The organism is Micromonospora sp. NPDC005324, from assembly GCF_040607155.1.
Lineage (GTDB): Bacteria > Actinomycetota > Actinomycetes > Mycobacteriales > Micromonosporaceae > Micromonospora > Micromonospora trifolii.
On the sequence record NZ_JBEXGE010000014.1, the window covers coordinates 57,672 to 115,342 of the forward strand.

Below are 57,671 nucleotides of genomic sequence, written 5' to 3' on the forward strand. Positions count from 1 at the left end.
TGCGGGTGTGACCCGGCCGTAGCGGCTGGCAAGCACCCGAAGGGCGATCAGCGCTGGGTCGAGGGTGAACCCGTCGGCGGTGAGCCGGATCGCCCGGGACATCAGCTCCCGGAACCGGGCGGGGTCGCCGAGGGCGGCCAGCGCCATCACTGTGCCTTCCTCGTCACCGCGTCGCCAGCCGAGGTGTTCGGTGACGGCTCCGTAGGCGTAGCCGAGGGAGGCCGGGTCGTCGATCGCGTGCGCCAAGTCGAGGCTGAGTCGCGAGTTGCGTTGACGGGCGTGCCAGGTGGTGGTGGTCTGCAACTCGCCGAGGCTGTCGACGATCAGGACCGCTGCGTCATCCACACCGGCGGCGGCGAAGGCGTACAGGGCATGCGCGCGGTGGTGCGGCACTGGCTGGAGGTGTGCGCGTGGGAAACGCTCGCTCAGGTCTCGCATCCGAGCCTGGTAGCGGCGGTGGACCGTGGTGAAGCTGCGGGCCCGTGGTACGGCTCGGGCGCGGCTGGCAGCCTGTCGCAGATGGGTCGGCAGTTGACCCAGCGTGCGTAGGTAGCGGCGCCCGTCGAAGTTGTACGCGACCGTGGTCACGTCCGGCGGCGTCAGGCCGGCTTCGGCGAGCAGCCAGGCGACGCTGTATGCCGGGTACGCCTTGCTGTGCTTGACCCCGTCGAGCCGTTCCTCCTCGACGAAGCCGATCAGGTGTCCGTCGACCAGCAGCGCCGCCGCCGAGTCATGCGTGTACGCGCACAGCCCAAGCACCACATCCGCGGTCATGCCCGCTCCGGCGATGCGAGGGCTGGCCGGGTGAGGTGCTGGTACCAGGCGACGAGGGCAGCGCCGAGCGGCCCTGGGGTGTCGTGGGCGATCTTGCTAGCCAGGTCCCGCTCGCCGAGCTTCCATGTCCGGTAGCTGGTCAGCACCCGTCCGAACGTGTCCCACAGGGTGCCGTCGGGCAGGTCGCCGTCACCGGAGATGACCTGCGCGAGGACAACGTCCAGGCTGGGCCAGTCCACGCAGATCGGATCCATCTCGGTGACGGTCGGTTTGTAGTGGAGACACTCAGCGGCAGCCGAAGCGTGATCGGCGTAGAGGTGCAGTGAGTCGACGTGGTGGTGGTACTCGCCGACCTCGACACCGAGCCAGCCCGCCATCAGTTCCTGCAGGAGCGTGGTCGCGAAGATGTCGTACGGGAAGCCGAGCCAGAGGTCCTGGCTGCGCATGCTGGTGTGCATCTCGAGCCGGCCCTGCCGGATCAGGAACCGGTATCCGAGAGTGCACGGCACGTCCCGGTAGCCGCGGTGGTCGCGTGCCGGGTCGTAGATCTGGACGACGGCTTGTCGGGAGTCTCGGTCGGCCGTCAGTTTCCGGACGACCGCGTCGAGCTGGTCGAGGCTGCCACCCCACCGGCGGATCCGTGGCCCGTACGCGCCCTGCAGGATCCCGTCGTCCACGTAGCGCCGCAGGTTGTCGTTGAAGTCGAAGATCCACGGGTCATCCGAGCCAGAGAGGATCCACAGCGCCTCGGCGACGGCGAATGCCGGGTTGATGACGCGTACGGGTGGCACGGAGACCAGCCGGCGCCGAGGGTTGGTCAGGCACAGGTGCGCGCCGACGACCTCGGTGGTCATCATGTCGCGCGGGCAGGCGATACGGCCGTTGAGCAGCACTGCCTGACTGGCGGCGGCGAAGAGTTCGCTCGCAGAGTCCGCAGTCAAGACGATCATGAAATGGGTTCGCTTCCATCAGGAGGCGAACGCGGTGAGTCGGTCGCGGGAGAGGTTGACCAACCAGGCGGACTGCCGGGCCATGCCCTCGTGCAGGCCGACGGTGGGCCAGTAGCCCAGTAGCCGGCCGGCAAGGGTCAGGTCAGCGGCCGTCGAGGGAACGTCACCCGGCTGGACGTCGGCTACCTGGACCGGAATGTGCCGTCCAGTGACCGTGGACGCCTCCTGGATCGCGCCCCGCATTGAAACGCTCGCTCCGCCGCCGATGTTCACCACGGCGCATTGGGCATCTACCTGAGAGGCGGCGATCGTCGCGGCGACGACGTCGGTGATGTACGTGAACTCCCGCCGTTGGCTGCCGTCGCCGAAGAGGGTGACCGGCAGACCGGTATAGGCCGCGAACAGCAGTCGGCCGATGGCCATGTCAGGTCGCTGGCGCGGCCCGTACACGGTGAAGTAGCGCAGGGCCACGACGCTGAGCCGGTTGTCGGGGCGGCACGCGTAGGCCACGCAGAGCTGCTCGGCGGCGAGCTTGCTCACTCCGTACGGGGAGACTGGGCTGGTCCGGTCGTTCTCGCGGCTGGGTCGGTCTGCCGGCCCGTAGACGCTGGACGACGAGGCGTAGACGAGCCTCCGAACGCCCGATCGCACACACGCGTCGAGCAGCCGTTGGGTGCCGAGGACGTTGGACTGGGCGTAGTCGTGAAACTCCGAACCCCAAGAGGGCCGGACGCCCGGCCGGGCAGCCAGGTGGAATACGACGTCGCAGCCGTCCACGGCCTCATCGAGGCGTTCGGTGGACAGATCCCGGCAGAGTGGTGTGAACAGCGGATTGGCGGCTGCGGCTGCCAAATTCTCATCGGCGAGCGCATCCTGACCGAGCCGGCGGCGATCCAGGCCGACCACCTGAATTCCTCTGGCCAAGAGCGCGTCGACGACATGCGAACCGATAAAGCCGGCCGCACCTGTCACCAGCACCCGCGCCGTCACCGACGACCACCGCTCTGAACCGGTTGCGTCAGCACGCGCTGCCACACGAAGGTCAGTAGAGGCGGGTCGCCCCGGAAGATCGTCATCTGGTCCGTCGGTGGCACACCGGGCTGCGCCGCTGGACCGGGCGCACCCGTGGCGCCCGCGGAGGCGTGCCGCGAGATGTACACGGTCACGATGTCACCGTCCGACGGTCGGCCGATTCCCGCTGCTCGGCCCAGTCATGGCGGGCCCGCCGGTGTGACGGCGAGCCCGCCGAGGTGAGGCGGCGGCTGGGAGCACCCCGCCGGTCACCCGCCCGCGCAGCCCCGATGGCGGTACGCAGACGAGGAATCAACCTCACGACCGCACCTCTGGCCGCCACCACAACAAGCGGCGTCAGCTCCCCGGCCGCCTTGCCCGATCCGATCGATCTCTCCACCATGAATCCCCTGGCGTCGATGACAATGGGTTGGTGAGCTGAAGCCGCAAAGCAGCGGCCGTCGATGCTCGTCAACAGCGAACCGTCCGGCGGAACCAAGCGGTACCGTCCACCACCCGTCCGCTCGCAACCAGGTAGTGACGGCCCGTAGCGGAGATGGCTAACGTGACCGTCGTCAACAGAGGACGCACGGAGGTGCTCGCATGACCGGACGGCGCTACCCCGCCAACCGGCGGCTAGCGTGGGAAAGGCTCCAGCGGGGCTGGTCCTACGAGGAGGTCGCCGAACGCATCCGTACGGAGATGAGTCACGCTGGCGAGACCGATACCGGGCTGAACGCGAACACAGTGCGGCGGTGGGAAACCGGTGAGCGGTGGCCCGACCCCCGCTACCGAAAACACCTCGTGGCCATCCTCGACAAGCCAGCCGACCAGCTGGGACTGCTTACTCCGGACGAGCTGGCGATGCGTCCGCAGGCAGAGACACTGCACGAGTTCAGGAGGTTGTGGGACATGATCACAGGAGGCGACGAAACCGGCTGGGATCGGGCCAGCGTCCTACGCGCGTTGCTCGGCGCCAGCATGCTTCCCCTGGTGGCGCCGCTGCTATCACTCGATCCGCAGGCTGCCTACGCCCAAGCCAAGGCCATAGATCCAAGGGCCTACGCCGAGATCGTGCGGTGCCAGCGGACGCTGTACTGGACCAGCCCCGCACGCCCGCTGTACGAGGCTGCGTATGCCCACACACAGCTCGGCACCGGACTCGTCCGCGCGGCCACCGGCACCAGCCGGGCGACCCTCGCCAGCGCCCTCGCCGAGTCGGCGCTCCTCACCGCACGACTGGCATTCTTCGATCTCAACCAGCCTGCCGTCGCGCAACGCTGCTACGACGTCGCCCTCGCCGCCACCCGTGAGGCCGGAAACCACGCGCTGGCCGCCACCGTCCTCGGCCACATGGCTTTCATCCCGGCCTTCGGACATGATCCGACTGCTGCCCGATCACTGATCGACGCGGCGCTCCAGCACACCTGGCACGGCGTCAGCCCCGCCGTCCGCTCCTGGCTGCACTGCGTGGCCTCGGAAGTCGAAGCCCGCGCCGGGGCCGGGGCGGCAAGCCGCCACCAGATCGACCTCGCTGCCACCGCGATCACGACGCGACCCGAAGTGCCCGAATGGTTCGACTACTACGACATCGACCGACTGCACTCCTTCGCCGGCTACGCAGTTCTCAGCGCTGGCGACCATGCAGAGGCCGCCCGTCACCTGGCCAAGTCCCTCGCGGGCCTGACCGCGGCGGGCGCCAAGCAGCGCAGCGTCGTCCTCGCCGACCTGGCCTCGGCGCATAGCAGCGACGGAGACCACGCCGCCGACTACCTCAACCAGGCCCTGGACGCCCTGCAGGCCGACTGGTACGGCACGGGGCTGGAGCGGGTCAGAGCCGTCCGGCAGGTACTCGGCGACAGCCGCGAGGGCAGCCAACTCGACGAACGCATCGCCGTCCTCGCGACCAGCCGGGCTGCCCTTTCGGGTAGCTAAGCTGCCGACTCGTTGTGCCTGAACACCAGCTCGGGCAGCTCGGCCAGCGAGTCGAGCTGAAAAAGGCAGCGGTCGCTGACGGTCTTGTCGTCGAGGATGTGTCCCCACGGGCCGCGCCGCACGAGAGCGGTCGCGAGCCCGGCCGTCTGCGCCGGCCGGATATCGTTGTCCAGCCGGTCTCCGACGTACAGCACCTGCGCGCCGGGGCAGCCGGCCTCCGCGACGACGCGGTCGAAGAACGCGGCCGACGGTTTCTCGACGTTCCAGCCGTCCGAGGTGCCGATCACGTCGACCGGCAGGTCCAGCGCGCGCAGGATGGTCTCGGCGCGGGCGGTCTGGTTACCGGCCAGCCCGACCTGCACGTCCAGCTTCCGCAGGGCGGCCAGGCATGGCCGGGTGTCCGGGTACAGGTTCTCCTCGGAGAAGTGCTCCGGCTGCCCGGCGTCGGTCCGGCGCTGTCGCTCTTCGGCCAGGTCGAATCCGGGCCGGAACACCTGGAACGTCTCGCGGTAGTCCAGGCCGCGAGCGATGACAGCGCCGAAGACGGCCGAGAAGGTGTGGCGCGGGACGCCGAGCCAGTCGGCCCAGGTGCCGTACTCCTGGGACTCGTCGACGATCGTTTCACCCACGTCAAAGAACACGCTCGAGATCATCCTGCGATTGTGCCCTTCGGGCTCAGGCGGATCAACGTACGCCGCAGGCAGGGCCGTCGCGCGGGCCGGTCGTAGTGCGTCATCGGTGGGAGGGAAACCACTGCGGCTGGCGTGCGTCCTTGACCGACGATTCAATCCAGCTTGCTACCTGGTGGAAGGCGCGGCTCCGTCTTCGAGGTAGACGCCGCCGCGTCCGATCGCGGCGAGCGCTGCGGTGACTCGCCGAGCCAGCCGAGCGATCAACACCTCGCCCAGGCGCTCCGGGTCGACGAACTCGAAGCCGTCGAGCTCGTCTGGGCACAGCCGCATCGCCGCGATCTGGTCCGCCGTCAGCACCCCCCTGCGCCCGGACAAGTTGGAAAGACATGCGTACGACCACTGCGGGCGACGTGACGGTCCTCCTGCCCGACCTCGACCCCGAAGACCTCGACCAGGTCACCGACCTGCCCGACGACGACCTTCACGACAGCCTCGTCCAGGACGCTTCCTGGCGAGGTCGACAGATCGCCGACTGGAACATCCGAGGCTGCCGGATCACCGGAGCGGATCTCGGTGAGATCACCTGGGAAGGCGGTGCCCTCTACGGCTGCGAGATCGACCGCACGGACTTGTCCGGGGCAACCCTCACCGGCGTCAGTATCGAACGGTGCTCGGTAACCGGCTCCCGCTTCACCGGAACCCGACTCATCGACGTTCGCCTGAAGGACGTCCTGTTCGACAACTGCCGGTTCGACTACGCCACAGTGAACCGCGTCAGCGCCGGCGGTTCGGTGGCCTTCACCGACTGCACCCTCGTCCACGGCACCTGGTCATCCTGCCGGCTCTCCGGCGTCGCACTGCGGTCGTGCGACCTCAGCGACCTGCAACTGGACTCCTGCCGTCTCGACGGCGCCGATCTGCGGGGCAGCCGGTTGCACGCCTTCACGGCGCCGCTGGACAATCTGCGGGGTGTCGCCCTCACCGAGGACCAGCTACCCGAGCTGACCCGGATGGCCGTCGTCGCTCTGAGCATCGACGTCCGCGCTGACCACGGCACTTCCGCGACGTGATCAGGGGATGAGAAGCAGTCGCCAGGAACGTCGCTGACCTACTTATCATCCCCTGGTCAAGAGGTCTGATCGGCGAGCTGATCCGGTGCCTCCAGCGCCGCCTTCACCGCCTGGAGGAAGGCCACCGCCTCCCGCCCGTTGACCACCCTGTGGTCGTAGACGGCGCTGAGGTTGACGAACCGGCGGGTGACGACCTGGCCGGCCGCGTCGAGCGCCAGCTCGTCCTGCGTGCCGCCGATCGCCACCACGCAGGTCTGGCCCGGGAAGACGATCGGCCCGGCGAGCACCACGTCCGGGTCGGTGTGCAGGGACACGACGATGGTGCCGCCGGCCAGCTCGCCGGCGCGGAAACCGGTCCCGCCCGCCCGGGACCGGAAGTCCATCAGCGTCTCGGCGATCTCCGCGCAGGTCAGCTCCTCCACGTCCCGGACCACCGGGATGAACAGCCCGGTGCCGACGTCGATGGTGACGCCGACGTGCGCCGCCTCGGCGAGCCGTACGCTGCTGCCGTCGCCCGGTGCGGCGAACAGCAACTGGTGCTCCTCGCGCAGGTCACCGATCGCCTTGACCAGCAGTTCCGGCAGGCCGACCAGGGTGCGGGTGGTGCGGGTGAGCTGCCGGGCCACAGTGAGGGCGGCGTCGACGCGTACCTTGATGACGGCGAGTGCCGCCGGCACCTCCCGGTGCGACTCGGTGACCACAGCGGCCACCGCCCGTTGGGCCCGGGAGAGCGCGTGCACCCGACGGGGGTCGTCCGGCTCCGGGCCGTCGCCGGCCGCGAGCGCGGCGGCCGCGGCCACCACCACCGGCTCGGTCGCCACCGCGGGCGCCGCAGACCGGTCGGCCAGCAGGCGCTCCACATCGGTACGCCGCACCACCGCCTTGCCGAGCGCGCCCAGCTCGTCGTCACCGAGACCGTGCGCGGCGGCCAACTCGCGGGCCGAGTCGGTGAGCACCGGCCCGCCCGGGTGGGCGTCGGGCACCGGCCCGGCCGGGGCGCCCGCCGAGGCGAGGAAACGCTGCCGGGCCGCTTCGCTGTCGAAGACGTGGCCGATGACGTCGCCCGGAGCGCACTCCTGGTTGACCTCGGTGACCCGGTGCAGCACGCCGGTGTGGTCGCTGAGCAACTCCTCGGCCGCCTTGGAGGTCTCCACCTCGGCGATCGGCTCACCGGCGCGCACCTCCTCGCCGTCCGCGGCCAGCCAGTCGATCAGCACGTACGTCGTGTCGTTGTTGTTGAGCTTGGGAACGACCAGGTCAGTCACCGCTGACCACCTCCTTCACGGCCCGGTGGATGTCGGCGTCCTGCACCAGCACTGTGCGTTCGAGATGCGCGGCGGTCGGGATGACGCTGTCGGCGGAGTGCACCAGCCGCACCGGCGCCCGCAGGGCGCCCCAGAGTCGCTGGTGCACCACGTGCGCCACCTCCGCGCCCCAGGTGCCGCCGGCGGTGCTCTCCTCGGCCACCACCACCCGGCCGGCCCGGGCGATCGGCGGCAGCAGGGTGTCCGCGTCCACCGGCCAGAGCCGCGACGGCACCAGCACCTGGCAGACGATGTCGTCGCGCAGCAGCAGCTCCCGGGCCACCGACACGGCCCGCGCGGCCAACCCGCCGGGTACGACGAGCACGCAGTCGGCCTGCCCCGGGTCGTCCACCCAGACCCGGGCCACGTCGGCGTCCGGGCCGATCAGGTCGTAGCGGAACAGCTCGTCCACCACGCCGTCGGCGTACATCCGGTTGGTGTAGAGGACCTTGTCCTCGAAGAGCAGCCCCGGCCGCCCGGTGGCGAGCATGCCGGCGAGGACCTTCCGGTTGTCGTGGAACGGGGACACCTCGTGCAGGCTCAGTCCGGGAATGCCCACGAAGTGTTTCTGCGGGCTCTGGCTGTGCGTCGGCCCGTACCCCCGGTTGCCGCCGGTGGGGCAGCGCACCACCAGCCGGATCGGCACCCGCCGGCCGTACATGGCTGTGGACTTGCTGGCGAAGTTGAGGATCTGGTCGAAGGCCAGCGCCACGAAGTCACTGAACATGATCTCGACGATGGCGCTCTGCCCCGCCAGCGCCAGGCCACCGGCCACGCCGACGATGCCTCCCTCACTCAGCGGGGTGGACCGCACCCGGTCCGGCCAGCGCGTCGACAGCCCTCGGGTCACCTTGAACGCCCCGCCGTACGGGTCGACCACGTCCTCGCCGAGCAGTGTCAATCCGGGATCGTCGGCCAGCAACGCGTGCAACGCCTGGTTGAGGTTCTCCACCACCCGCTCAGCCACGATCCGCCTCCGCCCAGCGACTCGCCGGTCGGCCGGTGACCTCCCGGACCACCTGCGCCACGTACGCGCGTTGCCGCTCGTCGTGCGCGGTGAACTGCTCCGGGTACGCCTCGGCGTAGCGGGCGTACCAGTCGTGCGCCTTCGCGTACGCCAGCTCGTCGGGGCGGCGGTTGTCGTCGCCCTTGCTGTGCGGTCCCACCCGGTGGGTGAGCAGCTCCACCACGTACGGCGTGGACCGTTCCCGGACCCGGTGCAGCACCGGCCCCAGCGCGGACCGGACCACCGCGGTGTCGGTCGAGGTGACCCGGAGGTGGTCCACCCCGAACGCCCGGGCCCGCCCGCCGATGCTGCCGGCGAGCTGCGCGGTGGTCGGCGTGGACTGGGCGATGCCGTTGTTCTCCACCACCAGCAGCAGCGGCAACCCCCACAGCGCTGCCATGTTCAGCGCCTCGTAGACAGCGCCCTCGCCCCAGGTGCCGTCGCCGAGGTAGACCAGCGCCAGCCGGCCGGGCTCGGCGCGCTTGAGGTGCAGCGCCACCCCGGCGGCCACCGGCGCGCTCTCGCCCTGCACCCCGGTCGACAGGTACCGGTCGCGCAGGATGTGCTGGCTGCCGCCGACCCCGTGGCAGACCGCGCCCTCGCGTCCCATCACCTCGGCGAGCAGCCCGTGTGGATCGTCGAACCGGGCGAGGTAGTGGCCGTGGCCCCGGTGGTTGCTGAACACGAAGTCGCCGTCGGTGAGCAGCGGACGCAGCGCGACCGGCACGTACTCCTGGCCGAGGCAGGTGTGCGTGGTGCCGTGCAGTTCGCCCCGACCGAACATGTCCAGCAGCGCCAGCTCGAAGTGCCGGATCAGCAGCAGCAGGTCCAGGTCGACGTCGGCGAGCCGGGTCGGCGCGGTGGGCGGTGCCTCGGTGCGGGTGGCGGTCACCGCGCTGCTCCGTCCCACTCGCCGGCGACCAGGTCGACAAGTTCGCCGACGGCGGTCACCGCCAGGTACGCCCGCAGGTCCAGCCGGACGCCCAGCTCGTCCTCCAGCGCGGCGAGCAGCCCCAGCGCCTCCAGGCTGGTCCAGTTGGTCAGCGTCGCGAACCGGACATCGGGCGAGAGTCGCTCGGCCGGTACGTCGGCGACCTGTTCGATGAGGTCCGCGACGGTGGTGAACAGGTCAGGCACGGACGTCTCCCTCCTCCAGGGCGATCCACGCCGGCAACAGCCGGGGCGGTGGGTGCAGTGGCAGCACGTGCCGGATGGTGCCGTCCTGTTCGGACGCCACGGTGAACCCGGTGGCGGGCCAGACAGCCCCGCCGGGTTTGTTGCGGGTGGTGGGTCGGAACAGGGCCTCCAACCGGGTCGCGCCGGTCGAGCCGGCCAACTCCGCCACCCGGTGCAGCGCGGCCTGTTCGACGCCGCGCGAGAAGACCCGGCAGCTGAGCACGAAGTTCTCGATCACCCAGGTGTCCGGGTCGCGCCGGTCGAGCCACACCCCGCCGACCAGCCCCTCGGCGCCGAACCGGTCGGTGACCTCGACGGTGAGCACCAGGTGGTCGGGTGAGGCGGCGCGCTGTCGGGTCTGCGCCTCGGTGTGCGCCCGTTCGGTCATGGTGAACTGGTTGGTACGCAACCCGAGCTGCGCGACCCGGGGCAGGCTGAGGTCGTCCACCGGGCGGACGGTGACCCGCAGTTTCAGCTCGTGCAGGTAGTCCGCCGCCGAGTCGAAGGTGGCGGCGAAGCGTTCCCGGCCGCTGCGGGCCCGGTACAGCTCGGTGCGCTCGCGGTCGGTGGCGCCGGTGGCGAGCACTGTGAAGTGCCCCTCGGCGAGCAGCCTGCCGGAGAAGCCGGCCGGGTCGCCGGCCAGCTCCACCACCCGTACGGCGGGCAACTCGTGGCGTACCAGCTCGCACTCGAAGGGGCTGTCGTCGGCGAACACCACGGCGTCCAGGCCGAGGTTGAGGGTGCCGGCGAGCTGACGCAGGTTGTCGTCCTTACGCCCCCAGTTGACCGCCTGCGCCACGAAGTCGTCTGCCCGCAGCAGCAGATCCGGGTGCTGCGCGAACGCCTCGGTCACCAGGTCGGGGTCGTTCTTGCTGCACACCGCCAGCAGTACGCCCTGTCGGCGCAGCGCCAGGGCACGTCGCTGCACGTCCCGGTGGCAGTTCCCCGGGTAGTCGCTGCCCAGCATGATGCCGGCCAGCCCGTCGTCGCCGAGCACACCCGCCCAGAGCGTGTTGTCCAGGTCGAGCGCGAGCACCTTCGCGGTCCGGCCGAGGACCGCCCGGCAGAAGGCGGCGGCCTCGTGGGCGTAGCGGCGTTCCACTGTGGGCGTCCAGGCCATGCTGGCGAACCGGTACAGGCGCTCGTCGCGCACCGGGCCGTCGTGGTCCACCAGCAACGTCTCCAGGTCGAGGGTGTACGTCGTGTCCCGCTCGCCCAGCTCCAGCAGTCGACAGTTCAGCTCCCGCCAGACCCGCCCCAACGCCGCCCGGCCCCGGAAGCTCACCAGGCTGCGGTGCTCCAGCGGGGACAGCGGCACTGTGTGCAGCAGCAACGCGCCGTCGCTGCGGGCCGCGTACCCGCGAACGGCTGCCTCCAGGACGGCCGCCCGCTCGCCCAGCGCGTCGGCCAGGCCGTCCAGGTCGCCGGGGTCCCACTCGGCGGGCAGGAACCAGCCGTCGTGCAGCAGGCAGAGCGTGACGTCCGGCCGGAACTCGGCGAGCGCGGAGCTCGGGTCGCTGAGGTCGAGGACCACCTGGTCGAAGCCGGAGACGTGGATCTCGGCGGCGATGCCGATGCGCAGCAGCGCCACCCGCAGCAGCGGCTCGAGCGTGCCCGGGGTGAACGTGCCGGTGATGGCGACCCGCAGCGGCCGGAGCGGGAAGTTCGGGCTGGTCAGCTTCTCGGCGGGCACGTCGGCGAGCAGCCTGCCGGCGGACGCGACGGCGGTGACCGCGGCGTCGTCCAGGTGGACCAGGGCGGGCGCCAGCTCCGGATCGGCGGGCGCGTCGGCGCGGCGTAGCCGGCGGATCCGGAGGAGGACCTCCTCGACTCTCATGTCCGTCTTCCTTCCTCTCCCGCCGGGCGGGGTCGTTGTCGACAGGCCGGTCACGGCGCCGCCGTCGGTGGTCACTGCCGGTCAGACCCGCAGCAGGGTGCAGACCCAGTGCATGCCACTGCCGGTGCTGGTCAGGGCGACCAGATCCCCGTCGGTCAGGTCACCGGTGCCGAGGTGGTGCTCCAGCCCGATCAGCTGGTCGGCGCAGCCGACGTGGCCGTGTGTGAGGGCCAGCTCGACGTTCGTCCGCTCCAGCTCCACGCCGAGGTCCTTGGCCAGCTCGGCGAACTGGCGGGCGTTGTCGTGGAAGTGCAGGAACCGGCGGACGTCGGCGAGCGTCACGCCGGCCCGGCCGCAGGCCGCCTCCACCACCAGCCGGTTGCGCTCCCGGATGGTGGCGACGAAGCCGAACATCTTGCGCACGTCACCGGCGAAGAACTCGTTGAGCCGGTCCGCCGGGTCACCGACGCGGGGAGTGTCGCCGTCCGGGGTGAACGGCCGCGCCGCTCCGCCCACCGGCATCCGCATGAACCCCGCGTACCGGCCGTCGCTGATCGTCTCGGTCGCCAACCAGCGGCACCGACCGTGGTCGCGGATCAGCACTGCCGCCGCCGCGCCGTCGGAGAAGATGCTGGTGTTGACAGCCATCCGGTTCCAGTACGGCTCGGCGACCCGGTTCGCCCCGATTAGCAGGGCGGTTCGATACTCCGGGTGGGTGGCGAACCGGCCGGCGACCGTGTCGAAGGCGGCCACCCCGCCGCCGCAGGCCTGGTTGAGCAGCACCGCCTCGGCCCGGTGCGCGCCGAGCCGCGCCTGCGTGTGGGCGGCCGGGTCCCAGTAGAGGTACTCGGCCAGGTCGGGGATGGCCAGCACCACCAGGTCCACGTCGGCGGCGGACAACCCGGCCCGGTCCAGCGCGGTGCCGCCGGCCACCACCGCGAGGTCGGTGACCCCGACGCCGGGCCCGGCCCGGTGAAAGCCCCGGTACTCCCAGGACCGCACCCGGTCCAGATCGTCGGTGTACGCGGCGGCGGCAGCCGCCACGTCGACCTGCTCGCCGAGGACGTGCGCCAGGGCGGCCACCCCGACGCCGACCGGCGGTGGCGCGCTCATCGCCGCACCGCCGCGACCCGGTCCGCCGCCGCTGTCGTTCCCGCCGCCGCGTCAGCGTCCTCGTCGGCGCGCGCGGCCCTCAGCCTGACCTCCGGGTCGGCGGGTACGACGGCGTCCAGGTCGGCGAGGAAGCGTCGGGCGGTGCCGTTGCGACCGGTGTCGGTATAGCGGACCAGCACCTCGTCGGCCCCGGCCACCCTGGCTCGCCGGGTCAACTCCCGCAGCACCGCCGCTTCCACGCCCTTGCCGAGCACCGGGCAGGAGAGCGAGAAGACGTCGACCGTCCACCGTCGGACGGACCGGTCGAGCGCGACGAGCCCCGACGTGCCGTAGTCGCCGAGCCGGTCGCGTACCCGGACCGCCAGCAGGTCACCGGCCCGTTCGGCCAGAGCGGCGGCCGGTGGTGCCGGGGCCAGGGCGAAGTCGTGCGCCCGGGCGACCAGCTCGGCGACCTCGGCGACGGCGTCGGCGGTCACCGGTCGGTAGTCGACCTGGACGTCCAGGCCGGCCACGAAGTCGTCCAGCGACAACGCGGTGGGCGCGGCGGTCGGCGCGGGCGTGCCACCGCTCCAGCGTCGGCTGGGCAGCCGATCGGCGAGCCCCGCCGCGCGCAGCTCGTCCGACCAGGTCCGCGCGTCGGCCCCGAGCACCACGCGTCGGGGCACCGGGTCTCCGTCGGCGGAGCCGGTGCCGACCAGCACGAGCTGGTTCAGCGCCACGTCCAGCTCGGCGGCGATCTCGGCGAGCTGGACGGCGACCGGGCGGTCGTCGGTGACCCAGCCGTCCAGCACCGGCAGCAGCTCCACGGCGTCGCCGGTCGACCAGCACCCGGGGCCGCTGGCGCGCAGCGCGACGCGTACCCCGGCCCCGCGCAGCTCCCGCAGCGCCGGCAGCAGGTGCGCCGCACCGGTCAGCCCGTCGCCGTCGAGCACCAACGCGCGGCAGACCGCGCCGAAGAAGCCACCCACCAGTGTGGACGCGGCGGCACCGAGCCGCCCGAAGACCTCCTCGACGTACGGCACCTTGGCGAACCGGAACAGGGCCGGGTGGTACGCCCGCCCGTCGCCCACCGTCCGCACCGCCTCGTCGGCGTCGACGAGGAGCACCCCCGGGTCCCCGGCCAGCAGGTCGCGCAGTCGTTCCCGGACCGCCGTGGCGCTGGCGGTCACGCCGTCGGCGTGCATCCCGTCGGCCGGGCCGTGCGGGCGAGTGGCGGGGACGGCCGGCAGCACGTACACCAGCAGTGCGCCGTGGCGACGCGCGGCGGTGACCGCCGCCTCCGCGCCGGCCAGCAGCTCGGTCGCCCAGCCGGTGCCGGCCGGGCCGGGATCGCCGGCCTCCTCCAGGCGTTGCGCCACCACCAGCACGTCCGGCCGGGTCTCGGCGAGGAAGCCGTCGGTGGCCAGGCACTGCTGCACGACCTGGTGGAACGGGCCGACGCTGAGGGTGGCGGGCAGCCCGGCGTCGTGCAGGCCCAACCCGAGGTACGGCACCAGCGGGTCCACCGTGTAGCTGGCCAGCAGCGCCACGCGCAGTGTCGGCTCCGGAGGCTGCCGGGTGACGGCCTGCCAGCGGGTGCGCCGGGCGAGCAGGTCGGCGCTCATGCCGCCTCCGTGCCCTTGGCGCGCAGGACGGCGCGCAGGTCGGCGACGCTGCGGACGTCGCGGATGTCCTCGAAGGCGAAGGAGAGCCCGTAGACCTCCTCCAGGGTCACTACCAGTTGCAGGTGCCGCAGGCTCGTCCAGGTGCCGATGGTCTGCGGTCCGGAGTCGTCGGTCACCTCGGCCGGGTCGACCTCCAGCACCCCGGCGACCACCTCGGTGAGCGTCACTTCGCCGCCACCGCGCGGTCGTCGGTCAGCTCGTCGGTGCCGGTGGGTGCCGGCAGCGGCGCCGGCACGGCGGGGGTTTCGTCGTAGTCGGGCAGGTCGACCTCCATTCGGCGGAGGCTCGGCGAGGCGAAGCCGGCGGCGGCGACGCCGATGCCGAACAGGCCGACGATCACGAAGATCAGGCCCATGCCGGCGCCCGGTCCGCTCCCCACCAACCAACCGAAGTACGGCACCCCGGGCCCGCCGTCGCGCATCATCGGCTCGAACCAGCGGTCCGCGGCGATGCCGGCCAAGGCGGTGCCACCCGGGTACGCCAGGTCCTCGATGAACTGTCGCGCGGCGAAGACCCGACCCTGGTGCGACGGTTCCACCTTCTCCTGCCAGACCGACTGGGCGTACCCGTCGATGAAGGGGATGGACAGGTGCAGGAAGAGCAGGGCGACCGACCAGACGATGATGCTGTCCCCGACGCCGTAGACGATCCGGCCGAGGACGCTGAAGACCAGGATGGCGATGAGCATCCGGCGGATCTTGTGCCGGGTGTTCGGTAGCAGTCCCAGCAGCAGGGCGCCGGCCACGCCGCCGACCGCGCCGATGGTCTGCACCAACCCGACGGCGTTGGTGCTGCTGTCGGTGCGGGCGAGGATCTGTGGCACCAGCAGGGCGAAGCCGACCGCCGCGAGCACGTTGATGGCGAACATGATCGCCTCCAGGCCGGTGAAGGCCCGGCTGGCCAGGATGTAGCGGAAGCCGTAGATCGTGTCGGACCAGAAACCGCCGTCGTCGGGCTGGGTGGAGCGGGGCACCGGCGGCAGTTGCACCAGCAGCACCGCGCCGATCGCCACCACGTAGGACATCGCGTCGATGAACAGAATGACCTTGATGTCCATCAGGCCGAGCAACGCGGCGGCGAAGCCGGGCGCGAAGATCACCGGGATGGTCCGGACCGCGAACATCATCGCGTTGGCCCGCGGGTACTGGCCCTTCTCCATCATCACCGTGATGGTCGCCTGGTACGCCGGCAGCTGGAACGCGAGAAACGCGCCGGTGACCAGGTTGACCAGGTAGAGGTGCCACACCTCGACCGAGTCGGTGAGGAAGAGCAGCAGGATGGCGGCGGTGGTGACCGCGGACCCGATGTCACTGAGCACGATGGTCAGTCGCCGCCCCCACCGGTCCACCAGCGCGCCGGCGATCGGGCTGAAGATGACTGTCGCGCCGAACGCGCACGCCATCAGCATGGTCAGGTCGAAGGCCCGGCCGGTGGCGTCCCACACCCAGATGCTCAGGGCGAAGTTCGTCATCCGGGTGCCGAGCGCCGACAGCAGCTGGCCGAACCAGATCGTGGTGAACCCGGCGAACCGGGTCGGGCGTCGGAACGCCATGGGGTCTCCTCCTACTGCCGTGGCGGTTGCCCGTGGTTTCCGGCCAGGCGCAGCAGGCTGGTCCGGATGCCGTCGAGCAGCTGTTCAGCGGACCCCGACCGGAAGGCCGGGGTGGCGTAACTCAGGTCGACGCGGAGCCGGGGGCCGGTGAGCGACCCGGTCACGTCGAAGGGGAAGGGCCAGTGCCCGTCGCTGTCCTCGGTCGGCCCGAACGGCGCCGCGCACACGTCCAGGAGCTGGTTGGCAGGGGCGACGTCGTCGAACCCGAAGCCACCCATGTAATTCACCGCCACCATCGGCGGTGCCGTCGCGGCCAACCTGGTGCGTACCTCCTCGGTGGGGCAGAGGTGGCGCAGCAGCCCGTAGCCGATGCCGTTGTCCGGCACCCGGGCGAGCTGCCGGATCACCGAGCGCACCGAGCGCGTCGGGTCGGCTGTGGAGGGCAGCCGCAACCGCAGCGGATAGAGCACCTGGAACCAGCCGGTCGTGCGGCTCACGTCCAGGTCGTCGAAGAGCGGCTCCCGGCCGTGGCCGGTGGTGGCCACTGTCACCGCGCCGCCGTCGGTGCGCCCGGCGATGGTGTCCACCACCGCCCACACCAGCAGGTCCCGCACGCTGGCCCGCAGCCGCCGCGCTGCGGCGTGCACCCCGCTGGTGGCCGCCTCGTCCAGCGTCACGGTGGCCAACCCCAGGTCGCCGAGTCGGACCGGCCCGGTCTCCGGCTCGTCAGCGAGTCGACGCAGCACACCGTCGTCGGCCTGGGCGAGCCAGAACGGCAGCTGTTCGGCGAGCCGCGTCGAACCGGCGTACTCGGCCAGCCGCCGAGCCCAGGCACGGTACGACGTGGTCTTCGCCGGCAGGGTCGGCTCTTCGGCGCGCTCCAGTTGGCCGCACAGGGTCTCCAGGTCGGCCAGGAGCAGACCGCGGGAGACGGCGTCCACCACCAGGTGGTGATTGACGATCAGCAGCCGGTCGGGCAGTTCCGGGCCGAGCCGGAAGTGCGCCACCCGGGTCAGCGGGCCCAGGTCGAGATCCAACGAGGTCTGCGCCTCGGCGCAGAGCGCCTGCACCGCCGCCTCCCGCTCGTCGACCGGCACGCCGGTCAGGTCGTGGCTGACGAACGGCACGGCGTCGGTCGGGTCGGCGTGCCGCTGTCGCCAACTACCGTCCGCGCGGCGGGTGAACCGCAGCCGCAGCGCGTCGTGCTGGGCGACCAGCCGGCGTACCGCCTCGCGAAGCAGGTCGGCAGAGAGCGGGCGGGCCAGCTCCAGGTAGTAGGGGTGGTTGAACAATGCGGGCCGGGCCATCGTGGGGGCGAGCAGGTCGGTGAACCAGCGCTGCGCCCCGGTCAGCGGCGCGTCGCCGCGCACCTCGCCCTGCTCGGCGTCGAGCGCGGTCGCCCCCGGCTCGCCGAGGCTGGCGGCCAGTTCGGCGACGGTGGGGTGGCGGACGAGCTGGCGGGGAGTGACGTCGATGCCGGCCGTCGCGCAGCGGGCCACCAGCTGCATGGCGAGCAGCGAGTCGCCGCCGACGGCGAAGAAGTCGTCGTGGATACCGACCTGGTTGGTGCGCAGCAGCTCCGACCAGATCGCCACGAGCTGGCGCTCCCGTTCGGTGCGGGGGGAGGCGGCGGCCCGGTCGGCCGACCGCCGGTACCCGTCGGTGACGGCGACCCGCACGGCCGCGGCGTCGGCCAGTTCGGTGGCCACCTCGGCCAGCAGGCCGGGCGCGATCGCGTCGACCGGCTCGTCGGCGTGCGTGGTCAGGGCCGCGTCGAGTGACCAGAGGCCGCGCAGCACCGGCACCGGCCCGGTCGCCGGGTCGAACGGCAGCGCCAGGACGTCTGCGGGGCCGGGCTCGGTGGCCGGGTGCAGGAGCAGCGTCGTGGCGTCGACCGGCGGCGTCGGGGCGTACCCGATGATCCCGGCGGCGACCAGCGCGGACAGCTCCGGGGCCTGCGGCGCCGAGCCGAGCAGCACCTCGCGCCCGGTAGCGGCCTGGGTGGCGAGCAGCCGGGCCAGCTCCCCCTGGTGCGGCGCCGGTCCGGCCGGTACGACCAGCCGGCCGACCGCCGGATGCCGCACCACGCGCCGCACCAGCAGGGTTGCGGCGACCGCGGCCAGCTCCGGCGACCACTCGTCGCTCGCGTTCAGCTCCGACACCCGGTAGCGCCGCGCCCCGGCCTCGACCGACACCACGTCGACGTCGGGCCGGGCGTCGCGCAGCCGCCCGGTCAGCTCGGCGAAGAGCCCCTTCCACGGCGCCGTCCGGTAGTTCGGTGCGGCGGGGCAGACCGCGATGGTCAGTGGGGCCGCGCTCCGGGCACGGTAGACGTCCACCGCCGCCAGCAGGTCGCCGTGGAAGGCGCGCAGCCCGGCGGCGGCCGCACCGAGCGGGCCGGGCACCAGCCGATCGTCCCAGCGCAGCACCAGCACGTTGCGGTCCCGGGCGTTGGTCGCCAGGCCGGCGGCCGGGTCGCGCAGCAGCCGCAGCAGCGCCCCGGACGGAAGCTGGCCGAAGGTGTACGGCAGGCCGAGCAGCTGCGTCCAGAAGCGGACGGTCGCCGCCAGCTCGGGCAGCTCGACAGTGCCGCCGACCAGCAGGCGGGGCGTCGCCGGCGCGGGCCGACGTGGTGTCGCCGCGGGTCGTGCCGCGCCGGTGATCGGCTCGTCCGGTCGCCGTGCCCCGTCGTCGAGCATCCGTCCCAGCCCGGTCAGCAGCCGACCCATCCGCTCCGGTTCGAACAGGTCGGCGCGGTACGCCAGGTCGGCGTGCAACTCGTCGCCCTGCCAGGTGAGACTGAGGAACAGGTCGAAGTCGACGCCGAAGCTGGGCACCTCCACCCCGGTGGCGGTCAGCCCGGCGAACTCCGGCACCTCGTCGGGGCCGTCGATGACGTTCAGCACGCACTGGAACAGCGGGTGGTGCGCGGTCTGCCGGGGCAGCCCCAGCGCCTCCACGATGGACGCGAACGGCAACCCCTGGTGCCGGTACGCCTCCCGCGCGCTCCGGTAGGCCCGGGCCACCAGCTGACGGAACGTGGGCCTTCCGGCCACGTCGACGCGCAGTGGCAGCAGGTCGGCGAAGCAGCCGATCAGCGGTGCGAGTTCGGCCCGCTCCCGGCCCGCCGTCGGCACGCCGAGCACCAGGTCCGACTGGCCGCTCTCGGCGTGCAGCAGTGCGGCGAAACCGGCCAGCAGGACGGCGAACGGGGTGACGCCCTCGGCGCGGGCCAGCTCCCGTATTGCCGTACCGAGACCGGTGGCGAGCCGCTGCGACCGGTAGCCGGCGACGTCGGAGAGCTCCTCGGGACGCGGGTGGTCGGTGGGCAGCTCCAGCAGGGTCGGCGCGTCCCGGAGCCGGTCCCGCCAGTACGTCAGGTGTGGCTCGACCGCCGTCGAGGTCAACGAGTCGCGCTGGTGGCGGGCGTAGTCGGCGAACTGCACGGGCAGCGGCGTCAGCGACCCGCCGACGCCGGTGGCGTGGTGCGCGTACCGGGTGGCGACCTCGTCGAGCAGGATGCTCCACGAGGTGTTGTCGCAGACGATGTGGTGCATCCCGAGCAGCAGGTGCCAGCGGTGCTCGGGCAGCCGGACCAGGCGGGCCCGCAGCAGTGGGCCGGCGGCCAGGTCGTACCGGTGGGCGGCCAGGTAGCCGGCCGCCCGCCGCAACGCACGGGCCTGCTTCGACGTCGGCAAACCGGTCAGGTCCACTGTCTCCAGCCACGGGTCCAGGTACTGCCGCACCACCGGCTCGGGCTCGCCACCCCGGTCCCGGAAGGTGGTTCGCAGCACCTCGTGCCGGGCCAGCACGTCGTCCAGCGCCCGGCGCAGCGCCGCCTCGTCCAGGTCGCCGCTCAGCTCCAGCGCGGCGGTGGTGTTGTGCCGGACCACGTCGTCGCCGAGCTGGTCGAGGGCCCAGAGCCGGACCTGCGCCGACGACGCCACGGCGGGTGTGTCGGGTGCGGCAGGGGTCAGCGGCGCGAGTGCTGTGGCGTCGGTGTCGGCGTCCAGCAGTGCGGCGAGCCCGGCCACCGTCGGGTTGGTGAACAGCGTGTAGAGCGACACCTCCCGGCCGAACTCGGCCTGCACTCGGGACAGCAGGTGGGTGGCGAGCAACGAATGGCCGCCGAGGCCGAAGAAGTCGCTTGTCACACCCACCTGCTCGACGCCGAGCGCGGTGGCCCACAGGTCGGCCAGCCGTTGCTCGGTCGGGGTGCGCGGCGCGACCGTCTCCGCGTCGTCCGGCCCGGCCGCCCGGGTCGGCGCCTGTCGGCTCCGCTCGGCGACGGCGGCGGCCGTGCTCAACTCCTCGACGAGGTACGCGGCCCGCTCCGGCCCGATCGGCCCGGCGAGTCCGGCGCCGGTCTGCGGGCCGGGCGCGGCCGGTCCGGCACCGGTCCACGGGCCGGGCGGGTCCAGTGGCCAGACGTGGGCGAGGAATCGCCGCGCGTCGTCCCACCCGGCGGGCACCGCCAGCGCCAGCAGGCCCGGGTGGTCGCGCCGGAGCGCCGCCACCGTCTCCGGGTCGGTGTCGAGCACCACGGTGGTTGCCCGGTCGGCGGTGGCCAGCGCGGCGGTCAGACCGCCCGGCGGGCACGCCCGCACCTCGTGGCCGGGCAGCGCCTCGGTGAGCCGGTCGACCGGCAACCGGTCGCCGTCGACCAGCACCTGCCGGCGGAGCTGACCGGCGGTCCGGCGCAGCTCGCGCACCAGGATCGTGCCGAGGGCCGCGAAGTACTCGCCGGTGTACGGCACGTGCCCGAGCGCGTCGGCGCGTTCGTCGCCGACCTCGCTCACCGGGTAGGCGCCGGCGTGGTCGGCGGCCCAGACGGCGTGCACGCCCGGGGTACGAGCGGCCAGCGCGGTCAGCCGGTCGTCGAGCCGACCGTCGGCCCGTCGCCGGTCGACGCCCGGCGACGCGGGGCAGACCAGCAGCAGCAGCGGAGCGTCGGTGCGCCGCCGGTACGCCGCCACCGCCGCGACAAGGTCGTCCATGGCGGCATCGAGTGCCCCGGCGTCGCCGTCCTGCCGGCGCAGCCAGTCCTCCCAGCGCAACAGGCACACTGTGGCGTCGGCCGGCGGCCCGGCGAGCAGGTGCGCCACCAGTTGCCCGTAGCCGACCAACTCGACCGAGGCGGGCACCCGCAGGAAGCGCAGCCAGAACTCCACCGGGTCGCGCACCGGGTCGACGGTGAAGGTGGCCGCCAGCGCGATCCGCTGCCGGTGCAACCCCGACACCTGCGACAACTGCCGCTCAGGGGTGTCCGCCAGGGCGCGCAGCAGCTCCGGCAGCCGGCCCACCGTCGCGGCGATCGTCTCGTCCAGGTACAGGTCGGCGTTGAAGTCGACAGCGCCCTCGATCCGGTCACCGTGAGCGGTCAGGCTGACGAAGAGGTCGAAGTCGGTGAGGCCGTTCTCGGCGGCCACCGGTGTGAAGGTCACGCCGGCCGCCTGCCGCTGCGCCACACCGCCGTCGGTCATCGTGGCCAGCACCTGGAACAGCGGGTTCACGCTCGGGTCGCGGACCGGGCGGACCTCCTCCACCACCCGCGCGTACGGGGCCTCCTGGTGCGCGTACGCCTCGCTGACGGTGCGGTGGACCCGGCGCACCAGCTCGCGTGCCGTCGGGTCGCCGCTCACGTCCACCCGCAGCACCACCATGCTGGCGAAGCAGCCGATCAGCGGCTCCAGGTCGGTGCTCGCCCGACCGGCGGCCGGCATGCCGAACAGCAGGTCGTCCTGGTCGGTGGCCTGACGCAACAGGGCGCTGAGCCCGGCCAGGACGACCGCGTTGACTGTCGCGCCGGCCGAGCGGGCCAGCCCGCCCAGCGCCGCCGTCGTCGCGGCGTCGACCGTGAAGGGCAGGCTGCGGCCCCGGTGGGTCTGCACCGGCGGCCGGGGACGGTCCGGCGGCAGAGTCGATCGGGGCGGCGCGGTGGCGAGCCGCTCCCGCCAGTGCGCCAGGTGCCCGGCGAGTTCCCGTTCGGCCTCCGGACGTCGGCGGGCGGCGACGTGGGTGACGAACCGGGTGGACAGCGCCGGCAGCCCCGCCGGCACGTCACCGGCGAACTCGCCGTACCAGCTCACCACCTCCTCGACGAACACGCCGGCCGACCAGGCGTCGAAGACGATGTGGTGCGCGGCGACCAGCAGCAGGTGCTCGTCCTCGGCCAGCGCGAGCAGTCGTACCGCGAGCAGTGGGCCGGTGGTGAGGTCGAACCGGATCGCCGCGTGGGCGGCGGACTCCCGGTCGGCGGCGACCCGCCGTTGCTCCGGCGGCAGCGCCGTCAGGTCGACCACCGGCAGCGGCACCTCGACGGCGTCGCGGACCCGCTGGGTGACGGCGACGCCATCCCGGCTGTTGCCGTCGGCCGGCACGAAGACGATCCGCAGCGCGTCGTGCCGGGCCACCACCGCGTTCACCGCCCGGTGCAGTGCCGCGACGTCCAGCCGGCCGCTGATCCGCTCGGCGAACGGCACGTTGTAGACCGGGGTGCCGGGCTCCAGGCGGTCGAGGAACCAGAGCTGCTCCTGCGTGAAGGAGAGCGGGTAGGCGGTGGCGGCGTCCGCGCGCTGCGGACGAGCCCGGCGCAGTCGCAGCGCCAGCAGCTCCCGCTGCTCGGGGGTGAGGCCGGCGAGGTCCGGGTGCAGGTCCTGGCTCACCGGGTGACCCCCTCGGCGTGGGCGCCCACCGTCGTCGGCCGGCCGCTCAACAGGCGGGCCAGCGGGGGAGGGGAGTCGTGCAGGTAGAGGTGGCCACCGGGCACGACGGTCAGCGAGAAGCCGACGGCGGTGCAGGCAGCCCAGCCGGCCATCTCGTCCGGGCTGATCAGGGGGTCGTCGGCCGCCGCCACCGCGTCCACCGGCAGCGGCAGCGGGGTTACAGTGGTCGGTCGGTACGACGCGACGACGGCCAGGTCGGCCCGGACGGTGGGCAGGATCAGGTCCAGCAGGCCGGCGTCGGCGAGCACCTCGTCGGACACCCCGCCGAGGTCACGCAGCCATCGAGTCAACGCCGCGTCGTCGAGGTGCTGCGCCGAGCCGATCGGTGCGCTGTCCTGCGGCGGGCGGGCCGCGGAGACCACCAGCCGCTGCGGCGCCGGGCCGCCCCGGGCGAGCAGGCGGGTGGCCACCTCGTACCCGATGAGGGCGCCCAGGCTGTGCCCGAAGATCGCGTACGGGGCCGCAACCCGCTCGACGATCGCGTCGACCAGCGGCGGCGCCAGGTCGGCCATCGTCCTCAGCGGCGGATCGGCCAGCCGGCGTTCCCGGCCGGGCAGCTGCGCGGTCCACACCTCCACGTCGTCGCCCAGCAGCGTCGACCAGGGCCGGTACGTGCCGGCGCCGGCGCCGGCGTACGGGAGGCAGACCAGCCGCAGCCGGGCGGTCGGGCGCGGCGCGGCGCAGCTCAACCAGGCGGCGGCACCGGTCGGTCGGGTGGCGGTCGTCGGCTGTGGCATGCGAACCCCGATCCTGCTCAGCACGGCGACGACGGGTGGTGTCGCCATGCCCGCACACGCTAGGAACGGCCCGTGACGGCGGTCTTAGCGTCGGATGAGGGTTAGCTGCGGTGTGTGCTGCGGGTGGCCGGACCGGGTCCGCTGTGGACCTACCCGGAGCGGGTCACGGTGCCTCGACGACCTCGCGGCCGAGGGGCCAGAACGCGGCCGGAACGAGCTTGAAGTTGGCGACGCCGAACGGGATGGTGATGACCAGGACGAAGCAGATCAGCGCGGCGATGCCGTACCCGACCGCCAGCACGAGGCCGCCGCCGAAGACGAGCCACAGCACATTCAGTACGAAACGAATCATTACTCCAGCATGAAACATGCTCGCCACTCGGCCGGGTTCTCGGGGGTTGCTCGGTGGAAGACCTGAGACGAAAGCCAGGGCGACCCGAGGGATGCTCCCGGAGGTCGGCAGCCGCCGGCGGTCACCCTCGATCTGCTTCCCATCGGCGGCCTGTGCATGGCGCTGGCGTTGGCCCCGGCGCTGCCGCTGGTACGACTGCACGGTGAGCGGGCCGAGTCACCCGTCCCTTCCCACTGAGGACTCGGGGTGGCGCTGGCCCCTTCGAACCAGCGCCACCCTGCGAGCCGCTACCTCAGGGCGAGGGTGCGGGCGTCGGCGGCGATGACGCTGGCGACCTCCGCCGGCACCAGCTTGCCGGCCTGCCGGTCGGCGTAGGTGGCCAGCTCGGCGTACTGGGCGTGGGCCAGCTTGGTGGTCATCGCGGTGACGGCGGCCGGGTCCGCGCCCGCTGTGAGGATCAGGTAGCCGAGGCCGGCCTGGCTCACCGTCACGGTGAAGGTGCTGGTCACGGTGGCGGTGCCCTCCGGCCCGGTGGCCTCGGTGGAGATGGTGTGCCGGCCGGCGGTCAGCTTGGCCAGGTCGAGCTTGCGCCCGGCGGCCGACTTCTTGCCGTCCAGCGTGACGGTGACGGTGTCCGCGTTGGTCGCGGCGACAGCGATCACCGGGGACTGCGCCCGGTCCAGCCGAGCCCCGTTGGTCGGTGAGGTGATCTGCACGGTCGGGTCGGCGGAGGCCCGCTGGACGAACGCCGAGTTCCAGCCGACCAGCTCCGCCGCGCGGTTGGTGATGATCGCGTCGGCGCCGATCCGCTCCAGCCGCTGCCACAGGCCGGCGGAGTCCATCGTCCAGGCCATCACGGCGACTCCGGCGGCGTGCAGCGGCGCGACGACCTCCGGCTTGGCCAACAGCGCGTTGCCGTCCGGGTTGTACGCGGTCAGGTGCAGCTCCTTCGCGATCGCCACCGGGTCGGCGTCCAGTGTGCTGCGGAGCAGGCCGAGCGGCAGCTCGGGGGCGATCTCGTAGGTGTACTTCAGGGCGTCGACCTCGAAGCTCTGGATGAAGACCCGGCCCATCATCTGCTCGTCCCGGATCACCTGAATGATCGTGGCGACCTCGTCGCGGGTGTGCCTGCCCTTGATCTCCACGAGCAGGTTGCCGCCCCGGGTGCGCAGGTCGGCGAGCTGCTCGGCGAGGGTGGGCACGCGCTCGCCGACGTACTGCGGGCCGAACCAGGAGCCGGCGTCGAGCGCCTTGATCTGCGCGGCGGTCAGGTCCCGGATGTTGCCGGTGCCGTCGGTGGTCCGGTCGACGGTGCCGTCGTGCAGGATGAACGGGATGCCGTCCCTGCTCGGCTGGACGTCGTTCTCGATCCAGTCCGCGCCGCCCTTACGGGCGATCTCCTGGGCGACGAGGGTGTTCTCCGGTGCGGCGGCGGACGCGCCCCGGTGGGCGATCACGGTGAACGGGCTGCCCTCCGGGCGGAGGTAGCCGTTCGGCGCCAGCTCGGTGACGGTGACGTCGTCGTACGACACGGTCGCGCCGTTGACGAAGAGCCCCTGCACGCCGTCGGCGGAACGCTGGAGGCTGCTGGTCCGCATCGCCTCCCGCCCATCGAAGATCCAGCGGGCCTGGTTGCCGTGCACCTCGACCGCGACGCGCACGTCCCGGCCGGTGCCGGCGGCGGACGGGGCGGAGGCGGTGTTCGTCACGACCCAGGCGTTGGCAGTGGTCCGCTGGGCGAATTCGAGCCCGTTGGCGGCGGTGGTGCCGCTGCGCATGGTGGCGATCCACCAGGGGGTCGCGCCACTGGCGGGGACGTCGATGCCGAGCGAGGCCCAGCGGGTGGCGGCCGAGACCGACTCGAAGCGCATGGTCGCCTCGAGGCGGAAATCGTTCAGGTGCCGACCGAAAGTGATCTTGTTGTTCTCGCTGGAGCTGGCGGAGGTCCCGTACAGTCGGCCGTTCTCGACCTTCCAGGCGCCGTCGACCGCGTGCCAACCAGCGGGCAGCGACCCGGTCGAGAAGCTCTCCGAGACGACGACGCTTCCCGGCTCGGCGGTGGCGGGCGACGAGGTCGCGACGGCGACAGCGACGGCAGCGCCGGTGACGGCGAGGGCGACGACGGAGGCGGCGGCCCGGGCACCCAGGTCGCCGAGGCGCGACCCGGCGCGGCGAGGCGACGGTGATGCGGGTAGGACAGTCATGGTCGCGACGGTACGAAGCGCGCCCGAACTGATGATCAATCAAGCATGGCTGCCGCCGGAACGCCCGGTGTACCCCGCTCCATCGGGCCGTCCCGGATTGGTCAGCTCGACAGGCCGGAGCAGGCGACCCCGTCGATGGTGCACGCCTTGGGGGCGGAGCCGGTCAACGATCCATTGACCCGGAACGTCACCCGGACCGAGGCGCTGCCGGGCACCTGAGGAGTGTTCGGGTCCGGCACGAACGTCCACACCGCACCGTCCCGGCTGGCCTGTGCCCCCTCGACCCCGCTGATCCCCAGCGACTCCCGGGGCAGGGTGACGACCAGCGTCCACCCCGGTGCCGGGACCGGACCGGGATTGCTGATCGTCACGGTCGCGCCGTAACTGAGCAGGGCGTTGTCCGTGATGGCGAAGGCCGCGCCCAGGGCCGCCGGGGTAGGTTCGGCACTCGCGCCGGTCGGCGTGGGCCGGGTCGACGACGCGACGGCCGGTGGGACCGAGGAGGCCGAGGCGGGCGGGGGAGCGGGCACCGCCGGGCTGGTGGCCGCCGGTCGCGCCTGCGCCCGGGGAGTAGCCGACGGCGACGCGCCCACCTGCTCGACCGACGGCGGCGGGTCGAGGGTCACCGGCGTCAGCTTCTCCGGCGTACGCAGCACCCCGACGACGGACACGGCCGTCGCGATCAGCACCCCGAGCGCCGCCACGACGGCCACCCAGGTGGCCCGCGAGACGTCCTCCCGACCGGTGAGCACCCGCCGTGCGGCAGTGACGAGGGCCACGACCCGATCCAGCAGGATGATCGCCACGGTACGGCGTGGCTGGGGTGGTGTTGCCGGCACTGCCAGTCTCTCCTTCAGTTCGTCGCCGGGTGCGCGCCCGCGATCCGTCCGGGTCGCGGGTGGCACCTGCCCGGTCACAGCCCGCGAAGCCCGACGAGTATCGCCTCGAGCAGATCCTCGGTCGGCAGCTCCGACAGCATCGGCGGTTCGTGCGTCTCGATCAGCCCGGTCGCGAGCAGGTCACCGAGCAGCACCCGGACGGTCCCCAGCGGAAGATCCAACTCGGCACCCACCTCGGCCACCGACACTGGATGGTGACACAGCTCGACGATCCGCGCCTGTTCAGGGAAGAGCGGTGTGGGGGGCGTGACCCCCCGCCGGGCGACGACCAGCGAGATCAGGTCGAACTGGCCGCGTGCGGGCGCGGTGCGCCCCCCGGTCATCGTGTAGGGCCGGGCGACCGGGCCCGCGTCGTCGTCGTACCACGCCTCGTCAGGGGTGCCGCTGGTGTGCACCAGTGTCCCCGATCGTCACCGAGGAGGCCGGGCCCAACGTGATCGGCAGGTGCTGCTCGGCCTGCCCGACGAAGAGCGCCACCTCGTACGCCATGTCACCGACCTCGACGTCGTCACCGGCGATCCGCACGGTGAGGATGGTCCCGTTCGGGATGGTGGCGATGAACAGGAACGCTCGCGACATCTGCACCACGACCTGGCGCAGCCGACCCGCGTCGCAGGTCCGGGTGGCGGCCAGCCCCAACGCGATCAGTCCGGCGACCACGCCGGAGATCTGCTCGGCCAGCTTGTCCCCCACCCGCCGCGAGCCGCCGAGCGGCAGCCCGTCCGGTGAGAGCACCACGGCGAACTCCGCGCCGTGCACCCGGTCGACCAGATCGTTCAGGGCGTCGGTCAGACCGTCCTCGGTGACCACTGCAGACGTCATTGATGTCTCCTAGCTGTTCTCGCGACTGGCAACTCAACAGTGTCGAGGCTGGTCCTGCCGTGTTCCGGGCCGGTCGACCCGGGGTGGCGGACCCGCGTCGGCAGCGCGCCGTCGCCGTTCGGGTCGGGCAGGTCGGCGCCGGTGCGGGCCGGTGGGTACGGGGTGGCGGGTGGTGCGCTGGCTGGTGTGCGGCCGGTGTCGGTGACCGCGATCAGCCGGGAGGGGAGGAGCACGATGGCCGCCGTTCCACCGCGCCGGCTGGGGCGCAGCGAGACGTGGGCGCCGCAGCGGCCGGCCAGGACGGCGGCGGCGTACCAGCCGGCGCGGCCTGCGGGCGGGCCGTCCGGTGGCGGGTTGCCGAGCAGGTGGTTCGCCTCGGCCAACGCTGCGGCGTCCAGCCCGGGCCCGTCGTCGACGACGAGGACGGCACACCCCTGCTGTCGCTGCTCGCCGCTGACCCGGACGGTGGTCTCCGCCTCGGAGAAGGCCAGGGCGTTCTCGATCAGCTCCGCCAGCAGGTGGATGACGTCCGTGACGGCCGGCCCCGCGAGCGACCACGGCCAGTGCGGCGCGATCAGGACCCGGTGGTAGTCCGGCACCTCGGCGACAGCGCCGCGCGCCACGTCGAGCAGTGGCACCGGGCGTCGCCAGCGGCGGGCGGGCGTCGCGCCGGCCAGGGTGACCAGTTTCTCCACGTTGCGTCGGACCCGGGTGGTGAGGTGGTCGAGTTGGAACAGCTCGCCGGTTTCCTCGGTGGACCGATCCCGACGCTGCATCCCGTCCAGCAGGCTGAGTTGGTCACGCAGCAGGACCTGGTTGCGTCGGGTCAACCCCAGGAACAGCTCCCGCTCGGCGTCACCCCCCGGCGTCGCCGGTTCCTGCGCTGGGGTCGGCGTCTCCGGCGCCGGTGCCGGGAGATCGGCACCGGGTCTGGTCAGCTCGTCGGTGAGGCGTCGGACGGTGCCCGCCCAGCTCAGCAGCAGCACGAGCACGACGATGAGGCCGAGCCCCACCACAGCCCCGGTACGCGCGATGAGCACGGCGGCACCGGGGGTGGCCCGCTCGACGCTGCTGCGGGCGGTGTTCGTCACCAGTGTCTGCAGCGCGCCGAGGGCGGCATCCGCCGCGGCCCGCCAGCCCTGGATGGTGAGACCGGCCAGGGCGTTGGCGGTGCCGGCCTGCAGCAGAAGCCGGTCCTCCAGAGCGAGCAGGGCCGCGAACTCGGGGCCGGCCGCGAGGCGCTGCTGCTCGCCCTGGCCGTCGGGCGGAAGCCCGGCCGCGGCCTCGGTGCGCCCGTACCGCTGGGTGCTGACCAGTTCGCCCAGCCGGCGCCGCTCGTCGGCGCCGAGCCCTGCGCCGGTCAGGGCCGCGCTGACCACTGTGTCCTCCCGGGCGAGCAACTCCCGGGCGCGGGCCAGCGCGATCACCGCTCGGGTGTCGGCGGCCAACCCGCTCTCGTACGCGCCCCACTCCGGGCCGTACACCCGGAAGGCGACGTCGATGACCTCGTCGTACCCGCCGATTGCCGCGCCCTGGTCGAGCCGCCCGGTGTCCACCTGGGATCGCCTCGTGCCCAGGCCGTAGAGCCGTCGGACCAGCTCACCGGCCCGGTCGCGGACGGTGCCGGCGCTGAGCAGCCGAAGGTCGCGGCCCTTCGTGAACTCGCGGATCTCGGCGGCGGCCCGGTCGGTGCCCTCGCGGGCCCCGACCAGCGAGGGCGTCTTCTGCCCCGCCCCGGCGATCGTCTCGGCGGCGATCCGACGCTCCGTCTGCAGGCTCAGAATCAGGCGGTCGATGGGCTGGCCCAGCGTGTCCGCCAGCGCCCGGACGCGCAGCAGGTCGATGGTGTCCTGGCTGGAGACGTAGGCCGCGTACGACCAGAGCGTGATCAGCACGGCGGCCAGCACGGCCAGCCTGGCCCGGATCAGCCGAACGTCGTTGCGGGTCATCGGCTCGCCCGCTGCGGCCACGGTTGCCCGGCGGTGTCGCTGGCCCGGTCGGCGACGAGGGTGCGCAGCAGCGCCAGCAGCTCGGTGCGGTTGGCGCAGTTCAGCCGGTTACGCATCCGCGCCACGTGGTGTTCGACGGTCTTGGCCGAGATGAAGAGCCGGTCGCCGATCTCCCGGTAGGTCAATCCGGCAAGCACCAGCTCGGCGACCTCGTACTCGCGGTCGCTGAGCCCGTGCTGCGTGGGGCCGGCGGCCCGCGCCGTGCTCGCACCGGTCGTCGGTGTCTGCCCGCCCTGCCCACCGGAGGGCCGCCCCTGCAACGCTCGCGCGCACTCCAGCAGGGTGGTCATCGCCCGCCGGTCCGTCGTGCGGATGGCGGCCTGCCCGGCGAGGCGGGCGCCGTCCCAGCACAACCCGGTGTCGTGCAGCCCCCGGGCGGCGGCCTCCACCCGGGTCGGGTCGACGGCCCCCCGGAGCACCTCCACCCAGCTTTCCGCTGCGGCGGCGACCACTGCCGCGTACCGGCTGTGGCCAGCGGCGGCGACCAACGCCGTGACGTGTTCGTCGGCGACCGTCGGCTCACCGGTCAGGATGGCGGCGTGAAGCCCGCTCCAGTGCAACGGCACACTCCACAGTGGCGGGTCGCCGAGGCGGTTGAGCAGCGCACGCCCCTGGTGCAGGTAGGGCTCCAGCCGGGCCAGGTCACCCAGCCGCGCGCCCGCGATGGCCAGCTCACCCAGCGGCAGCAGTGTGAACAGGTCGACGGGGTGCCGCACCACGGCCTCCAGCGCCTGCTCCCAACCCCGCTTGAGTGCCCCGAGGTCACTGTTGCGCCGGCCGATGCCCATCCGGATCGCGGCGGCGAAGAGCTGGTCGCGTGACTCCAGTGCCCGCCCGTCGAGCGTCACAGTGGCGAGCCGCTCGCCGGCGGCGTGGATCTCACCACGGACCATCAGGATCCAGGCCTGCAACAGCCGGTGGCGGCGGGCCATCAGCGGGCCGCCGACACCGGCGCCCAGGGCGCGGTGCAGCACCCGCTCGGCGATCTCCAGCTCACCGCAGTGCACCGCCGTCAACGCGGCGAGGGCCGCCGGGCTGTCCGGCAGCAACGCCGCGCGGCCGTCCGGCTCCAGCAGCGCGGCGGCCTGCACGAGCGCGGAGAGCGCGGCGGTCGGCGGGCCGGTCACGCTCTCCCGTACACCGTTGGCCATCAGTCGGGCGGCGCTGGCGTGCAGGGTCGGCGGCTCGCCCGCCGGGTCACCCGCCGGTGACTCGGTGCTGGCGGCCAGGTCACCGGCGGCGAGCCCGCCGACGATGGCGAACGCCGCCGCCGAGGCGGTGCCCGACCACCGGAACAGCTCGACGCTGCGACCGACGTGACCACGGTGGGCCAGGGCGGTGGCAGCGACCACTGCCGCATCGGAGCGCTCCGGGGGAGCGGCAGTGGCCAGGAGTCGGTCTGCCAGCCGAAGCGCGTCGTCGAGGTGACCGGCGAGGGCGGCGGCGAGCGCCTGCTGCGCGTTGGGTGGCCGCCCGGCCGCCGTGGCCGCCGCGAACAGCTCGGCGGCGAACGCCGGCTCGTCGGCCAGCGCCTCGTCCGCCGCCGCGGCCAGGGTCGCGGCCGGGCAGTCGCCGAGCGCGCCGACCGCGAGCAGGGAGCGGACCAGCGGCAGCACCGCGCCACCCCGGGCGAGCTGCAACTCGGTGAGCCGCCGCCAGACCGCCGTCCGCTCGGTGGTGGGACTGAGCGTCGCGACGGCACGCCGGACGATCGGCGCGAGCCGCCCGTCCGCGCCGAGCAGCCCGGCGGCCCTCGTCGTGGCGATCAGTTCGTCCACCCCGGCCGGGTCCCGGCCCAGCAGCGCGCCGAGCATGTTCACCGGCAGCGCCCCGCCGACCGCGACGGCGAGCAGCAGTCGTCGTACCGCGGCGGGCTGAACGTCCAGGTCGGGCCCGAATTCGAGGATGACGGACCGGGGCGGGTCCACCACCCCGGTCCGGGTCTCCGTGCCGGCCAGGCCGCGGGCCAGCCGTTCCACGTCCCGGGGTACGCCGGCGGTCTGCGTGTGGACGAAATCGACCAGGTCGGCGGGGCGGCCCAGCTCGGGTGTGGCGGCGAGATGGGCGGCGGTCTGCTCCCGGGTGAACGGCGTGAGGAGCACGGCCTGCCCGTCGCGTCGTAGGGCGTCGACCAGCTCACTGAACGCCGCCGACCGGGGCCACGGGCGGTGGGCGACCACCAACCGGTGTCGCCGGCCGGCGACCAGACGCAGCAGCGCCTCCGTCCTCGCGTCGTCGAGCAGGTGCGCGTCGTCGACCAGCACCGCAGTGTCGGGGTCGACCGGCTCATCCGGCTCCGGCGCGGCCGTGCGGACGGCGATCCCGGCCCGCTGGTGGATGCGCTCCAGCTCGGCGAGGAGCGCGGTCTTTCCGTGACCGGCCGGACCGGCGATGCCGACGGCGAGAGGGCCGGTCGGATCCTGCGCCACAGTGTCCAGGAGCGCCTGCAACCCCTTGTCCACTGTCAACCCTGGTGCGGCGAGGTCATTCATGATCATTGCGGTCATCCTTCGCGTCCTCGGCCGCGGGCCAGCGCCAGGCGGGACGGCTTCGGCAGTTCCAGTGGGAGGACCCGGACCGGGGGCCGCGGTGGCGGATCGCCCGGAACGGTGTGATGGGGGCGGCGTGTTGCCGGGAGGGTGGCCCGCCCGGCGCCGCTGGCCGGGGCCGGAACGCGGGCCGGCGGCGGCTGGCGAGGGCGTGGTGACACCACCTGACAGGCAGCCATCGCCGCCCCGGTGGCGGCGGTCAACTGTGCGTCCGGCTCCACCTCGACGGCCACCGGGAGGGCCGCGCCGATCAGCTCGGTCACGAGCGGGACCCGGGTGGAGCCGCGGCCAGCAGGACGCCGTCGAGCTGCGCCGGAGTCACGTCGGCACTGCGTACGGCCCGGAGCAGGAGGTCGACGGTGGCCTGCACCGTCGGGCGGATCATGGCCTCGAACTGTGCCCGGGTCACCGGCACCCGCGTCGGACCGCTCGGCAGGGTCAGCACCACGTCGGCCGTGAGGTCGACTGTCAGCACCCGCTTGACCCGGTCACACTCGGCGCGCAGCCCGCGCAGCGCGGCCTGGGCCCCACGGCGTCCGGTCGCGGCCAACTCCCGGGCCAGCACGGTACGAGCATGCTCGGCCAGCGCCTCGTCGAAGTCGGCGCCACCGATCGAGTCGAGACCCTGCGGGGTGCCGAACGTCTCGTACGTGCCGCGCGGGGTGCGGCGCACCAGGGCCGCCTCGAAACTGTTGCCCCCCAGGGCGTAGACCACGGCCGTGCTGCCCGCGAACCCGCGTGCGGCGTGGCTCTCGGCGACGGTGACCGTGCGGGGCAGCAACGTCACGTGCCGTAGGCCGAGGTTCGACAGTGCCCGGTGCAGCACCTCCCGCCGGTAGGGGCGCCACCCCGCCGGGTGGCTGAGCACTATCGCCTCGGCCGCCTCGCCCTCCAGGGTGTGGACCCGCTCCACCACCCAGGCCGCCAGTTCGGCGGTCAGCGTCTGCGGCGCGCACGGCTCGCCGCCGAGCAGCACCGGCACGTCGTCGCCGATCCGGTGGACGAAGTCCCGTGTGGTGCGGCTGCCGTCGTCGGTCACTGGCTCGCCGACGCGCAGCGAACCGTCCTCGGCCAGGCAGAGCACCGAGGGCATGAGGGGTGAGCCGGCGCTCAGCGGGACGGCCTCGGGACGGGTCCAGGTCGCACCGCGCCGCCGCGCGACGGCGGCGGCGGTGTTGCTGCTTCCGATGTCTATCCCCAGGACGTACGGCATCGTCTCTGTCTCTCCCCGTGAGTCGGCCGGTCGGTGGCGATGGCGTCGGCTGCCCGACGACCCACCCCCGGCGAACCCCGCGGGCTCCTACGTTCGTACCAGAGATCAGTCCCTGGTCGGGACCCTAATCTCGCCGGGACGGTTTCCCCCTGTCCCCCTAACGTACGAGGTGGGGGAGCCCCTAGTTCAACCGGCCCGGATGCGGGCTCAGCCCCGATGCCCGGGGCGGGCCCCGGCAATAGCGTCGTCACCGTCGACGTACGACACCCCGCCAATGCCACTTCCGAGGAGAACCGGCACATGGACTCGCAGCAGACGCTCCACGACTTCGTGCTCGACCTACTGACGAACCCGGACGCGCGGTCGGCCTTCGACCTCGACCCCGAGGGCGCGTTGCGGGGCGCCGGGCTCACCGACATCACCGCTGCGGACGTGCAGGACGTCGTACCGCTGGTCGTCGACTACGCGCCGGGTGCGGGCCTCGCGCCGTTGGCCTCGCCGGTCGGGCAGCTCGGGCTGGACCCGCTGCTCACCGACACCACCGACGTGGTGGGTCAGTTGCAGAGCGTGGCGCAGCAGATCAGCGTCACCAGCTCGCCCGGTGGCGTGGACGTCAAGGCCGGCGTGCTCGGCGCCATCGCTGTCGACCCGTCGACCGCCGCCGCCGGCGTCACAGTGCTGCCGGGCATCGGTCTGGGCGTCGGTCCGTACGGCCTCGACACCGACCTGGCCGGTGTCTCCGACGTGGCGCACACCCTCGACGCCGACGTGGTGCAGCCGGTGGACGCGATCGCGGACCCGGTGCTCGGCGACGTCACCGGCACCGTCGGCGATCCGAGCGGTCTGCTCGGCGTCGCTGACTCGAACCTGATCGGCGGCGACCTGACCGGTGGTGTCCTCTCCGGCACCCACGGTCAGCTCGGCGGGGTCGTCAGCTCCCTCGGTGTCGACGACACCCTTGGCGGGCTGGGCCTCGGGCACGGCGACGGTGCCGTCGGCGGCCTGGTCCCGCCGCTCGACGTGCCGTCGACGGTGGGCGGCGTGACGCACCAGGTGGACAGCCTCCTCCCCGGTGTCACCGACACGGTCGGTGACGTGACCGGTGGGGTCACCGATGGTGTGCTCGGCGGCGACTCGCACGCCTCGTCCGATCACGGGCTGCTGGGTATCACCGGCGGTCTGCTCTGACCCGGATTTCCGGTCGGAGCGGAGGGCCGGATCGTCTCGGGCGATCCGGCCCTTCCCGGTTCCACATCCGGTCCCTCTTGATAATTGAGCTGAAATCCGCACACTTGGTGCGGTGATGGCCGGGATCTGGTTGGACGTGCTGGACGAGATCGCCCGCACGTGCACTGCACACGGTCGCGGTGACCTACTCCAGACGGTGCGGCAGAAGCGCGCGCAACTGCTGGACCCGACGCTGCGTGTCCTGGTCATCGGCGAGCCGAACCAGGGCAAGAGTCAGCTGATCAACGCGATCATCAACGCTCCGGCCTGCCCGGTCGGCGACGGTCGGACGACAGTCCTGCCGACCGTGGTGCAGCACGCCGAGGCCCCCACCGCGGCGGTGGCGCAGGCGCCGCCACCAGCCCCGGGGCACCCCACCGCCGCCGCGGTGACCGTCGAGCGGACCCCGGTGGCGCTCAACCAGGTCGCGGCGGGCGTGGCCGGCCTGGTCGGGTGCCGGCCGGGCGGCGGGCCGGCGTACATCGAGATCGGACTGCCCCGTGCCCTGCTCGGTGCCGGGCTGGTGCTGGTGGACACTCCCGGCACCGACGAGGTCGCCGGCATCGGCGCCGCCGCTTCGGTCGCCGCGCCCGCCCGCGCGGACACCGTGCTGCTGGTCTCCGACTCCACTCGGGAGTTGTCGGTCGCCGAGCTGAACATGCTGCTGCACATCATGCGTTCGCACCCGAATGTGGTGGTGGTGCAGAGCAAGACCGATCTGGTGGCGGACTGGCGTACTGTCGCCGAGCGCAACCGGCAGCACCTGGCCGAGGCGGGGATTCCGGCGACGCTGATCCCGGTCTCGGCGGCGCTGCGACTGCGCGCCGCCGCGGCCGACGACCGCGGGCTCAACGCCGAGTCGGGTTTCCCCGCGCTGATCGCCCGCCTGCACCGCGACCTGGCCGGCAAGGCCGACCACCTGGCCCGGGCGGCGGTGCAGACGGTGGCCCGGACGGTGGTGGAGCAGTTGGCCGCGCCGCTGCGCGCCGATTTGGCGACCCAGGAGGAAGAGGAGCAGTCCGGGCCGATGTCCCGGCTGCACGCGGCGCAGCGCGAGGTCGACGAGTTGCGCCGGTGTTCCACCAGGTGGCAGAACACGCTGACCGACGAGATCACCGACCTGCTCGCCGACCTCGAGTACGACCTGCGCGACCGGACCCGACAGATCCTGCGCGCGGTGGACGAGGCGTTCGACACCGCCGATCCGTTGGTCGCCTGGGACACGTTCCAGGACTGGCTGGAGCGGAGCCTGGTGGAGGCGGCGGAGGCGAACCACGAGTGGCTGACCCAGCGCTGTGACTGGATCGCCCGGCGGGTGGCCGCCACCTTCGACCGGTACGGCTACGACGTGCTGCCGCCCTGGTCGATGACGATGCCGGACGACATCGGCGAGCGACTGCCCGAGCTGCAACGGCCGACGATCGACCGGTTCACCACCGGCCAGAAGTTGTTCACCGGGATGAAGGGCTCGTACGGCGGCATGCTGATGTTCGGTCTGGCGACCACCCTGGCCGGCATGCCGATGATCAACCCGGTCTCGGTCGGCATCGGGGCGCTCTTCGGCGGCAAGAGCATCCGCGACGAGAGCAAGCAGTTGCTCCGTCGCCGCCAGGCGACGGTCAAGACGGCCATACAGCGGCACGTCGACGACTTCTTCGTCCGGATCATCCGAGACTGCCGCGACGCCGCCCGGCAGGTGCAGCGGATGCTGCGGGACCACTTCACGGGGCTGACCGAGGAGCTCCAGGAGGCCATCGTGCAGTCGTTCCGCAGCGCGAAGCAGGAGGCCGACACCGATGCCTCGCTGCGCGAGCAGCGGCAGCGCGAGATCCGGTTGAAGATGACCCGGCTGGCGGCGGTGTACGAGCAGGCCCGGCAGTTGACCGGCGCCCGCCCCGCTCCGCTGCTGCTGGAGCCGCAGGCATGACGGTGGGGGTGCGCCTGGACGAGGCGGCGTGGGGGTTGCTGCACCAGGCCATCGAGCTGTACCAGGACAATCCCCGGGCCGTCAATGAGCTTCGGCAACAGGTGGCCCGGTTGGAGCAGCCGCTGCGAATCGCCATCGTCGGCCCGTGGCGGTCGGGCAAGTCGACGGTGCTCAACGCGTTGATGGGCGAGGAGGTCGCGCCGGTCGAACGGGCGGACAGGGCCTTCACCTGGTACGAGGACGGGGCAGCGCCGCGCGCCACCGCCTACCCGGTCGGGCAGCCGCCACAGGAGTTGGCAGTGGTGAAGTCGGCGACCGGGCTGCGGGTGGATCTGGGCTGGGGTGCGGGGGAGGTGCGCGACATCGTGGTGCGGTGGCCGACGCGGGCGCTGCGGCAGATCACGCTGATCGACACTCCGGCGGTCACCGGCGGCGCCGAGCAGGGCCGGGTGCCGGTGTTGGAGCGGGTGCTGCGCGACTCGGACGCGGTGTTGTACCTGACCCGCGACGGTCGCGACAGCGATCTGCGGGTGCTGGAGTCCGCAAGGGACAGTGCCGTCGGGCAGTCCGCTGCGGTCAACGTGATCATGGTGCTGTCCCGCGCCGACGAGACCGGTGGCGGTCGGATCGACGGTCTGCTCACGGCCCGCCAGCTCGCCCGCCGGCACTACCGCGACCCGAGGGTGAACGCGCTCAGCGTCAACGTCGTGGCGTGCAGCGGCATGATCGGCCTGGCCGGCCGGATGCTCGGTGAGTCGGATTTCGCCGCGCTCGCGACAGTGGCCCAGGTGCCCCGGGCGGAGCTGGACGTCCACCTCATCTCCGCCGACCGCTTCCTGCGTGGCGAGCTGCCGGTACGGCTGGACACCGAGGTGCGCGCCGCGCTGCTGGGCCGGTTCGGGGTCTTCGGTGTCCGGCTGGCGGCCACGCTGGTGCGCAGCGGGTTCGACAGCCGGGTGAAGCTCTCCGCCGAGTTGATTCGGCGTAGCGGTCTCACCGAGCTGCGCGAGTCGGTGACGCGGTGTTTCATCGATCGCCGGGACGCGCTGAAGGCGCGCTCCGCGTTGGCCGCGGTGGAGGCGCTGCTGCGGGCCGAGCCGACCCGGGGCTCCGCCGAGCTGGTCGGCGCGGTGGAGCAGATCCTCGCCGGTGCGCACGAGTTCCGGGAGTTGCGCCTGCTGGTGGCGTTGCGGAACACCCGGCTGGGGTTCGACGCGGAGCTGGCCGCCGAGGCGCAGCGGCTGGTTGGCGGCGACGGGGTGGGCCTGGCGGCACGGCTCGGTGTCGAGCACGAGACCGACGTGCGGCAGCTCTGGGAGGTCGCCTCCGACGCGCAGTGGCGGTGGCGGGACCGGGCGGAGGACCCGCTGCTCCCGCTGGCGCAGCGCCGCGGTGCCCAGGTCGTCGTCCGCAGTTGCGAGGGGATGATCGCCGAGCTGGCCGCGGGCGGGCGCTGAGCGTCCGATCGCCCGTTTCGCGGCGGTGGTTGGCAGTCTTTCGAGGTGGGAGGCACCCGGCATTGGCCAAAACCGGAAGTGTTGGTTAGCCTAACCTAACTTTCGGGCCGGATGGCTCGCTTCTCTTCGAAAGATCGGGAACTTCACCATGCACTCATGGCGTCCGGTCCTGGCCGTCGCGGCGCTGAGCGCCGTGCTCGGCGGGCTCACCGGTTGTGGCAACGACACGGGCAACGGTGACACCGCCGCCGCTGCCACCGCCTCCGGCCCCTGGTCTTTCAACGACGGCTCGGGCAAGGTCGTCAAGGCGGACAAGACACCGACGCGGATCATCGCGCACGCCGGTGAGGCCGCGGCCCTCATGTCCTTCGGCATCAAGCCGGTCGGCGTCTACGCCGACGAGTCGGTCAAGACCGACCCCAACCTGAAGAGCCTCGACCTCACCGGGATCGAGATCCTCGGCGAGGAGTGGGGCAAGATCGACGTGGAGAAGGCCGCCGCCCTGCGTCCAGACCTGATCGTCGGCGACTGGTGGCCGGCCGAGAAGGCGCACAGCGGCATGGAGGAGGGCGTCGACGAGAAGAGCAAGAAGCTCGCCGAGCTGGCCCCCATCGTCGGCGTCACGCAGGGCAAGTCGATCGTCGCGCTGGCCGAGGGGTACGAGGATCTCGCCGAGAGCCTCGGCGCCGACGTGGCCAGCCCGCAGATCGCGGCGAACAAGAAGCGCTTCGAGGACGCGGTGACAGCGTTCAAGGCGGCCACCTCGGCCAAGCCGGACCTGACTGTCGCGGCGATGTCGCCCTCGACCGAGAAGGTCTACGTCGCGAACCCCGAGTACGCGCCCGAGTTGCTGGACCTTCAGACCTGGGGCCTGAAGGTGATCAACCCGGCCAGCCCGGACCCGGCCTTCCCGTACTGGGAGAACCTCAGCTGGGAGAACGCCGACAAGTACCAGCCGGACCTGATCCTGTGGGATGGCCGGTCCTTCACGCCCACTGCCAACGCCGAGTGGACCACGAAGCAGCCGACCTGGTCCAGGATCAAGGCGGCCAAGGTCGGTGCCACCGTCTCCTGGCCGGCGTTCTGGCTGCACACGTACGGGGACTTCGCCACCGAGCTGGACAAGCTGACCCAGGCGGTCAAGGCCGCTGATCCGAATGTCGGCAACTAACCAGATCGGGACGCGCACCTCGACGGGAGGCGTGCGGCGAGCCTCTGCCCTCGGGCCGGGGCTCGCCGTCCTCTGCGTGGTCCTCGCCCTCGTCGGCTTCCTGAGCGTGACCATGGGCTCGCGTTCGATCGGGCTCTCCGAGGTGCTGCACGCCCTGTTCAGCCTCGACAGCGACGGGCCGATCAGCAGCACCGTCACGCTGGAGATGCGCGTACCCCGCACTCTGCTCGGCATCCTGGTCGGCGCGGCGCTCGGGGTGGCCGGGGCGATCCTCCAGGGCGTCACCCGCAACCCGCTGGCGGATGCGGGGATCCTGGGCATCAACTCCGGCGCCGCCGCGTTCGTGGTCTTCGCCATCACGGTGCTCGGGGTGCGCGGCGTCGGTGTCTACGTCTGGTTCGCCTTCGCGGGCGCGATCGCGGCGCTGGCCCTGGTGTACGCGATCGCCTCGCTCGGCCGGGAGGGCGCCACCCCGGTGAAGCTGGCCCTGGCGGGCGCGGCGGTCACCGCCGGCCTGACCTCGGTGACCAGCGGGATCGTGATGACGAACGTGGACGCCCTCAACGAGCTGCGGTTCTGGCAGGTGGGTTCACTCGCCGGTCGGTACACCCCGATCCTCACCGGTGTCGCGCCCTTCCTGCTGATCGGCCTCGCCGCGTCGCTGGGCTTCGGGCGGGCCATCAACGGCCTCGCGCTCGGTGAGGACGTCGCGCGTGGCCTCGGCCAGAACGTGACCCGTACCCGGGCGGCCGCCTTCGTCGTGGTCGCGATCCTCGCCGGCGCCGCCACCGCGGCCTGTGGACCGATCGTCTTCGTCGGGCTCGTCGTACCGCACCTGGCGCGGTTCATCTGCGGCCCCGACTACCGCTGGATCCTGCCGTACTCGATGCTGCTGGCACCCATCGTCCTGCTCCTCGCCGACGTGCTCGGCCGGGTGGCCGCCGCCCCCGACGAGGTTCAGGTCGGCGTGATCCTCGGGCTGATCGGCGCGCCCGCGTTCATCGCGATCGTGCGCTACGGCCGGCTGTCGGAGGTGTGAGCATGGTGACGACAACGACAACGACAACGAGCGACCGCCGCTCTGCTCCGTCCGGTACGGCAGCGGCGCTGCGCGCCAACCGGAGGCGTCGAGCCGGCCGGTCCGTCGTGGTGACCTGCGGCCTGACCGCGACGGTCACCGCCCTGTTCGTGCTCACCATGATGGTGGGCAGCTTCCGCATCGGCGCGGCCGAGGTCATCGCGTCGGTCCTGCACCTGTCCGACAATCCCAGCGTCGACTTCGTCGTCCGTGGCCTGCGGCTGCCGACCGCTGCCGCCGCCCTGACCGTCGGGCTCGCCCTCGGCGCGTCCGGCACGATCTTCCAACAGTTGCTGCGCAACCCCCTGGCGTCCCCGGACTTCGTGGGGATCACCTCGGGGGCGGGGCTGGCTGCCGTCACCGGGATCGTGCTCCTGCAGGCCGGTGGGCTCGTCGTCAGCGGTCTCGCCCTCGGTGGCGCTGTCGCCGCCGCCCTGGCGATGTACCTGCTGGCCTGGCGCGACGGTGTCAGCGGCTACCGCTTCATCCTCATCGGCATCGGGGTGGCGGTCTTCTTCGAGGGTCTGATCGGCTACGTGCTCAGCCGGGCGCAGCTCTTCGAGGCCCGCCAGGCCATGCACTGGCTGATCGGGTCGGTCGGGCAGGCCAGCACCACCGAGCTGTGGGTGCTCACCGCCGCCCTGGTCGTCCTGCTGCCGGTCGCCACGTTGCTGCAACGGCCACTGAGCGCCCTCGCGCTCGGTGACGACGCCGCCCGGATGCTGGGTGTCCGGGCCGAGCTCAGCCGGGCCGGGCTGCTCGGCACCGCCGTCGTGCTGGTGGCCCTGGCGGTGTCGGTGGCGGGCCCGATCGCCTTCGTCGCCCTGGTGGCCGGGCCGATCGCCAACCGACTCCTCGGCCCCGCGGCACAGGGTGTCCTGCCCGCCGCCCTGGTCGGTGCCGCGCTGCTGCTCACCGCCGACCTCGTCGCCGTGCACCTGCTGCCCACCCCGTTGCCCACCGGCGTGGTGACTGGTGCGGTCGGTGCGCCCTACCTGCTGTGGCTGCTGGCCACCACCAACCGACAAGGAGCGGGTGGATGACCCGACTACGCGCCGAGGGCCTCACCCTCGGCTACGACGACCGGACCATCGTCGACCACCTCGACGTCGCCGTGCTCGACGGCAAGGTCACCGCGATCGTCGGCGCCAACGCCTGCGGCAAGTCCACACTGCTCCGCGGCCTGGCCCGACTGCTGGCACCGCGCGACGGCGCCGTCTTTCTCGACGACAAGCCCCTCGCCGACCTGCGCAACGTCGACGTGGCAAAGGTGCTCGGGCTGCTCCCGCAGACTCCCGTCGCGCCCGACGGCATCACCGTCGCCGACCTCGTCGCCCGTGGTCGCTACCCCCACCAGGGGTGGTTTCGACGGTGGAGCAACGACGACCACGACGCCGTCGCCCGGGCCCTCGACGCCACCGGCACCGCGGATCTGATCGACCGTCCGATCCGGGAGTTGTCCGGTGGCCAACGCCAGCGGGTCTGGGTCGCCATGGCCCTGGCCCAGGACACCGACCTGCTGCTGCTCGACGAACCCACCACCTACCTGGACATCAACCACCAGGTCGAGCTGCTGCGGCTGCTGCGGAAGCTGAACGCGGAGTCCGGCAAGACCATCGTCATCGTCATGCATGATCTCAACCTCGCCTGCCGTTACTGCGACCATCTCATCGCGATGTCCGGCGGTGCGATCGTCGCCGAGGGAGCGCCGGTCGACGTGGTCACCGGCGACCTCGTCGAGCAGGTCTTCGGCCTCAGCTGCCTCGTCGTACCCGACCCGATCGCCGGCACGCCGATGGTCGTCCCCGCGTAGCCGGCCTCCAACGGGGATGAGGGACGGCCGTGGTGGTCGTCCCTCATCCGCGTCGCGCCGGGATCAGCGCGGCGCGTACGTCTGACAGTCCGCGATGTCCTGACCCGGACCCACCCGGATGGACGGCGCGTGGCACTCCAGCTCGGCGTTGTGCTGGCAGTCGTCCCGCTTGCAGGCGCCGACCTGGGCGATGACGCGGTCCAGCCCGCCCTTCGCCGACGTGTCGATGAACGTGGCGCAGCTGGCGTTCTGTTGCCCGATGGTGATGGCGAACGCGTGGCAGCCGTCGTGGTTGTAGCCGCAGTCGGTGACAGTGCACTCGTGTACCCGCGGCATCTCCAGCATGTCGGTCATGACGATCTCGCTTCCGTCGGTGGTGCCGGGTCACCGTCATACCCGGCCTCGACGGGACAACTCCCTGTCAGCCGCCCCTTTTGGGGGTATTTTGCGTAGGCCAGCCTTGCCTAACCGTCGGCGAGGGCAGCGATCGTCAGTGGGCGTGTCGGGCTCGGCAGCCGCCCGAGTGCCGAACGGTAAGGTTAGCCTTACCTTCGAACGCCGCCCGTTCCCGCCGGGGCAGCACGGCCGTGCCCGACGCGCCACCAGCGACTACAAGGTCCGGCTGCTGGAGAAGCAGCGGCTCAAGGCGCAGTACGACCTGCACGAGGGACAGCTCCGGCGCGCGTTCGACCGGGCCGTGCGTCGGCCCGGCAAGACCGGCGAGGAGCTGATCGTCGAGCTGGAGAGCCGGCTGGACGCGCTGGTGCTGCGAGCCGGCTTCGCCCGCACCATCTACCAGGCCCGCCAGGCCGTCACCCATCAGCACGTCACTGTGAACGGCCGTCGCCTGGACCGGCCGTCCGCGCGCAACCCGGTGACGTCATCGAGGTGGCGGAGTGCAGTCGGGGCAAGGCACCGTTCGTCGTCGCGGCGGCCGGGGCGCACGCCCCGGAACGTCTCGCCCCCTACCTTGAGGTCAGCCTGCCCGGCCTGACCGCTCGGCTGACCCGGCTCCCGCTCCGCTCGGAGGTCCCGGTGGTCTGCGACGAGCAACTCGTCGTCGAGTACTGCTCACGCTGACCGACCGCTGGAAGGGCCCCGAGTGCAGGCACCTGCGCCGGGGCCCTCCGCAGGTGGATCGTGGCCCGAAAACCGTTATTCGATCTCACTCCACACGGTCGCCCCTGACCTGCGGAGATAACGCTCTCACGGATGGTGGGAGAGCGCTTGACGCGCCCGCGATCTGAACGCAACGATGCATTGACATGTCTCGTCCCACCACCGCCAGGCGTGATCGGCGCACGCCGTCCCTCGCACCGCGAAAGGACCCCACTGTGCGCAGATCCCTGAGATCGTGGCTCGGCCTCGCGCTGAGCGCGATCCTCGTGGCCGGCGGCATCGTCGCCTCGCCACCCACAGCCAGCGCCGCACCGTTCACCGTGCTGGTCTTCAGCAAGACCGCCGGGTTCCGGCACGGATCCATCACCCCGGGCATCGCCGCGATCCAGCAGCTCGGCGCGGCAAACGGCTTCACCGTCGAGGCCACCGAGGACGCCGCGCAGTTCACCGACGCCAACCTGGACCGGTTCGCCGCGGTGATCTGGCTCTCCACCACCGGCGACGTGCTCAACGCCGCCCAGCAGGCCGCGTTCGAGCGCTACATCACCGGCGGCGGCGGGTACGTGGGCGTGCACTCCGCCTCCGACACCGAGTACGACTGGCAGTGGTACGGGGGACTGGTCGGGGCGTACTTCGCCTCGCACCCGGCCGAGCAGAACGTCACAGTGAAGGTCGCCGACCAGGTGCACCCATCGACCGCGACGCTGCCGCAGCGGTGGAGCCGGTTCGACGAGTTGTACAACTACCGCACCAACCCCCGCGGCAACGCGCACGTGCTGGCCACCCTGGACGAGACCACCTACACCGGGGGGAGCATGGGTGCCGACCACCCGATCTCCTGGTGCCAGAACTACTCCGGCGGCCGAGCCTGGTACACCGGCCTGGGGCACACCGACGCGTCGTACACGGAGGCGAACTTCCGTCAGCACCTGCTCGGCGGCATCCGGACGGCCGCCGGCGCTGTCGACGCCGACTGTGGCCCCACCGTCACCAGCAGCTTCCAGCAGGTGGAGCTGGCCAAGGGCGCGGCCGAGACCGGTGAGCCGATGAGCCTCACCGTCCTACCGGACCGGGGCGTGCTGCACACCTCCCGCAACGGCGTGATCCGGCACACCGACGCCACCGGCAACACCAAGATCGCCGCAACCCTGCCGGTCTACACCGGCGACGAGGAGGGTTTGCAGGGCATCAAGGCCGACCCGAACTTCGCCACCAACCGCTGGGTGTACGCGTACTTCGCTCCACCGCTGAGCACGCCCGGCGGCGGTGCGCCGGCCACCGGCACCCCGGCCGACTTCGCCGTCTGGGACGGCGTCAACCGGCTGGCCCGGTTCACCGTCAACGCGGACAACACCATCAACCTGGCCAGCGAGACGTTGGTCCTCAACGTGCCGACCAGCCGGGGCATGTGCTGCCACGTCGGCGGTGACATGGACTTCGACGCTGCCGGCAACCTCTACCTGTCCACCGGTGACGACACCAACCCGTTCGACTCGGCCGGCTTCACCCCGATCGACGAGCGGGCCGGGCGTAACCCGGCCTTCGACGCGCAGCGCACCTCGGCGAACAGCAACGACCTGCGCGGCAAGGTCCTCCGGATCAAGCCGAGCGCTGCCGGTGGCTACACCATCCCGGCCGGCAACATGTTCGCCCCGGGCACCGCGCGGACCCGCCCGGAGGTCTACGCGATGGGGTTCCGCAACCCGTTCCGGATGAGCGTGGACAAGGCCACCGGCATCGTCTACCTCGGTGACTACGGCCCCGACGCGGGCACCGCCGACCCGAACCGGGGGCCGGCGGGCAACGTCGAGTTCGCCCGCATCGACCGGCCCGGCTTCTACGGCTGGCCGTACTGCACCGCCCGCAACGACGCCTACAACGACTACACCTTCCCGTCCGGGCCGTCCGGGGCGAAGTTCAACTGCGCCGGTGGGCCGGTGAACAACTCGCCCAACAACACCGGCATCACCCAGCTGCCGCCGGCCATCTCGGCCTGGTTGCCGTACGGCGGCTCCGGCTCGCCGCCGGAGTTCACCGGCGGTGGCCTGTCGCCGATGGGTGGGCCGGTCTACCGGTACGACCCGAACAACACCTCACCCGTGGCGTTCCCCGAGTACTACGACGGGACCTACTTCGCCGGTGAGTTCGGTCGCCGCTGGATCAAGAACATCAAGCTCGACGCGTCCGGCCAACCACTGAAGATCAACCCGTTCCCATGGACCGGCACCCAGGTCATGGACATGGAGTTCGGCCCGGACGGCGCGCTCTACGTGCTCGACTACGGCACCGGCTGGTTCAACGGCGACGCCAACTCGGCGCTCTACCGCATCGAGTACGCCCGCGAGGGCCGGGCACCGATCGCCAAGGCGTCCGCCACCCCGACCAGTGGCACCGCGCCGCTGACGGTGGCCTTCTCCTCGGCCGGCACCCTCGACCCGGACGGCGACCCGTTCACCTACGCCTGGGACTTCGACAACAACGGCACCACCGACTCGACAGCGGCAAACCCGAGCTTCACGTACACCACCAACGGAACCCGCAGCCCGACGCTGACGGTTCGGGACACCACCGGCAAGACGGCCACCGCGAGCGTGGTCGTCACTGTCGGCAACAGCGCCCCGGTGGTCACCGTCAACACCCCGTTGAACGGGCAGACCTTCAATTTCGGGGACGCGGTGCCGTTCTCCGTCACCGTCACCGACGCCCAGGACGGCGCGATCAACTGCGCCCGCGTCAAGGTGAACTACGTCCTCGGTCACGACTCGCACGGCCACCAGCTCGGCAGCGTGCAGGGCTGCACCGGGGTCATCCAGACCTCGGCCGACGGCGAGCACGACACGGCGGCGAACATCTTCGGCATCATCGACGCCGAGTACACCGACCTGGGTGGGGGCGGCCAGCCGGCGCTGACCACGCACACCCAGGCGGTGCTGCAACCTCGGGTACGCCAGGCCGAGCACTTCGGTGACTCGTCCGGCGTCCAGATCGTCGCCGGGGCGGCCGGGCACGGCGGCGCGGCGGTCGGCTACGTCGACAACAACGACTGGATCTCGTTCCGTCCCTACAACCTGACCGGCGTCCAGTCGTTCAGCGCCCGGGTCGGCGCACCGGCCGGCGGCGGCGGCACGTTGGAGTTGCGGGTCGACTCGCCCACCGGGCAGCTGGTCGGTTCGGCCACCGTCGTACCCACCGGCGGGTACGCCAACTTCGCCACTGTCACCGGTGGGGTCACCGCCCTGACCGGCACCCGGACCCTGTTCCTGGTCTTCAAGGGCACCGGCCCGTACTTCGACATCGACGAGTTCACCCTCTCCACCAGCCCCGGCGGTCCCGGACCTGACCCGGACCCGGACCCGGATCCCGAGCCGGGTGCCAACCTGGCCCGGGGTAAGCCGGCGCGCGCGTCCAGCTTCGAGGGCGCGTTCGGCGCGGCCAACGCGTTCGACGGCGTGGCCGGTACCCGGTGGGGCAGCGCCTTCGGCGATCCCCAGTGGATCGACGTGGACCTCGGCGCGACGTACGCCATCAACCGGGTCAAGCTGACCTGGGAGGCGGCGTACGGCAGCGGGTACCAGATCCAGACCTCGCCGGACGGGGTCAACTTCACCACGATCCGTACGGTGACCGGTGGCGACGGCGGGGTGGACGACCTGACCGGGCTCAGCGGATCCGGCCGGTACATCCGGCTGCTCGGCACCACCCGGGGGACCGCCTGGGGCTACTCGCTGTTCGAGTTCGAGGTGTACGGCGGCACCGGAAGCCCGACCGGCGGCAACCTGCTGCGGAACAAGCCCACGTCGACGTCCAGCAACGAGGGGGCCGACGTGTCCGGCGCCCAGGCCGTCGACGGCAGCCTCACCACCCGCTGGTCGAGCACCTTCTCCGACCCGCAGTGGATCCGCGTCGACCTCGGCAGCGCCACCGCGATCGGCCGGGTCAAACTGAGCTGGGAGGCGGCGTACAGCAGCGCGTACCAGATTCAGACCTCGAACGACGGCACCACCTGGACCACAGTGAAGACGGTGACCGGGGCCGACGGCGGCGTGGACGAGCACACCGCCCTCGGCGCCAACGGCCGCTACCTGCGGATCTACGGCACGGCCCGGGGCACCGGATATGGCCACTCGCTCTGGGAGCTGGAGGCGTACTCCAGCTGAACCACCACCGACGACGTGGCCGGCACGGTGATCCGTGCCGGCCACGTCCGTCGCTGCGCTCTCGCCTTCCTTGCATATACTGTCTATCGGTATATGCTTCCTGGCATGGCTGAGGCTCCACTGCGGGAACCGACGTTCCTGGTGCTCACCGCGCTGGCGGAGGCGCCCATGCACGGGTACGCCGTCATCGAGGACGTGCTGCGCATCTCCGACGGCCGGGTGCGCCTGCGTGCCGGCACCCTCTACGCCGTCCTCGATCGACTCCGTGCCGACGGTCTCATCGAGGTCGAGCGCGAAGAGGTGGTGCAGTCCCGGCTGCGCCGTTACTACCGCCTCACCGCAGTGGGCGCACGGCGGCTCACCGAAGAGGCGTCCCGCCTGCGACACAACGCGGACGCCGCTCGGCTGCGGCTGCGCCGCAGCGGCCTACTGACCGACGGGGGTGCGGCGTGAGCAGCGTCGATCTGGAGCGCCGCTACCGACGGCTGCTGGCCGTCTATCCGTGGGAACACCGTCGGGTGTACGAGGACGAGATGCTGGCCGTGCTCCTCGCCGGCGCGCGGCCGGGCCAGCGGCGGCCCGGTGCCGCCGACGTGCGGAACCTGGTCGGCGCCGGGTTGCGGGCGCGGCTGCGGGTGGGCGCACGGGGGCTCACCGAGCCGAGCTGGGCGGACGCGGCAGCGGTGACCGGCCTGCTGGTCGCTGCCGTCCTACTGGCCCTCGCCAGCAGGGCCCTGCTCGACCAGCTCGTCCGTGCCCCGAGCCTGCCACCCGGGTTTTCGCCGAGCGGCCCGGATCTCGTCGACTGGCTGCGCGTCGCCGGCTGGGCGGGCGTCTGCGCGGCGGTGCTGCTCGGGTGGCGTTGGGTCGCCGCCGGTCTGGCCTGGGCCGGCGTGCTCGGCTGGGGTGCGCTCGTCGCCCCGCAGACGAATGACAACCCGACGTACGTGGTGGACACGTTGCCGCAGTTCGCCCTCGCCGTGGTGGCTGCCGCCGCGCTCACCGTGCCGGCGCCGCGTCGACGGGCGGTCGCGCTGCTGGGCGTACGCCGACTGCTGGCGCTGGTGCTCGCGCCGGCCGCGATGGTCGTGCTCCTGGTGACGAACCGGGTGACCAGTCCCACGTTCGACTTCGTCGGTGAGGTGTCCTTCCAGGTCTTCTATGGCCTTGAGGCGGGCAGTGGGCTGGTTCTCTGGCTCTACGTCGCGGGCCTGGCGGCCGCCGCGTCGGCAATGGTGATCGCGGTTGCCACGCTCACTCCGGCGGTACGCCGACGGATCGTCGTCCTGCTCCTGCCCGTGGCAGCCCTCGACCTGCTGATCGACAGCGCCCTCGCCGGTTGGGCGACCTCGACCACGCACATGGGACACGCCATCCCCCTGGTGCCAACGCAGTGGGCGATGCTGGCGCTGGTCGCGCCGGTGACCTTCCTGGCCGGGGCGTTGCTCGTGCGACGTCGAGAGGAGACCCTGCGCATGGTCGCCCTGGGCCGCAACGCAGACCGCGAGCAGCCAGTGGGTCAGTGAAGCGTGCTGCCGATGACGGAACGGAAGCAGGCCCGGGTCGACGCCTATCGGCTGCTGATGGCAGACGTGTACGAGCTGGCAGGCGAGTCTCGGCGCTCAAGTGAGGAGCTCGCCCGAGAAGAGGGACAAACTGCCGCCCGATGGCACGTGATGAGCGTGCTCTCCGACGGCTCCCGCACCGTCGCGAGCGCGGCGCGCAGACTTGGCCTCGCGCGGCAGAGCGTGCAGCGAGTGGTCGACGACCTGACCCGAGCCGGGATGGTCGAGTTGCACGACAACCCCGATCACCGCCGCGCGCCGCTCGTGACACTCACGGAAGCGGGTCTCGTCACGCTCACCGGTCTACTGGAACGCTCTGACGCTGACCGCCGGGACGCCGTGGACCGAGCCGGTCCCAGCCTCCGCGATCTTGAAAATGCTCGCACGACGCTCCGGAGGTTGGTGGACGCCCTACAGAGCAGGTGAACCCACAGCGACACTCACCGCACGTGCCCCCGGGTCGTCAGTCGTCGGCGACGGACACCGGCTCCGAGCCGATGCAGCGCACCTTCAACTCGTACTCCCGGGTCGGTCCCTGGAACGTGACCTCGACATCGTCGTCCGGGCCCCGGTCCACGTCGCGGACCCGATAACCCTGCGCGGGTGCCCAGGAGACGAGGCGTACGCCGCCGACGCCGCACTCGGCGACGGCCGTGCCGCCGTCGGTGGCGAACCCCCGGCGGGCCCCGGAGCTGGCGCTCGGTGCGGTGCCCGTGGTGCCCGGCGCGGCCGAGGCGGTGCCCGTGGTGGGCGCCGGCTCCGGCGCGGCGAGCGCCCGCTCGATCTCGGCCTCGCTGCGCACCCCGCCCGGGGTGCCGGTGAGGCTCTCGCCCACCAACCGGATCGCGCCCAGGCCGATCACTGTGGCGATGGCAGCGGTGGCCACCCACCCGGTGGCGACGAGGATCGAGCGACGGCCCATCCCCTGACTATCCCCGATCCGGCCTTGTCGTTGGCACATCCGAACGCTAAGGCGTGGTTAACGTGCGCCGCACTGCCAGCGCCAGCGGTTAGCCTGCCAGCTGTGGCCCGCCTGTTGCTCGTCGAGGACGACCTGACGATCCGTACCCCGCTGATCCGGGCCCTGCGGGAACGCGGCCACGCGGTGGCGGCGGCCTCGACCGCGATGGCCGGGCTCCGCGACGCGCTGGAGGACCGACCCGACCTGGTGGTGCTCGACCTGGGGCTGCCCGACCTGGACGGCCGCGAGCTGCTGCGGATGCTGCGGGCGGTCAGCTCGGTGCCGGTCATCGTGGCCACGGCGCGCGACGACGAAACCGAGATCGTCCGGGTGCTCGACGCGGGCGCCGACGACTACGTGGTCAAACCGTTCACCGCGGCGCAGCTCGACGCCCGAGTCCGGGCGGTGCTGCGGCGGGGCCCCTCCGGCGCCGACGGGCAGGATCCGGCGCTCGTCGTCGGCGGGCTCCGCGTCGACCCCCGGGCCCGGCAGGTGACAGTGGACGGGGTCGCGGTCGAGCTGACGCCCCGCGAGTTCGATCTGCTGCACCACCTCGCCGGCCGGCCGGGCCAGGTCGTCACCAAACGTGAGCTGCTCACGGAGGTGTGGCAGATCCCGTACGGCGGTGCCGACAAGACCGTCGACGTGCACCTGTCCTGGTTGCGTCGCAAGCTGGGGGAGAACGCCCAACAGCCCCGCTATCTGCACACAGTGCGGGGTGTCGGGGTGCGTCTCGAAGCCCCGGCGGCGCAGTCGTGAGGGCGCGTCTCGCGCTGCTGGTCGCCGCGGTCAGCGTCCTCACCCTCATCGCGTTCCTGGTGCCGTTGGCGTTGCTGGTCCGCACCGTCGCCGAGGACCGGGCCACCGTTCGGGCCACCGCCGACGCACAGAGCCTCGTGCCGGTGGTCGGCACCGCGGACGCGGCGACCATTCGGCTCACCGTCGAGCAACTCGCCGCGGAGTCCGGTCGACCGGTGAGCGTCTTCCTGCCGGACGGCACTGTGCTCGGCGCCCAGACACCGCGTACGCCCGCGGTGGCCCTTGCCGCACGCGGACAGAGCCTCACCGGCGAGTCGGCTACCGGCCGGGAGGTGGTCATCGCCGTGCAGGGTCGGTCGGACGGCACCGGAGTGATCCGGATCGCGGTGCCGCAGCACGAGTTGACCGCCGGGGTCACCCGAGCGTGGCTGGTGCTGGCGCTGCTCGGCGTGATCCTCGTGCTGATCGGGTTGCTGGTCGCCGACCGGCTGGCGCGCACCCTGGTCCGGCCGATCAGCGACCTGTCGGCCGTCTCGCACCGGCTGGCCAACGCCGAGCTGGACGCCCGGGTCACGCCGGCCGGCCCGCCCGAGCTGCGCGAGGTGGCCGGCGCGCTCAACCATCTCGCCACCCGGATCCAGGTGCTCCTGGTGCAGGAGCGCGAACAGGTCGCCGACCTGTCCCACCAGCTGCGTACGCCGCTGACGGCGTTGCGGCTGGAGGCGGAGTCGTTGCGCGACCCGGACGACGCCGCCCGGATCACCGCCGCCGCCGACGGGCTCGAACGCGCGGTGACCGGGTTGATCCGGCAGGCTCGCTGGCGGCACGCACCGGCGCAGCCGGCCTCCTCGGACGCGGCGGCGATCGTCGCCGACCGGGTCGCGTTCTGGTCGGTGCTGGCCGAGGACACCGGCCGGGTCGTCACCCTCGACCTGACGCCCGGCCCTCTTCCCGTCGGTGTGGCCGTCGACAACCTGACGGCGGCCGTGGACGCCCTGCTCGGCAACGTCTTCGCGCACACCCCCGACGGGACGCCGTTCGCCGTCCGGCTCGCCCGGGAGGCGGGCGAGGTTGTCCTCACGGTTGCCGACGAGGGGCCCGGAATGCCCGCCGGGGCGATCCGGCGTGGTGCCAGCGCGGCCGGGTCCACCGGCCTCGGCCTGGACATCGCCCGGCGTGCCGCGCAGGCCGCCGGCGGTCGACTGGAGTTGCGGGCCGGCCCGCGAGGAGGTGCGCAGGTGCTGCTCCGGCTCGGGCCTCCGACGTCGCCGCAGGACGCATAGCCGCTGCCGTGCCGGGTAGCTGCCAGTCATGGCGCGGTATACGAAACCCGAGCTCAGAGAGCAGATCAAGGAAGAGATCCAGGCTTCCGACAAGGGCGGCAAGCCCGGGCAGTGGTCGGCGCGCAAGTCACAGCTGGTCACTCAGGAGTACAAGCGGCGCGGCGGCGGATTCCTGGGCCAAAAGGACGAACGACAGAAGGCGCTCCAGCGCTGGGGCAACGAGAAGTGGCAGACGAAGGAGGGCGACACCCGGGCGCGCAAGGACGGCACGACGAGTCGTTACCTGCCCAAAAAGGCATGGGACGAGATGTCGGAGAGCCAGAAGCGCGCGACCGACACGAAGAAGCGCGAAGCGTCCCGATCCGGCAAGCAGTACGTTGCCAACACCGGGCCGGCCAAACGGGCGCGTCGGGACGCCACCACTGCCGGACAGATGACGGAGATGTCGGTCGCGGAGGCGGCCAAGCTCGTCCGTGGCCTCGACACGCGACAGCTCAAGACCGCCCTGCGTAACGAGCGTGCCAGCAAGGACCGCAAGACGCTCGTCCAGCGGCTGGAGGCGGAACTCAACCGGCGCGGCTGACCCAGCCCTCGACCGTCTTAACCCGCCCTTAGCGTCCGGACAGCGCGGTGCTATCCCGATCTGGCCGATCCTCGGAGTCGACAACCGAGGAAAGGTGGACACCACGATGAAGCGCACCAATCTGCTTCTGGCGTCGGTCGGCGGGTCGGCGGTGCTGGCGGTGGCCGGGGTCGCGCTCGGCGTCACCGCCGCGAACGACTCGCGGACCGGCGGCACGGCTCTCGCCGCGGCAACCGTCGCGCCGACGGCCACCGACGCGCCGGTGGTCACCGGATCGCCGTCGGCCGGCACGCCGTCGGGTACGCCGTCGAGCGGCACGCCGTCGGGTACGCCGTCGAGCGGCACGCCGTCGGGTACGCCGTCGAGCGGCACGCCGTCCGGTACGCCGTCGACCGGCAGCGCGCCCGCGGGCAGCGCTGTCGACGAGAAGCGCGCCGGTGAGATCGCGCTCGCCAAGGCCGGCGGCGGTCAGATCGTCGAGGTCGAAGCCGAGCAGGAGAACGGCCGGCCGGTGTGGAGCGTCGAGATCGTCGCGGGCGACACCGAGCACGAGGTGGACGTCGACCGGGACAACGGTTCGGTGATCAAGGCCGAGCAGGAGCCGGTCGACGACGACGACGCTGACGACGACGACGACGCCGCCGACGACGACGCCGCCGACGACGACGACGCCGATGACAAGGACGACGACGACAACGACTGACCGCCGTCGCCGCCCATCCCGGTGATTCCATCGGGGTGGGCGGCGGCGCGTGGTGACGCGGTGGTCGGACCGTCCTTCGCGGGCGGATCGACCACCGCGTGCGTCAGATGGCGACGCGTTGCTCCTGGACCGTCGGCTGGTCCTGGGCGAACTGGGTGCGGTACAACTCGTGGTACCGGCCGCCAGCCGCGAGCAGGTCACTGTGTCGCCCGCGTTCGACGATGCGCCCGGCTTCCACGACGAGGATCTGGTCGGCCGCCCGGATGGTGGAGAGCCGGTGCGCGATGACCACGCTCGTCCGGCCGGTCAGCGCCTCGGCAAGGGCGTCCTGGACCGCCGCCTCCGAGGTGGAGTCGAGGTGCGCGGTGGCCTCGTCGAGGATGACCACACGCGGACGGGCCAGCAGCAGTCGCGCGATGGTGAGCCGTTGCCGCTCCCCACCGGACAGGCGGTATCCGCGCTCGCCGACGACGGTGTCCAGCCCATCGGGCAGTGAGCGGATCAGGTCGTCGAGGCGGGCCCGCCGGAGCACATCCCACATCTCGTCCTCGGTCGCGTCCGGCTGGGCGAACGCCAGGTTGGCGCGGATGCTCTCGTGGAAGAGGTGCCCGTCCTGGGTCACCACCCCCAACGCCGTCCGGATCGACTCGGCCGACAGCTCACGTACGTCGACGTCGGCCAGCTTCACCGCGCCGTCCTCGACGTCGTACAGGCGAGGCACAAGCTGCGCGATCGTCGACTTGCCCGCACCGGAGGAGCCGACGAGCGCCACCATCTGCCCCGCCTCGGCGCGGAACGACACCCCGTGCAGCACCTCCTCGCCGCCGCGCGTATCGAGCTTCGCCACGTCCTCCAGGGACGCGAGCGACACCTTGTCCGCCGAGGGGTAGCCGAACCGGACCTCCTCGAACTCGACAGCGACCGGCCCTTCCGGAAGGGGCCGGGCGTCGGACCTGTCGAGGATCAGCGGCTTGAGGTCGAGGACTTCGAACACCCGCTCGAAGCTCACCAGTGCGCTCATCACCTCGACCCGAGCGCTGGCCAGCGAGGTCAACGGTGCGTAGAGACGCGACAGGAGCAGCGCGAGGGCGACCACCGTCCCGGCGTCGAGGCTGCCCCGTAGGGCGTAGAGACCACCGAGCCCGTAGACCAGGGCCAACGCCAGCGAGCCAACGACGGTGAGCGCGGTGATGAAGACCCACTGGAGCATCGCCGCGCGGATGCCGATGTCCCGGACCCGACGTGCCCGCGCCGCGAACTCGGCGGACTCCTCGGCCGGCCGCCCGTACAGCTTGACCAGCGTGGCACCGGGTGCGGAGAAGCGTTCCGTCATCCGGGTACTCATGGCCGCGTTGTGCTCGGCCGCTTCACGCTGCAACTGGGCGAGCCTCGAACCCATCTTGCGGGCCGGGAGAACGAAGATCGGCAGCAGGACGAGCGCCAGCAGCGTGATCTGCCAGGAGAAGGTGAGCATCACGGCCAACGTCAGCATCAGCGTGACGGCGTTGCCGACCACACTCGACAGGGTGTCGCTGAAGGCCCGTTGCGCACCGATAACGTCGTTGTTGAGGCGACTGACCAGCGCACCCGTTCGGGTCCGCGTGAAGAACGCCACCGGCATGCGCTGAACGTGGTCGAAGACAGCCGTCCGCAGTTGGACGATCAACCCCTCACCGATGCTGGCCGAGAGAAATCGCGTCACCAGACCCAGCCCCGCCTCGGCGAGGGCGATCACGGCGATCAGCACGGCCAACCGGATCACCACGCCGCTGTCGGCGCCGTCGACGATCGCGTCGACCACCCGACCGGCGAGAACGGGCGCCGCCACAGTGAGAACCGCCGTCACCACACTCAACAACAGGAACCTGATGATCAAAGCGCGGTGTGGCCGTGCGAACTGTGCGATCCGCTTCAAGGTGGCGCGGGACAGCGGCCGCTCATCCTGCGCGTTCATCGCGTGGTGCAGGGACATCCACGCGGTAACTTCCATGCTCATGCTTTACCTCCGATACGGCAGGCTAGGACCTCACCCGAGCTTGAGGTCAAGTCAACGCGCGGGCTGCTGCATGTCGGCGCGGGTCCGACCGAACACGCCATGCGGGTCGAGCCGTGGGGGCGGTCAGCGATCTCGATCATCGAGACTTCCCTGCCTCCCTTACCGACGGGCGAAGACGAAGCCACCTCGGACGCTCGGGGCTTGGCGATGCGACATCTCCGCCTCAACGGTGAAGCCGGAAGCATCCAACCAGGTCGCGACCCGGTTCGGCGACCGACGGTGCACGTAGACATTCATTGGATGCCCGCCGTAGCCCTCCGTCTTGAGCCTGCTGCCCTCGCCGGCGTGGAAGCCCAGCAGCAGGGCTCCGCCAGGCCGCAGCACCCGAAAGAACTCGGCGAAGACTGTGGGGACCTCGTCGTCGGGGATGTGGATCAGAGAGAACCACGCGAGTAGGCCGGTCAGGCACCCATCGGCCAGTTCGAGAGCCGTCATCGAGCCGACTTCGAACCGTAGGCCGGGGTGGTCCTGCCGGGCCACCCCGATCATCGCGGGCGACAGGTCCACACCGAACGCGTCCAGGCCGATGTCGTGCAGATGGGCGGTGATCCGCCCCGGACCGCAGCCGATATCGGCGACTGGCCCGTTCCCCTGGGCTCGCACCAGTTCGGCGAAGAGCGCCAGGATGCCCCGCTGGAACGGCTCGTCGGCGATGGCGTCCCGCAGCAGGTCGGCGTAACTGACCGCCACGGTGTCGTACGAGGTCCTGGTGTCGTCGAGCCAACCGGGAACGCGCATGCGAAGCACGATAGTCCCGGCGTGGACACAGCGATTGATCATGACCACTGAAAACTGTCGTACACCTGTCCTAGTGTCTGGTCATGGTCGGGGAGTTGGCGCAGGCAGACGAGGCGGTCGCCGCCTGCGTTGGCGACGCCGCCTGGGCCCTAGCCGAGCCTGAGTTGATCGCGGCGCTCGACGCCGCCCACCGCCTGGAGCAACGCCTCGCAGCTGTCACGCTCGCTCTGATCCGTGAGGTCGACGGCCGCGGCACGGCCCGCGCCCAGGGCGCCTCCAGCACAGCGGTCTGGCTGCGCGAACGACTTCACCTCAGCATCCCCGCCGCCCGCCGGCTCGTCGACCTCGCCGCCGCGCTGGACAGCGGCAACCCCGGAATACGACACGCGTTGGCTGAGGGTCGGATCACCCTCGATCAGGCCCGGGTCATCGCCGACACCGTCACGACCGTGCACACCTCAGCGGGGCAGGAAGCCGCCGACAAGGCCGTCGGAGTGCTCACCGATTGGGCCGGTCGATTCGACCCCACCCTGCTACGCAAACTCGGCACCCGCATCCTCGACCACGTCGCCCCCGACATCGCCGACGCCGCCGCCCACGCCGCACTGGACGCCGACGCCCGCCGAGCCAGCCGCGACCGTCACCTCACGTTGTCCATGCTGACCGACGGTCGACTCCGACTCACCGGCATCCTCGACAGCGAAACCGCCGGCCTGCTGCGCGCCGCGGTCGACCCACTCACCGCGCCCTCCGGCCCCGACGACCAACGCTCCGCCGGGCAACGCCGCCATGACGCCCTCGCCGACCTCTGCCGACTCACCCTCCGCACCGGGGAGCTACCCGAACACGGCGGCGACCTCGCGCAGATCGTCGTCACCACCAACTACGACGCCCTCGCCGGACAACTCGGCGCCGGCACCCTCGACACCGGCCTGCACCTCACCCCGGAAACAGTGCGCCGACTCGCCTGCGACGCCGCACTTCTGCCCGCCGTGCTCAACAGCACCGGTCAACCACTCGACGTCGGCCGACAACGCCGACTCGTCACCGGCCCGCTGCGTCGCGCCCTCGTCCTGCGCGATCGCGGCTGCGCCTTTCCCGGCTGCGACCGCCCACCCCGCTGGTGCGACGCCCACCACATCCAGCACTGGGCCGACGGCGGTGACACCAGCCTCACCAACGCCGTCCTGCTCTGCGGCCACCACCACCGACACCTTCACCGCCACAACTGGGCAGTGCGGTTGGCAGGCGACGGCCACCCCGAATTCATCCCGCCCGCCTGGCTCGACCCCGACCAACTCCCTCGCCGCAACCATTACCACCGACGAACATAGACATGACCCAGCCCCTCGATCACTCGCCTGGCTAGGACGGTGCCGCCACCGTGAGGACCGCCGTCACCACACTCAACAGCGGGAGGCCGCAGGCGGCCTTCGACCGGCGGTGACGGTCACAGGCCGGCGTGCGTGGTCAGGCTCTGCCGCAGGTGGAGTTTCGGTCTGGACCCGACGACCGACCCGACGACCTCGCCGCCACGGAA

General features: G+C 72.0%; 48 protein-coding genes and 2 pseudogenes (2 of these 50 cut by a window edge). 19 read left to right on the plus strand and 31 right to left on the minus strand.

The window, feature by feature from the left end; all coding sequences use genetic code 11:
- The 4 genes in view from ABZS40_RS16740 to amcA are tightly spaced (at most 18 nt apart) and all read right to left on the minus strand, a layout consistent with a single transcriptional unit that may run on beyond the window.
- Positions 1–774 carry the start of a carbamoyltransferase C-terminal domain-containing protein gene (locus tag ABZS40_RS16740; RefSeq protein ID WP_354944139.1) on the minus strand. It extends 936 nt beyond the left edge of the window, so only the first 774 of its 1,710 coding nucleotides appear in the window; it begins with the start codon at positions 772–774; its stop codon lies beyond the left edge, outside the window.
- Positions 771–1,724: a thymidylate synthase gene (locus ABZS40_RS16745; protein ID WP_354944140.1), complete on the minus strand. Its 954-nt coding sequence runs from the start codon at positions 1,722–1,724 to the stop codon at positions 771–773. Before ABZS40_RS16745 ends, ABZS40_RS16740 begins: the two co-directional genes overlap by 4 nt.
- Positions 1,725–1,742: 18 nt before the next feature.
- A complete protein-coding gene (locus ABZS40_RS16750; RefSeq protein ID WP_354944141.1) occupies positions 1,743–2,714 on the minus strand; it encodes an NAD-dependent epimerase/dehydratase family protein in 972 nt (323 codons plus the stop codon).
- Positions 2,711–2,890, minus strand: coding sequence for a multiple cyclophane-containing RiPP AmcA (gene amcA, locus ABZS40_RS16755; protein ID WP_354944142.1), 180 nt, complete (start codon positions 2,888–2,890; stop codon positions 2,711–2,713). The genes ABZS40_RS16750 and amcA overlap by 4 nt, the downstream gene beginning before the upstream one ends.
- A 448-nt stretch (positions 2,891–3,338) precedes the next feature.
- Here amcA and ABZS40_RS16760 point away from each other — a divergent pair, with 448 nt between their 5' ends.
- On the plus strand, positions 3,339–4,670 hold the full coding sequence (locus ABZS40_RS16760; RefSeq protein ID WP_354944143.1) for a helix-turn-helix transcriptional regulator: 1,332 nt from the start codon (positions 3,339–3,341) through the stop codon (positions 4,668–4,670).
- Here the strand turns inward: ABZS40_RS16760 and ABZS40_RS16765 are convergent.
- Positions 4,667–5,323 (minus strand): HAD family hydrolase, encoded by a 657-nt coding sequence (locus tag ABZS40_RS16765; RefSeq protein ID WP_354944144.1) that lies wholly within the window; start codon positions 5,321–5,323, stop codon positions 4,667–4,669. The two genes, ABZS40_RS16760 and ABZS40_RS16765, sit on opposite strands and share 4 nt — an antisense overlap.
- 144 nt (positions 5,324–5,467) lie before the next feature.
- The gene (locus ABZS40_RS16770) at positions 5,468–5,677 is read right to left on the minus strand and encodes a hypothetical protein (RefSeq protein ID WP_354944145.1); all 210 of its coding nucleotides are present in this window, start codon (positions 5,675–5,677) and stop codon (positions 5,468–5,470) included.
- An 11-nt stretch (positions 5,678–5,688) separates the two neighbouring features.
- Between ABZS40_RS16770 and ABZS40_RS16775 the strand changes: the two genes are divergently transcribed.
- A complete protein-coding gene (locus ABZS40_RS16775) occupies positions 5,689–6,372 on the plus strand; it encodes a pentapeptide repeat-containing protein (protein WP_354944146.1) in 684 nt (227 codons plus the stop codon).
- A 56-nt stretch (positions 6,373–6,428) separates the two neighbouring features.
- On the opposite strand, the gene ABZS40_RS16780 is transcribed toward ABZS40_RS16775, so the two are convergent.
- The 20 genes and pseudogenes from ABZS40_RS16780 to ABZS40_RS16875 all read right to left on the minus strand — a co-directional run bounded on the left by ABZS40_RS16780 (position 6,429) and on the right by ABZS40_RS16875 (position 33,534).
- Positions 6,429–7,637 carry a 2-oxo acid dehydrogenase subunit E2 gene (locus ABZS40_RS16780; protein ID WP_354944147.1) on the minus strand — a complete coding sequence of 403 codons (1,209 nt, stop codon included), beginning with the start codon at positions 7,635–7,637 and terminating at the stop codon, positions 6,429–6,431.
- A complete protein-coding gene (locus ABZS40_RS16785; protein WP_354944148.1) occupies positions 7,630–8,643 on the minus strand; it encodes a transketolase C-terminal domain-containing protein in 1,014 nt (337 codons plus the stop codon). The genes ABZS40_RS16780 and ABZS40_RS16785 overlap by 8 nt, the downstream gene beginning before the upstream one ends.
- Positions 8,636–9,574: a thiamine pyrophosphate-dependent dehydrogenase E1 component subunit alpha gene (locus ABZS40_RS16790; protein ID WP_354944149.1), complete on the minus strand. Its 939-nt coding sequence runs from the start codon at positions 9,572–9,574 to the stop codon at positions 8,636–8,638. The genes ABZS40_RS16785 and ABZS40_RS16790 overlap by 8 nt, the downstream gene beginning before the upstream one ends.
- Entirely contained in the window at positions 9,571–9,819 is a 249-nt protein-coding gene (locus ABZS40_RS16795) for a phosphopantetheine-binding protein (protein WP_354944150.1), read from the minus strand. Before ABZS40_RS16795 ends, ABZS40_RS16790 begins: the two co-directional genes overlap by 4 nt.
- Entirely contained in the window at positions 9,812–11,695 is a 1,884-nt protein-coding gene (locus tag ABZS40_RS16800) for an HAD-IIIC family phosphatase (protein WP_354944151.1), read from the minus strand. Before ABZS40_RS16800 ends, ABZS40_RS16795 begins: the two co-directional genes overlap by 8 nt.
- An 81-nt stretch (positions 11,696–11,776) precedes the next feature.
- A complete protein-coding gene (locus ABZS40_RS16805) occupies positions 11,777–12,808 on the minus strand; it encodes a 3-oxoacyl-[acyl-carrier-protein] synthase III C-terminal domain-containing protein (protein ID WP_354944152.1) in 1,032 nt (343 codons plus the stop codon).
- Positions 12,805–14,412 (minus strand): hypothetical protein, encoded by a 1,608-nt coding sequence (locus ABZS40_RS16810; protein WP_354944153.1) that lies wholly within the window; start codon positions 14,410–14,412, stop codon positions 12,805–12,807. The genes ABZS40_RS16805 and ABZS40_RS16810 overlap by 4 nt, the downstream gene beginning before the upstream one ends.
- Positions 14,409–14,639, minus strand: coding sequence for an acyl carrier protein (locus ABZS40_RS16815; RefSeq protein ID WP_354944154.1), 231 nt, complete (start codon positions 14,637–14,639; stop codon positions 14,409–14,411). Before ABZS40_RS16815 ends, ABZS40_RS16810 begins: the two co-directional genes overlap by 4 nt.
- Positions 14,636–16,024 carry an MFS transporter gene (locus tag ABZS40_RS16820; RefSeq protein WP_354944155.1) on the minus strand — a complete coding sequence of 463 codons (1,389 nt, stop codon included), beginning with the start codon at positions 16,022–16,024 and terminating at the stop codon, positions 14,636–14,638. The genes ABZS40_RS16815 and ABZS40_RS16820 overlap by 4 nt, the downstream gene beginning before the upstream one ends.
- An 11-nt stretch (positions 16,025–16,035) precedes the next feature.
- Positions 16,036–22,689: a condensation domain-containing protein gene (locus ABZS40_RS16825; RefSeq protein ID WP_354944156.1), complete on the minus strand. Its 6,654-nt coding sequence runs from the start codon at positions 22,687–22,689 to the stop codon at positions 16,036–16,038.
- Positions 22,686–23,534: an alpha/beta fold hydrolase gene (locus tag ABZS40_RS16830; protein WP_354944157.1), complete on the minus strand. Its 849-nt coding sequence runs from the start codon at positions 23,532–23,534 to the stop codon at positions 22,686–22,688. The genes ABZS40_RS16825 and ABZS40_RS16830 overlap by 4 nt, the downstream gene beginning before the upstream one ends.
- A 127-nt stretch (positions 23,535–23,661) precedes the next feature.
- Positions 23,662–23,838, minus strand: a pseudogene (locus ABZS40_RS16835) (YccF domain-containing protein); the annotation flags it as partial.
- A 287-nt stretch (positions 23,839–24,125) separates the two neighbouring features.
- Positions 24,126–26,042, minus strand: a complete 1,917-nt coding sequence (locus ABZS40_RS16840) for a glycerophosphodiester phosphodiesterase family protein (protein ID WP_354944158.1) — start codon at positions 26,040–26,042, stop codon at positions 24,126–24,128.
- 101 nt (positions 26,043–26,143) lie between these two features.
- Positions 26,144–26,881 carry a hypothetical protein gene (locus ABZS40_RS16845; protein ID WP_354944159.1) on the minus strand — a complete coding sequence of 246 codons (738 nt, stop codon included), beginning with the start codon at positions 26,879–26,881 and terminating at the stop codon, positions 26,144–26,146.
- Positions 26,882–26,955: 74 nt separating this feature from the next.
- Entirely contained in the window at positions 26,956–27,339 is a 384-nt protein-coding gene (locus ABZS40_RS16850; protein ID WP_354944230.1) for a DUF742 domain-containing protein, read from the minus strand.
- Complete coding sequence (locus tag ABZS40_RS16855) at positions 27,314–27,763, minus strand: roadblock/LC7 domain-containing protein (RefSeq protein ID WP_354944160.1); 450 nt, start codon at positions 27,761–27,763, stop codon at positions 27,314–27,316. Before ABZS40_RS16855 ends, ABZS40_RS16850 begins: the two co-directional genes overlap by 26 nt.
- Positions 27,760–29,712, minus strand: a complete 1,953-nt coding sequence (locus ABZS40_RS16860) for a nitrate- and nitrite sensing domain-containing protein (RefSeq protein WP_354944161.1) — start codon at positions 29,710–29,712, stop codon at positions 27,760–27,762. Before ABZS40_RS16860 ends, ABZS40_RS16855 begins: the two co-directional genes overlap by 4 nt.
- On the minus strand, positions 29,709–32,270 hold the full coding sequence (locus ABZS40_RS16865; protein WP_354944162.1) for a LuxR C-terminal-related transcriptional regulator: 2,562 nt from the start codon (positions 32,268–32,270) through the stop codon (positions 29,709–29,711). The genes ABZS40_RS16860 and ABZS40_RS16865 overlap by 4 nt, the downstream gene beginning before the upstream one ends.
- Positions 32,271–32,275: 5 nt before the next feature.
- Positions 32,276–32,584 (minus strand): hypothetical protein, encoded by a 309-nt coding sequence (locus tag ABZS40_RS16870; protein ID WP_354944163.1) that lies wholly within the window; start codon positions 32,582–32,584, stop codon positions 32,276–32,278.
- Positions 32,581–33,534 carry an Hsp70 family protein gene (locus ABZS40_RS16875; protein WP_354944164.1) on the minus strand — a complete coding sequence of 318 codons (954 nt, stop codon included), beginning with the start codon at positions 33,532–33,534 and terminating at the stop codon, positions 32,581–32,583. The genes ABZS40_RS16870 and ABZS40_RS16875 overlap by 4 nt, the downstream gene beginning before the upstream one ends.
- Before the next feature lie 300 nt (positions 33,535–33,834).
- Between ABZS40_RS16875 and ABZS40_RS16880 the strand changes: the two genes are divergently transcribed.
- The 7 genes from ABZS40_RS16880 (at position 33,835) to ABZS40_RS16910 (ending at position 42,207) form a co-directional block, all read left to right on the plus strand.
- Entirely contained in the window at positions 33,835–34,722 is an 888-nt protein-coding gene (locus tag ABZS40_RS16880) for an IniB N-terminal domain-containing protein (RefSeq protein ID WP_354944165.1), read from the plus strand.
- A gap of 115 nt (positions 34,723–34,837) precedes the next feature.
- Positions 34,838–36,688 carry a dynamin family protein gene (locus tag ABZS40_RS16885; protein ID WP_354944166.1) on the plus strand — a complete coding sequence of 617 codons (1,851 nt, stop codon included), beginning with the start codon at positions 34,838–34,840 and terminating at the stop codon, positions 36,686–36,688.
- Positions 36,685–38,145, plus strand: a complete 1,461-nt coding sequence (locus ABZS40_RS16890) for a hypothetical protein (RefSeq protein ID WP_354944167.1) — start codon at positions 36,685–36,687, stop codon at positions 38,143–38,145. The genes ABZS40_RS16885 and ABZS40_RS16890 overlap by 4 nt, the downstream gene beginning before the upstream one ends.
- A 148-nt stretch (positions 38,146–38,293) precedes the next feature.
- Positions 38,294–39,316: an ABC transporter substrate-binding protein gene (locus ABZS40_RS16895; protein WP_354944168.1), complete on the plus strand. Its 1,023-nt coding sequence runs from the start codon at positions 38,294–38,296 to the stop codon at positions 39,314–39,316.
- A gap of 31 nt (positions 39,317–39,347) precedes the next feature.
- A complete protein-coding gene (locus ABZS40_RS16900; RefSeq protein ID WP_354944169.1) occupies positions 39,348–40,355 on the plus strand; it encodes an iron ABC transporter permease in 1,008 nt (335 codons plus the stop codon).
- 2 nt (positions 40,356–40,357) lie between these two features.
- Positions 40,358–41,437, plus strand: coding sequence for an iron ABC transporter permease (locus ABZS40_RS16905; protein WP_354944170.1), 1,080 nt, complete (start codon positions 40,358–40,360; stop codon positions 41,435–41,437).
- Positions 41,434–42,207 (plus strand): ABC transporter ATP-binding protein, encoded by a 774-nt coding sequence (locus ABZS40_RS16910; RefSeq protein ID WP_354944171.1) that lies wholly within the window; start codon positions 41,434–41,436, stop codon positions 42,205–42,207. The genes ABZS40_RS16905 and ABZS40_RS16910 overlap by 4 nt, the downstream gene beginning before the upstream one ends.
- A gap of 63 nt (positions 42,208–42,270) precedes the next feature.
- On the opposite strand, the gene ABZS40_RS16915 is transcribed toward ABZS40_RS16910, so the two are convergent.
- Positions 42,271–42,561 carry a DUF1540 domain-containing protein gene (locus ABZS40_RS16915; protein WP_354944172.1) on the minus strand — a complete coding sequence of 97 codons (291 nt, stop codon included), beginning with the start codon at positions 42,559–42,561 and terminating at the stop codon, positions 42,271–42,273.
- 196 nt (positions 42,562–42,757) lie between these two features.
- Between ABZS40_RS16915 and rpsD the strand changes: the two are divergent.
- The 5 genes and pseudogenes from rpsD to ABZS40_RS16940 all read left to right on the plus strand — a co-directional run.
- Positions 42,758–43,287 (plus strand): annotated as a pseudogene (rpsD, locus tag ABZS40_RS16920) (30S ribosomal protein S4); the annotation flags it as partial.
- Positions 43,288–43,541: 254 nt separating this feature from the next.
- Entirely contained in the window at positions 43,542–47,483 is a 3,942-nt protein-coding gene (locus tag ABZS40_RS16925; protein ID WP_354944173.1) for a ThuA domain-containing protein, read from the plus strand.
- A 105-nt stretch (positions 47,484–47,588) separates the two neighbouring features.
- Positions 47,589–47,936 (plus strand): PadR family transcriptional regulator, encoded by a 348-nt coding sequence (locus ABZS40_RS16930; RefSeq protein ID WP_354944174.1) that lies wholly within the window; start codon positions 47,589–47,591, stop codon positions 47,934–47,936.
- Entirely contained in the window at positions 47,933–49,009 is a 1,077-nt protein-coding gene (locus ABZS40_RS16935; RefSeq protein ID WP_354944175.1) for a hypothetical protein, read from the plus strand. The genes ABZS40_RS16930 and ABZS40_RS16935 overlap by 4 nt, the downstream gene beginning before the upstream one ends.
- Before the next feature lie 12 nt (positions 49,010–49,021).
- Positions 49,022–49,474: a MarR family transcriptional regulator gene (locus ABZS40_RS16940; RefSeq protein ID WP_354944176.1), complete on the plus strand. Its 453-nt coding sequence runs from the start codon at positions 49,022–49,024 to the stop codon at positions 49,472–49,474.
- A gap of 37 nt (positions 49,475–49,511) precedes the next feature.
- On the opposite strand, the gene ABZS40_RS16945 is transcribed toward ABZS40_RS16940, so the two are convergent.
- Positions 49,512–49,970, minus strand: a complete 459-nt coding sequence (locus ABZS40_RS16945; protein ID WP_354944177.1) for a septum formation initiator — start codon at positions 49,968–49,970, stop codon at positions 49,512–49,514.
- 102 nt (positions 49,971–50,072) lie between these two features.
- Here ABZS40_RS16945 and ABZS40_RS16950 point away from each other — a divergent pair, with 102 nt between their 5' ends.
- From ABZS40_RS16950 to ABZS40_RS16965, 4 genes are all read left to right on the plus strand, one after another.
- Positions 50,073–50,768: a response regulator transcription factor gene (locus tag ABZS40_RS16950; RefSeq protein WP_354944178.1), complete on the plus strand. Its 696-nt coding sequence runs from the start codon at positions 50,073–50,075 to the stop codon at positions 50,766–50,768.
- A complete protein-coding gene (locus tag ABZS40_RS16955) occupies positions 50,765–52,051 on the plus strand; it encodes a HAMP domain-containing sensor histidine kinase (RefSeq protein ID WP_354944179.1) in 1,287 nt (428 codons plus the stop codon). Before ABZS40_RS16950 ends, ABZS40_RS16955 begins: the two co-directional genes overlap by 4 nt.
- Positions 52,052–52,079: 28 nt before the next feature.
- The gene (locus tag ABZS40_RS16960; protein ID WP_354944180.1) at positions 52,080–52,634 is read left to right on the plus strand and encodes a DUF5872 domain-containing protein; all 555 of its coding nucleotides are present in this window, start codon (positions 52,080–52,082) and stop codon (positions 52,632–52,634) included.
- Positions 52,635–52,740: 106 nt separating this feature from the next.
- Positions 52,741–53,337, plus strand: a complete 597-nt coding sequence (locus ABZS40_RS16965; RefSeq protein ID WP_354944181.1) for a PepSY domain-containing protein — start codon at positions 52,741–52,743, stop codon at positions 53,335–53,337.
- 103 nt (positions 53,338–53,440) lie between these two features.
- Here ABZS40_RS16965 and ABZS40_RS16970 read toward each other — a convergent pair whose 3' ends face one another.
- Positions 53,441–55,333 (minus strand): ABC transporter ATP-binding protein, encoded by a 1,893-nt coding sequence (locus ABZS40_RS16970; RefSeq protein WP_354944182.1) that lies wholly within the window; start codon positions 55,331–55,333, stop codon positions 53,441–53,443.
- Between the two features lie 159 nt (positions 55,334–55,492).
- A complete protein-coding gene (locus tag ABZS40_RS16975) occupies positions 55,493–56,131 on the minus strand; it encodes a class I SAM-dependent methyltransferase (protein WP_354944183.1) in 639 nt (212 codons plus the stop codon).
- 83 nt (positions 56,132–56,214) lie between these two features.
- Here ABZS40_RS16975 and ABZS40_RS16980 point away from each other — a divergent pair, with 83 nt between their 5' ends.
- The gene (locus ABZS40_RS16980; protein ID WP_354944184.1) at positions 56,215–57,465 is read left to right on the plus strand and encodes a DUF222 domain-containing protein; all 1,251 of its coding nucleotides are present in this window, start codon (positions 56,215–56,217) and stop codon (positions 57,463–57,465) included.
- A 116-nt stretch (positions 57,466–57,581) separates the two neighbouring features.
- Here ABZS40_RS16980 and trxA read toward each other — a convergent pair whose 3' ends face one another.
- A protein-coding gene (gene trxA, locus ABZS40_RS16985) for a thioredoxin (RefSeq protein ID WP_354944185.1) crosses the window boundary here: on the minus strand, positions 57,582–57,671 show its end. 258 nt of this gene lie beyond the right edge of the window; the window shows 90 of its 348 coding nt (coding positions 259–348); its start codon lies beyond the right edge, outside the window; it ends in the stop codon at positions 57,582–57,584.

Bases quoted from the DNA above. Each gene is read 5' to 3' on its own strand.
- ABZS40_RS16745 (WP_354944140.1), bottom strand. From the start codon at position 1,724: ATGATCGTCTTGACTGCGGACTCTGCGAGCGAACTCTTCGCCGCCGCC.
- ABZS40_RS16760 (WP_354944143.1), top strand. From the start codon at position 3,339: ATGACCGGACGGCGCTACCCCGCCAACCGGCGGCTAGCGTGGGAAAGG.
- ABZS40_RS16765 (WP_354944144.1), bottom strand. From the start codon at position 5,323: ATGATCTCGAGCGTGTTCTTTGACGTGGGTGAAACGATCGTCGACGAG.
- ABZS40_RS16775 (WP_354944146.1), top strand. From the start codon at position 5,689: ATGCGTACGACCACTGCGGGCGACGTGACGGTCCTCCTGCCCGACCTC.
- ABZS40_RS16800 (WP_354944151.1), bottom strand. From the start codon at position 11,695: ATGAGAGTCGAGGAGGTCCTCCTCCGGATCCGCCGGCTACGCCGCGCC.
- ABZS40_RS16805 (WP_354944152.1), bottom strand. From the start codon at position 12,808: ATGAGCGCGCCACCGCCGGTCGGCGTCGGGGTGGCCGCCCTGGCGCAC.
- ABZS40_RS16810 (WP_354944153.1), bottom strand. From the start codon at position 14,412: ATGAGCGCCGACCTGCTCGCCCGGCGCACCCGCTGGCAGGCCGTCACC.
- ABZS40_RS16820 (WP_354944155.1), bottom strand. From the start codon at position 16,024: ATGGCGTTCCGACGCCCGACCCGGTTCGCCGGGTTCACCACGATCTGG.
- ABZS40_RS16830 (WP_354944157.1), bottom strand. From the start codon at position 23,534: ATGGCGACACCACCCGTCGTCGCCGTGCTGAGCAGGATCGGGGTTCGC.
- ABZS40_RS16840 (WP_354944158.1), bottom strand. From the start codon at position 26,042: ATGACTGTCCTACCCGCATCACCGTCGCCTCGCCGCGCCGGGTCGCGC.
- ABZS40_RS16855 (WP_354944160.1), bottom strand. From the start codon at position 27,763: ATGACGTCTGCAGTGGTCACCGAGGACGGTCTGACCGACGCCCTGAAC.
- ABZS40_RS16860 (WP_354944161.1), bottom strand. From the start codon at position 29,712: ATGACCCGCAACGACGTTCGGCTGATCCGGGCCAGGCTGGCCGTGCTG.
- ABZS40_RS16865 (WP_354944162.1), bottom strand. From the start codon at position 32,270: ATGATCATGAATGACCTCGCCGCACCAGGGTTGACAGTGGACAAGGGG.
- ABZS40_RS16875 (WP_354944164.1), bottom strand. From the start codon at position 33,534: ATGCCGTACGTCCTGGGGATAGACATCGGAAGCAGCAACACCGCCGCC.
- ABZS40_RS16880 (WP_354944165.1), top strand. From the start codon at position 33,835: ATGGACTCGCAGCAGACGCTCCACGACTTCGTGCTCGACCTACTGACG.
- ABZS40_RS16885 (WP_354944166.1), top strand. From the start codon at position 34,838: ATGGCCGGGATCTGGTTGGACGTGCTGGACGAGATCGCCCGCACGTGC.
- ABZS40_RS16890 (WP_354944167.1), top strand. From the start codon at position 36,685: ATGACGGTGGGGGTGCGCCTGGACGAGGCGGCGTGGGGGTTGCTGCAC.
- ABZS40_RS16895 (WP_354944168.1), top strand. From the start codon at position 38,294: ATGCACTCATGGCGTCCGGTCCTGGCCGTCGCGGCGCTGAGCGCCGTG.
- ABZS40_RS16905 (WP_354944170.1), top strand. From the start codon at position 40,358: ATGGTGACGACAACGACAACGACAACGAGCGACCGCCGCTCTGCTCCG.
- ABZS40_RS16910 (WP_354944171.1), top strand. From the start codon at position 41,434: ATGACCCGACTACGCGCCGAGGGCCTCACCCTCGGCTACGACGACCGG.
- ABZS40_RS16915 (WP_354944172.1), bottom strand. From the start codon at position 42,561: ATGACCGACATGCTGGAGATGCCGCGGGTACACGAGTGCACTGTCACC.
- ABZS40_RS16930 (WP_354944174.1), top strand. From the start codon at position 47,589: ATGGCTGAGGCTCCACTGCGGGAACCGACGTTCCTGGTGCTCACCGCG.
- ABZS40_RS16940 (WP_354944176.1), top strand. From the start codon at position 49,022: ATGACGGAACGGAAGCAGGCCCGGGTCGACGCCTATCGGCTGCTGATG.
- ABZS40_RS16945 (WP_354944177.1), bottom strand. From the start codon at position 49,970: ATGGGCCGTCGCTCGATCCTCGTCGCCACCGGGTGGGTGGCCACCGCT.
- ABZS40_RS16960 (WP_354944180.1), top strand. From the start codon at position 52,080: ATGGCGCGGTATACGAAACCCGAGCTCAGAGAGCAGATCAAGGAAGAG.
- ABZS40_RS16965 (WP_354944181.1), top strand. From the start codon at position 52,741: ATGAAGCGCACCAATCTGCTTCTGGCGTCGGTCGGCGGGTCGGCGGTG.
- ABZS40_RS16970 (WP_354944182.1), bottom strand. From the start codon at position 55,333: ATGAGCATGGAAGTTACCGCGTGGATGTCCCTGCACCACGCGATGAAC.
- ABZS40_RS16975 (WP_354944183.1), bottom strand. From the start codon at position 56,131: ATGCGCGTTCCCGGTTGGCTCGACGACACCAGGACCTCGTACGACACC.
- ABZS40_RS16980 (WP_354944184.1), top strand. From the start codon at position 56,215: ATGGTCGGGGAGTTGGCGCAGGCAGACGAGGCGGTCGCCGCCTGCGTT.